Raw genomic sequence first — 57,498 nt, 5'->3', positions numbered from 1 at the left:
GTCCTGCCTTCGTTTTTTAATTATAGTAACTGCTTTTCCACAAATGCCAGCGTTTTCTCAATAATCATTCCCTGATCATTATCAAGGGTTGCCACATGATAGCTGTCGGCCATATACTGCAAGGTCTTTTCTTCTGAAGAAATTTGCTCCAGGATCAGCTGGGAGTTCAGCGGAGGAACCACATGGTCGATTTCGGAAACAAAAATGAAGGCCGGACAGGTTATACGGTGCAATCCGCTTTTCACCTGATCCATGAGCTTTAGTATTTCCTTCACCGACTTTAGAGGCGTCCGTTCATATGAAAGTTCGTTTACACCCGGGTTTTTAATATCCGATCCGATGGCATCAAGAAAACGAGGTTCCTCTGCGTTACTCATCTCTTCCATGTTGGGGATATCCACTGCTGCATTAATAGGAATAATCCCTTTAATGTCAGGGTATTTCTCAGCAAGATAAAGAGTCAGCGTACCTCCCATCGACAGACCGGTTACAAAAATGGTGTCACAGCGTTCCTTAAGCCAGGCGTAGCCTTCTTCAACCGAAGCAATCCAGTCCTGGTATGTCGTCTGCTCCATGTCCTCGTAGTGGGTCCCATGTCCCTTAAGTCTTGGCCCGCAAACCGTATACCCTTTTTCTGCGTATGCCTCCCCCAGGGGACGCATGCTCTGGGTGGAACCTGTGAACCCATGTATCACCAGGATTCCCACCTGACTTCCTTCAAAACAAAACGGCTCTCCTTCTTTCAGCACTGGATACTGCAATGCACGTTCTTCCATAGAATCACCTTCCATTTAAAGAATGCGTTCCACTATCATTTCTTTTATTCCGCTACTATTTCCTGCATAAACCTATTTTCGCACCTGTCTTAAAGGTGGGCGATGATTCATAAAGTTATCAAAGGCAAACCCCCGCACCTGCTCCTCATTGTAGTGCTTCAACAGTTCGTTAATCAGGTTTTGACTTTTGGCGGCATTCTCCAAATCGGTAATAAACGTAGATATCCCGTCGAAATCCGAACCAAGGCCAATCTGTTTAGCACCGCCAAGCGAGCAAAAGCGGTCGATGTGCCTGATCAAGTCAGGAATGGTAGCTGTATATTGATCTGTGTTAATGAACGGTGGATTGTACACCATGTGGATGGTGCCGCCCTTTTCAAACATGGCTGTTGCCTGGTCATCCGTCAAATTACGAGGATGATTACAAAGTTCTTTGGAATTGGAGTGGCTCGCAAATGGATACTCAGCAGTCTCCATAACATCCCAAAATGCCATCTCACTTAAGTGCGAAACATCGGTTAACATCTGATACTGATTAAGGAACCCGACAACGTCCTTTCCAAACAGAGTTAAGCCTCCTCCACGCGGCTCACCTGCCCCATCAGCTGCCAGGTTCGCTGTATTCCAGGTTAACCCGACAGACATGACGCCCAGCTGGTGGAGAATATGCAGCTTGGACAGGTCGTTGCCAATGGCATCGACTCCTTCAAGTGTAAGCATTGCGCCGATTTCTCCATCCTTTAAACGATCAAAATCTTCCCAGCTTCGAATGTGTTTCATCTCCGGATTTTTTCTTAATACCTCACTGTAAAACAAATCAACCTGACCCAGTGCAGCCTGGTATTTTTGATCGGAAGGAATCTCCGGCTCAATGAAAATGGCAAAGCATTGTATTTTCACCTTTCCCTGCTTTAGCCTCTCCTTGTTTGTTTCCAGTTCAGGCGCCGAGGCAAAGCTCAGCGTTCCTTTGGATTCGTACAGCTTCAACAATGCGTCACAATGAAAGTCGATAATGTTCATAATAAATCCCCTTTTACTCAATTGAAATCATATGTATTACTGTATTTTTCTTTAAACTCTCTTTACTCCCTTCCTTCATTTTGAATATATCTAAAAAATATTGTAAGACAGCTGTGCAAAAACAAAGGAACTTTGGCACTATATGGCGAAATTATTTGATAATTGTCTAGTTCTTTTGTTCTATTAAACAATAATAGAAAGGAGCGTGCATATGAAATCTTCTAAAGCACAGGCTGCCCGCTGGCTGTCCCGTCTGATCCAGCGTGAGCAGATTGACACACTGGATCAGCCTGCGGAAGGGAACGTTTTTTTATTTACAATTGAAGGTTTTTGTGAACGGAATCCTACTTTTTTTATTTGCCGTAAAACAGAAGGCCTGGGAATCGGCTATCATTCAAGTGCTAAGGACCCCGTTGCTGTTCCTGTGGAACGCCATCTGATTGAGTGGCATGTCCTGGAATCGGCAACTGCGCAGGAACGCCAGGAAAGAATTTTAAACACGCTGGTGGCAACCATCCGTGCACGAAAAAAGCAGTATCGGACATGCCAATACTGCAGCGGTAAATATGCCCCTGAACAGGGTTCTGGCCAGAAGACTTGTTACAGTTGTGGAGCACCGCGTTCTTCTGCTGCATTCTGACCGCTTTTTTCGGGCTCGGCGCCAAGCTGCTTTGCCAAATAAACGATGGATTCATTGATTCTCCAGACATAGTGAATGTTGTGAAGTAGACGGAGGTGATTGATCATATCCTTTTCACTGGCTTTCGACTCTTCCGGAATCCGTTCGAGCTGTTCACGTTCTTTTTCCAAATCGACAATATGAACCTGGCTTTCTCCTCTGACAGCTGAACAAAGCCCTTCGATATTGCGGGAGAGTGAGTGCTGTACATGATTCAGCAGCTCCTCAAACTTGTAGTTCGTATTCAGCTGGCTCTTTCTTGTCGAAGAAGCCACAAGCTGCTTGGCGTAAAAATTTGCTGCTGTCAGTACCGTCAACTGCTGTTGAAGACCCCTACGGCCAAACCAGCCCCTCGATAACGGACTTGCATCTGTAATCAGTGTCTGAAGCATTTGATCAAGCTCCAGCGCGTGATCTGCAAGGTTATAATCAGAATGCTCATTGTTAAAACGATCGATATATCGTTTCACATATTCTTTCAGGGCTTCCAGGTATTCGATGGTTGAGGTAGTAACCTTGTCCCTCGTTTTCTGGGGAAAGACAAGTGCCGATACAATAAAACCAAGACCCACTCCGGCAACTGTATCAATGACACGGGCAACCATCACTTGCTGTGTAATGCCTCCCAGAAGGATATCGTACATTAATGCCATGAGCATGGTAATCCAGAACATCATCAGGGTGTACGAAATCGGAAGCAAGTAAAAGGCCATGAAAACACAAAAGAAAAGCAGGATGACATCTTGGATGCCTGTCAAGAATAGGGCAATCAAAAAACCCGCTATTGCTCCCAAAAAGGTACCCACGCTCCGCTGCAGTGCCTTAACCAGCGTACGCCCAACCGTTTCCGTACCAAGAAGGACAACAAAACATGACAGCAAAATCCAATATTGATGTGCAGGCGAATAAAGGTGTCCTGCCAAAATCGATAATCCTCCGGCGATGGCGGCCTGAATCGCTTTTTTTGTTGTCGGCCGCAGACCATCCTCCTCTTCTTCTTTCTTTTCTTCTTCGTTTATATCCTCTTTCCCCGCATCCGGTTTGTTATGTTTGCTCTCCTGCTGCAGGGACTGCTGGAGCTCGAATGCACCATCAATGATATGGTTGGCGATCGACTCCATCCTCCGGATCAAATAAAGCCATTCCCGATTCGTTTTATCCGGCTTCAGTGTTCTGAGCAGGCTGCGCAGTGACTGCACACTCGCTGCTGCATTTTCCAGGTGATGCATCTGATTCGTATTAAGAACCTCTGCCTCACGGATGGATTGGATGGCCTGCAGGAGCGCGGCGCGGATCGCTGTATTTTGGAGAGCGTGGTGTTCTTTCAACCGCCGGATGGTCGGAGACAATGTTTCCATCAGCATGGCGGTATCAAATATGTACAACCGCAATTGATTGGTACTCAGCCCCGGCCAGATGGAGCCGGGATCGGTTGTCCCCAGCTCGTTCGACACTACCCGTGCATAATCTCCAAGCTTTTGTACGTTACGGTCCAGATTGGCAAGCCGCTTCTGTTCGAGATTAATATCTCTGACAATATCACTGACAAGGTACAGTGTTAAATTTGCCTGGATATGAAAAGAGTCCAGGGACCGCTTCAGCACTTCATCTGGCTTGTCCTTAATCAGAATGAAATTATACAGGTAGGCAAAGGTGATTCCAGTTAAAATCGAGAGCAGCAGCCACGGAACCTGAGGGAAACCCACCTTCAGCAGGGTGACAAAATAAAAGGACATAAAGGCGATCATGCAAATGGAAAAGTAGCGGCTGCCGAACCGCTGAAGATACAGCGCCAGGAATACGACGAGCAGCAGGAAGATGTCAGCTGCAAAGCCCCACTTTGCCAGCAAAGAGCCAAAAGCAATAGAGAACGCACTGGAGATCGTTATCAGAAAAGTGGTTACCTTTTTCTCTTTATCCGAATCATCGTTAACCACCAGAATTCCCATCATTCCGATTACTCCTGCAAAAATCGCAGAGGTGACCTGGCCGCCAGCGTTTATAACAATCAACAGCATGACTCCGACTGAGCTGATGACGCTCAATGTCACTTTACTCGCCGTGCGGAGCCGCTTTCTGCCCGGGTCGGATGCCAGCAGCCGGTATAACCAATATTTCATTTTGTCCTCCTTTCTGCCAAACAAGCTTTTTTGTGAATTATACCGTTACATCCGCATCCCGTACAAGAAAAGGGGATGAACCCTGTTTGCCTGCACTCCCGGTGCAACGGTTAAGACCGGCCCCATAAGGAGCCGGTCTGTTTATTTTTGTCTAATGTCCGCCGAGGTATGCCATTTTCACCTGTTCGCTTGATGTCAGTTCTGCCGCATCACCAGAAAGTACGATCCTTCCTGTTTCCACTACATATGCCCGGTTGGCGATGGAAAGTGCCAAATTCGCATTTTGCTCGACGAGAAGAATCGTGGTTCCCGCCTTGTTAATCTCTTCAATGATGCGGAAAATTGTTTTGACCAGGAGCGGCGCAAGCCCCATTGAAGGCTCATCAAGCAGCAGCAATCGCGGCCTCGCCATTAAAGCACGGCCCATGGCCAGCATCTGCTGTTCTCCGCCTGACAGCGTTCCTGCCTGCTGCTTCAGCCGTTCCAGAAGGCGAGGAAACAGCTCGTATACACGTTCCAAATCCTGCTTGATTCCTTCTTTATCCTTGCGGAGGAAAGCCCCAAGCTGAAGGTTCTCTTCCACTGTCATATTGGCAAATACCCGTCTTCCCTCAGGCACATGGGAAATGCCCTGCTTAACGATCGTTTGTGCGGCTTTACCATTGATAGGCTTGCCTTCATACAGGATTTTCCCCTGCTTTGGCTTTAACAGGCCGGAAACAGTTTTCAGCAGCGTACTCTTTCCCGCTCCGTTGGCACCGATTAACGTCACAATTTCACCCTCATGAATCTCAAGGGAGATGTCATCAAGTGCCTGGATGTTGCCGTAATATACATTTATGTCTTCCACCTTCAGCATTACGAAACCTCCTCACCTAAATACGCCTCAATGACCTTCGGATTGTTCTTGATTTCAGCGGGTGATCCCTCTGCAATCAATTGTCCGTGGTCCAGAACAAAGATGCGTTCACACACGCCCATAACAAGCGGCATGTCATGCTCAATTAATAGAACCGTAAGATCAAACCGTTCCCGGATAAAGGCAATCAGGTTCATGAGCTCTCTCGTTTCATGAGGGTTCATACCAGCGGCAGGCTCATCGAGCAGCAGGAGCTTCGGATTTGCCGCAAGCGCCCGGGCGATTTCAAGCCGCCTCTGCTGTCCATATGGCAGATTTTTGGCTTTCTCGTGTTTAAACCTGTCGAGGCTGAATATCTTTAAAAACTCCGTCGCCTTTTCTTCCATTTCGCGCTCTCCCGCAAAATGGGGCGGCAACCGGAAGATAGAGCTGAACAGCGTATGCTTCGCCTGAGAATGATAAGCAACTTTAACATTATCGATAACAGAAAGCTCCCCGAATAAACGGATATTTTGAAAGGTACGGCTGATCCCGTTTCTCGTAATTTTATAAGGAGGCAGGTTATTCAGCTTTTTCCCATTGAGCACAATCTGCCCTTCTGTCGGTACGTACACCCCTGTCAGCATATTAAAGAAGGTGGTTTTCCCCGCCCCGTTCGGTCCGATCAAGCCCGCCATCTCGCCTGGATACAGCTCAATATTCACATCGGAGACCGCACGCAGACCACCGAAGCGGATTCCGACGTTCTCTACTTTAAGCAACGGTTTGTCCTTTTCCATCCTTCTTCCCTCCTTTAACTTTCTGGCTTCTGCTGAATACAGATGTAATCTCTTTCGTCCCCATCAAACCTTGAGGGCGGTACAGCATGACAACAATAAGAACAAGACTGTAGATAATCATTCTCGTTTCAGGATAATCCTGAAGGAATGTAGAGATGACCGTTAACAAAATGGCGGCAATGACCGATCCCGACAGAGAACCCAGGCCGCCGAGTACGACAAAAATCAAAATATCAAAGGATTTCAAAAAGCCGAAGTTCGACGGCTGAATGATATAGAAATTGTGCGCATACAATCCCCCGGCAACACCGGCAAAAAAAGCACCGATCACAAAAGCCATGACTTTATAGTAGGTGGTATTGATCCCCATCGCATCCGCTGCGGTTTCGTCCTCCCTGATGGAGATGCACGCCCGCCCGTGGGTGGAATTTGTAAAGTTGACGATGACGAGAATGGCAACAAGCATGCAGACGAATACCCACGGCCAGGTGGTCAGATGATTAACCTGCATTCCGCTTGCCCCGCCGACATAATCCATGTTCAAAAACAAGATGCGGACGATTTCCCCGAATCCTAAGGTGGCAATGGCCAGATAGTCGCCCTTCAGCCTCAGTGATGGAAATCCGATAATGAAGCCCGCGAGTGCAGCCACAAGACCGCCAACTACCAGTGCTGAAATGAACGGGAGCTCCAGCTTCATCGTAATGATTCCCGAGGCATATGCCCCTACGGCAAGAAAACCTGCATGCCCGATTGAAAACTGTCCGGTAATGCCAATAATCAAATGCAGTGATACTGCAAGAATGATATTAATTGCAATAAAGACCAGTGTATTAACATAAAAAAGGTTCAGCATCCCGCCGGTAATCATAAATTGTACAACGGCAAAGAGTACAAGAGAGACAACGATCGATGACCAAAAGAATTTCGCCTGTTTAAAAACCGCCATTCCAGTTCCCCCTATACCTTTTCTCTTTTATACTTTCCGAACAGTCCCGAAGGAAGGAAAATAAGAATTAAAATAAGAACAATAAAGGCTGCACCGTCACGCCATAGGGAATATCCAAAAGCGCTGACCAGTGACTCAATTACACCGAGCAGCAATCCACCGACCATCGCACCGGGAATGATCCCGATACCGCCAAGCACCGCCGCAACGAAGGCTTTAAGTCCGGGAATAACACCCATTAACGGCTCAATCTTAATATAGTAAACTCCGAAAACAACACCTGCTGCACCGGCAAGCGCCGATCCGATGGCGAATGTGGCGGAAATGGTGCGGTCCACATTGATGCCCATCAGCCGCGCAGCCTCTGCATCAAAGGACACTGCACGCATCGCCTTCCCGATTTTTGTTTTATGTACGATAAATTGAAGGATAATCATCAGGGCAACGGATACACCAAGAATCAGAAGCGACTGGCTGTTAATCTTTGCTCCGAAAATATGAACCGCATGCTCCGGCAGTACATCCCCCGGATACGCTTCCGGCTGCGCGCCGCGCACATAAATAAATCCATATTCAATGAGGAGCGAAACCCCGATGGCTGTAATAAGCGCCGCAATCCTTGTTGCGTTGCGCAGGGGTTTGTAGGCAATTCTCTCAATCAGAACACCGAAAACGGCACAAACGGCCATGGAAAGAATCAATGAAACAATGAAAGGCAGATGAAGCACTGTGATCGAATAAAAGCCAACAAATGAACCGACCATAAATACGTCACCATGTGCAAAATTAATAAGTTTTACAATTCCATAAACCATGGTATAACCGAGGGCAATCAGGGCGTAAATACTGCCAAGCGAGATTCCGTTCACCAGCTGTTGAATCAATTCCATCTCATTCTCTCCTTGAGAATACATATTTTTTGCGCTGCACACATGCAGCACTTTATTGAAAAAAAGCGCAAAACGGAGAATAGGGGGACGGAGCCCCCTATCCAGTCTTGCTCTTATGGATTGATTTTTGTATTAAACTCCTGCTTGCCGTCTTTGTATTCAAGGATGGATGCCGATTTGATCGGATCGTGGTTTTTATCCAGCGTCAGTTTGCCGGAAACAAGAGATAAATCTTTTGTTTTTGCCAGCGCTTTTGCGATTTTTTCAGGACTGGCATCCCCTGAACGTTTAATGGCATCCGCCAGGTAATATGCGGTATCATAGCCAAGCGCACTGAAGGCATCCGGTGATTTTCCTTTGTACTTTTTCTTGAAGGCACTGACGAAATCCTGGATCTTCTTATCAGGATCTCCTGAAGAATAGTGGTTGGTGATATACGTATGGTTCAACGCTTTTGGACCGGCAATTTCTACGAGTTTTGGAGAATCCCAGCCGTCGCCGCCCATGAACGGTGCCTCAATGCCAATTTCACGCGCCTGCTTGATGATCAGGCCGACTTCTTCATAATAGCCAGGCAGGAAAATGAAATCCGGCTTGGCCGCTTTCAAACGGGTAAGCGTCGCACGGAAGTCTGTATCTTTTGCCACATATGCTTCCTCTGCCACAGTGGATCCGCCATTTTTCTTATAAGCAGATTTGAATGCGGAAGCCAGCCCTTTGGAATAATCGCTCGCACTGTCGATAAAAACGGCTGCTTTTTTCGTTTTTAGCTTGTCTGTCGCAAAGTTTGCGGCAACTGTTCCCTGAAACGGATCAATAAAGCAGGTCCGGAAAACATAATCATTCACCTTGCCGCCTTTGTTCGTGATATCCGGATTTGTTCCTGTTGGCGTGATCAAAGGTACTTTATTTCCCTGGGCAATCTGTACCTGTGCAAGCGTATTGGTGCTGGTCGCAGCCCCGACCACAGCCGCCACCTTATCTTGGCTCACGAGTTTAAGCGAACCGCTTGTCGCTTCTGCCGCTTCTGATTTATTATCTACTTTGACAAGTTTAATTTTCTTTCCGTCAATGCCCTTTTTGTTCAGCTCGTCCAAACCAAGCTGAAGCCCTTCAGCAATCGACTGTCCGTAGGATGCTACGCCGCCTGACAGTTCCAGGTTGGCTCCCACTTTAATGGTTTCCTTGCCTCCTGAACCTCCTGTCGATGCCGCACCGCAGCCCGCCATCACTCCTGCCGATAATGATAGGGAAAGTAAGACCCCTGCTATTTTCCTCTTATTCATTTCCAATCCCCCTCTTTTTTTGTAAAAAAAGAAAAACCCTCTACAATATTTAAATATTGTAAATAAAATCAATATTCTGAAAATATTTTACAATATTCTATATCCATCGTCTAGCGTACTTCTTCCATTTTATTTTTCCTGCCTTCGTGAAAAATTTTTATAAAAAAACAAAAAAACATAGAATGGATGAGGAGTTAAGCAGCTTTTTTGTTTATAATAGCTAAGGTAAACTACGGAATTTTGTTTCCTTGCTCTGAGTGATATAATGTACGGATAGAAATGTTAATAGAAAGGCTGATACGGGATGGAAGAAAACTCGAATTTTATAAGAAGCATTATTAAAGAGGACCTGGAGTCCGGAAAACGAGATACCGTTGTTACCCGATTCCCTCCGGAACCAAACGGCTACCTGCATATCGGGCATGCCAAATCCATTGTGATTAATTTTGGAATCGCAGATGAATTCAAAGGACAGACCACCCTCCGTTTTGACGATACAAACCCACTAAAAGAGGATCAGGAATATGTGGATTCCATTAAAAACGATGTTGCATGGCTCGGCTATGAATGGGAGAACCTCCGCTTTGCCTCCGATTATTTCGATGAAATGTACAATCGCGCTGTCCTTTTGATTAAAAAAGGCAAAGCGTATGTGGATGACCTTTCCATTGAGGAGATCCGTGAATACCGCGGCACTCTCACTGAACCTGGAAAAGACAGCCCGTACCGCGGCCGTGCAGTGGAAGAAAATCTTTATTTGTTTGAACGCATGCGAAAGGGAGAGTTCCAAAACGGCGAAAAGGTGTTGCGCGCCAAGATCGATATGTCTTCCGGAAACATCAACTTGAGGGACCCTGTCATCTACCGTGTTTCCCATGCGTCTCATCACAATACGGGGGACAAGTGGTGCATTTACCCGATGTATGCATTTGCTCATCCGCTTGAAGATGCGATTGAAGGGGTGACGCATTCTCTTTGTACTACGGAGTTTGAAGAACAGCGTCCGCTGTACAACTGGGTTGTGGAAGAGTGCGAAATGCCAAGCAAGCCGCAGCAAATCGAGTTCGGCCGACTGAACATCGAAAACACGGTGATGAGCAAACGAAAGCTGAGACAGCTGGTGGAGGAAGGCTATGTGGACGGCTGGGATGACCCCCGCATGCCGACCATTTCCGGACTGCGCCGCAAAGGTTATACCCCTGAAGCGATCCGCGAGTTCGTGCAGGCAACTGGTGTTTCCAAAGGCTCCGGTGCAGTGGATGAAGCGATGCTCGAACACTTTGTCCGTGAGGATTTAAAATTGAAAGCACCTCGTACAATGGGCGTGCTGGATCCATTAAAAGTCGTCATCACCAACTATCCCGAAGGACAAGTTGAAATGCTTGATGCCGAAATCAATCCTGAAAATCCTGAGATGGGAACTCGCCAAATTCCGTTCTCCCGTGAGATTTATGTGGAGCGCGAGGACTTTATGGAGAACCCGCCCAAGAAATATTTCCGCCTTTTCCCAGGCAATGAAGTTCGTTTGAAGCATGCTTATTTCATTAAATGCGAAGAAGTGATCAAGGACGAAAACGGTGAAGTGGTGGAGCTGCGCTGTACGTATGATCCCGAAACTAAGAGCGGCACAGGCTTTACCGGCCGTAAAGTCAAAGGAACGCTGCACTGGGTGGAAGCCACACAAGCTCTTCCTGCTGAGTTCCGTCTGTATGAGCCGTTGATCCGGGATGAGGACCTTAAGGCAGCTGACGAAAGCGAAGACAAAACGTTCATTGATTTTGTTAACGCTGATTCGTTAACCATCCAACAAGGCTTTATCGAACCGAACATGAAAGACGCCAAACCGCAGGATAAATTCCAGTTCTTCCGCCACGGCTATTTCAATGTGGATCCGAAGCACACAACCGGCGACAAGGCTGTATTCAACCGTATTGTTTCCCTGAAAAGTTCATTTAAGCTGTAAATTTGAAACCCGGCTCTCTTGTGGAGATCCGGGTTTTTTGATGAGGTTTTGTTTACATAATCTGGTTTTGGCGGGTATTTGATCTGAAATGGCGTGTATTTTGTTCAGAATGGCGGGTATTCCGCAAAGAACGGCGCGTAAATCCGCCTTTTCCGCGGGTAATGCAGCACCCGCACCTCTTCCATGCAGTCCTCCCTTCCCTCCAAGCGCTATTTGATGACAGCGAGCCTGTTAGCGTATAGTAATAGTAAAGATAAAGAGGGGGAATGCCGCCTGAAAACCATAAAAGTATCGCTGCAGATCAAAATTCTCGGGCTGGTTCTCTTATTTGGATTTTTTCTGATCATTCTGCTGACCGGCTATTTCAGTTATAAAGAAAGTAATCAGATTGAAGAGAATAGGGGGAGACTGGCCCTTGAATTGGCAAAATCCATCTCCTTCATGCCCACGGTCATAGATTCGTTTGAAACCGAGGATCCGGCCAAAACCATACAGCCGCTCATGGAAAAAATCCGCGAATCGACTGGCGCTGAATTTATAGTTGTGGGAAATCGGCAAGGCATCCGGTACTCGCATCCCGTACCCTCCGAAATCGGGAAGAAAATGAGAGGCGGCGACAACAGCAGGGCCTTGCAGGGAAAGTATTATGTTTCTACAGCTAAAGGATCTCTCGGACCTTCCTTGCGTGGAAAAGCCCCCATCTATAACAAACAGGGCGAGATTATCGGCCTTGTATCTGTAGGATTTTTAATGGAGGATATTAACGAGCAGATTACGGACAATCTGCAAAAAGTCCTTCTTGTTTCTTTTCTCGCGCTTATCATTTCCATCTTCGGAAGCTACCTGTTATCCCGGGACATCCGAAAAGACACGATGGGGCTGGAACCTTATGAGATTGCAGTTCTCTATAAGGAAAAAAATGCGGTCTACCATTCTGTCAAAGAAGGAATTCTCGCCATAAAAAAAGATGGGAGAATCACCAACATGAACCAGCCGGCAAAAAGGCTTCTTAACATTGAAGGTTCTGTCCGCAACATGAAAGTGGATGGGTTGTTTCCGTCGGATTATCTTTACGAAGTCATGCAGCACGGCAATCCGGAGCCTGACAAAGAAATGTACTGGAAAGGCCAGACCGTGATCGTAAACTGTACGCCACTCCGAAATAAAAGCGGTGAAATTAACGGAGTTGTCGCTTCTTTCCGGGATAAAACCGAAATTGAACAGATGGTCAATACACTATCTGAAGTGAAGCAGTATTCAGATGATCTGCGTTCACAAACCCATGAATATACAAACAAGCTTTATGTTCTTTACGGTCTTCTTCAGCTCGGCGAATATGAAGAGGCTATTGATATGATCAAAAATGAAACCAGGTTTCTTCAGCTTCAGCATTCTGTTGTATTCAAGCAAATACAAGATACAAAGGTACAAGCCATTCTTTTGGGCAAACTCGGAAAAGCGTCCGAAAAGAAAATCCAGTTCGAAATCGCTTCAGACAGTACACTCGAAGAGCTGCCCGAGCATATCAAGCTGTCCAATTTGATTGTCATCCTCGGAAACATCATCGACAATGCTTTTGACGCTGTGGCAGGTATGGACTCACCAGCCGTAAAGCTGTTTGCCACCGATATTGGCGGCGATATCATTTTTGAAGTTGAAGATAATGGAACAGGTATTGAAGAAAAGGATATTCCCCAGCTTTTCAACCGGGGCTATACATCGAAAACCGGAACCAGCCCGCGGGGATATGGACTATCGAACGCTGACGAAGCGGTAAAAGAATTGAACGGGATTATCGAGGTGCACAGCCAGCCGGAAAGCGGCACGGTATTTACGGTGTACCTTCCAAAGAACAACCAGGGGAGCTGATGAAGTTGATAAAGGCCGCCATCGCGGAAGATGATTTTCGGATAGCCGGTATTCATGAAAAGTTTTTGCAGAAATTCAGTGAAATTCGCGTTGTGGGAAAAGCGCTTACAGGAGAAAACACCCTTCAATTACTACAGGACACAAATCCTGATTTACTGTTGCTTGATGTTTACCTGCCGGATATGCTCGGGTCGGAACTGCTTCCTCTTATCCGCGAACGTTTTCCTGGAATCTCCATCATTATGATTACTGCTGCCACTGACAAAGACATTCTCGAGAAGGCACTTGCCTATGGAGTGAACAGTTACCTGATCAAGCCTGTCACCCAGGAACGCTTTGAAGAAGTGATTCAGAGTTTTATCAAAAAGCATGCGCTTCTGTCAGTTAGCGGGCCGGTAAACCAGGATTTGGTGGACCAGATTTTCGAAAAATCAAGACAGGAGCAGAATAAAAAGGGAACAGCTTATCCAAAAGGAATCGATGAAATCACGCTAAAAAAAGTAAAAGCGGTTCTGGAACCCAAACCAAGCGGCATGTCTGCCGAGGAAGTTGCAAATGCTATTGGCGCCTCAAGAATTACCGCGAGGCGTTATCTGGAATACATGTCATCGGTTAATGAGCTTAGGACAGAAGTTGTCTATGGCATCGTCGGCCGTCCCGAAAAGAAATATTATCCGGTGTAAAGGGTGGCTGAGCAGGCCACCCTTTCTTATTCCCTTTCGTGAACTTAATGTACGAAATGATACTAAAGTACGTTAGTAACTTTATTTTGTAAACGTTTTCATGTCAGAAAATTTCGTTTACACTGTGGTTAGTTTACGAAAGAGGTGAAGACCATGCTCGCATTATTAGGTTTTTTATTAATCCTTACTTTCATGTTCTTAATTATGACAAAACGTTTATCTGCCATGATCGCCCTGATGGTGATCCCGGTAATTTTTGCTTTGATTGGCGGTTTCGGTAAAGATATCGGACCGATGGCTCTTCAAGGAATAAAAGATGTGGCACCTACGGGTATCATGATTTTGTTTGCCATTCTCTTCTTCGGCATTATGATCGATGCCGGTGTATTTGATCCCATCATCTCACGCATTTTAAAAATTGCCAAAGGTGATCCGGTTAAGATTGCAATCGGTACCGCCGTTCTTGCTCTCCTGATTTCACTTGACGGAGACGGAACCACCACTTATATGATTACGATTTCTGCCATGCTGCCATTGTACAAACGAATCGGCATGCGGCCTCTTGTGCTCGCAGGTATTGCCGTCTCTGCTTCCGGGGTTATGAACCTCCTGCCATGGGGCGGACCGACCGCCAGAGCCATGACCGCCCTAAAGCTTGAAATGTCCGATATTTTCACTCCGGTTATTCCTGCCATGATCGGCGGCGTCATCTTCGTTCTGTTCATGTCCTATGTTCTTGGTAAAAAAGAACGCAAACGGATTGGTGTAGCTGAAATTGACTACAGCACGATGGCCATGCAGGCTGCGACTATTGACCCTGAGGTACTTGCGCTTAAACGTCCTAAGCTTATCGTTATCAACTATGCGCTGACCATTCTTTTGCTGTTTGCCCTGATTAAAGAGCTTTTGCCGACCACTGTCCTGTTTATGGTTGGTTTTGCAATCGCTATCACCTTGAACTATCCGAAGCTAAAAGACCAAAAAGAACGTGTCGCTCACTATGCGGATAATGCATTGTCCGTTGTCACCATGGTGTTCGCAGCCGGTATTTTCACCGGAATTTTGACAGGCACAAAGATGGTTGATGCAATGGCCAGCTCCATGATCACCCATATCCCTGATGGCCTTGGTTCGCACTTTGCCATCATTACCGCCATCATCAGTGCACCATTTACCTTCTTCATGTCCAATGACGCATTTTACTACGGTGTGCTTCCGCTCCTTGCCAAGGCTGCTGCCGGATATGGTATCGATCCTGCCATGATCGGGCGTGCCTCCCTGATGGGATTGCCGGTCCACCTATTGAGCCCGCTCGTTCCATCCACGTACTTGCTCGTCGGAATGGTTGGCGAAGACTTCGGAGACCTGCAGCGCGGCTTTCTGAAATGGGCCTGTGGCTCAACCCTTGTGATGATTCTGGTGGCCGTTGGGCTGTCGATTATACCATTTTAATTCAAAAAGATAGGAGATAGCGTATTGCCTCCTCCTATCTTTTTTTATTCTTTTTAAAACTTGAACATTGTTTATTTTTTAAATTGAATCGTAATAATTTCCCAAGGTTCAAAACTCAATTCGATATTCGAGCTGTCTTTTAATTTTTCTACAGAAACATGCCTCTGATCCACTTCTGTTCCTGTAAAATCAGTTAAAAACACCTCTGAAAGTAGAGCTGCAAATTTAATATACCCAGAAGTGATATTCTCGGAATAATTAATAATGCGGACAGTAAATCTATCTTTTTCTTGATAAAAGGCAGTCATTAAAAGGTTTTTATCAGTCATTGAGATTAATGTATTCTTGGGGAGCAGATTTGTTTTCCAAGCCTCAATTGTTGCTCTCGATTGCTTTGATAAACGAGCACTGTCAGAAGAAGAGTGTTTTCCAAAATACAGGGAGAATGTCCACTTGTATTCTCCATTGATTTGGTCACGGGCGAGCAAATGTTTCACTTTACCACCATTTTGAGACCGTGATAGCTCTATTTTCTGAACTCCTGGATGTATAAGCGTAAAACCCTTGTCACCTTTTCCATTAGTTACTCTTAAGTAAGAGTTAGCATAAATATCATCAATTGAAGTTTCTTCTTCTCCGAAAGGAAAATCTCTTGTATATTTAGCAGATGCAAGACCATGTTTAAAAACAGCATGACACTGTAAGGCTAACGGTACCCCCGTATATAAATAGGATTCGCATTCTATTTTTCCAGTCTGATGATCGAGTATTACTCTTGATTGCGCAAAAGCAACCGGGGTGTTTGACGTATGTAGTGTAAGCAGATCACAATGCAACAGAAGGGTGCTTTTGATTGAATTAGAAGCTTCAACCTTCGCCTTAATTCTGGACTGCGAGATCTGATCCGGGCAATGCGTTTTACCATCAAAGGCAAATGTGAATATTTCATGAGCAGGACTTAGTGATGGAAATGGCCCGCCATGCTCGTTTTGTTTACCAATAGGCCCGGTAAATGCTTTAAATTCTACAGTTTCTCTGGTCTGTTTGTTGGTAATCTCTATCCCCCATGACCCTGAAATCCATCGTAACAGATAATCTCCATCCTCAATACTGCTTTCTCCAATAATTGGTTGGATGTCATAAGGGGTGGAAGAAGCTTCCTCCTTTATGATATTAACTGTTGCAATACCGAGTTCCGGTAACTCTATCATTGCCAATCCGGTCACCTTGCCTTCTTCCTGGGAAGTTATACAATGTGGAATTCTTTGACCAGATTGGTACAGGCACAAATTGTCTCCGTTTTGATTTTCTATTTCGAAGCTTACGGTTCTTTTATGAGAGATGCCTGTATAGTTAAAGAAACACAATTCATTGTTTAGCAATGCATTATCTTTAGAAGAAGTCAGTATCTCTGTAAAAAGCTTTTGAGCTTGTGAAATCAATGCTTCATATTTAACGACTCCATAAGAACCCGCATTCGTCACCAACCCATCTTCAGTAATGGCTCTATAACTCCTTGCCACAGAAAAATCATGATTTTGTAATATTAGAAGTGTCTTCCATAAGACCATTAATTCGGCATGTACTTGACTGTTTTCCTTTTCCTCTAATAATCCAAGCATTGCTGCTAAGGTTTCGACTTTCAGAAGTGAATGCTCGGCCATCTGATCGCTTATTATGACCCGGTCACCATCATACCCCCATCCCCCTCCCTGATACCAATTATTTTTATAATTAGATTGATCCAGAGGAAGGTAGTACTTTTTCAAATCCCGGTTTGGCAATTCTTTTTCAAAATATCCAGCTAAGGAGGTGCACTGTCCTCCCCATTTCCTTACTTGATGAATAGCCTTTTCAAATGGAACCGCACTTGCACCCCAATCCATACCCGGCGGCCAAATTTCCACCCATTGAAACAGGAGAGGACGTTCGTACTCTTCTAATCTCTTTTGATATTCATCGTATCCAGTATATTGTCTAACACACGATACCATCAGGTCATTCGCAGGAATAGCAGGAATAACTGTACCGTCTATCCCCTCCCAGTCAATTAACGCTTCATTAAGCGGCATAACCTGACCTGAATTTTGGTTTTGCAGGGAAGCATACTTAAACCCGCTTTTCCTCAGGAGTTGCGGCATCTGGGGATGATACCATTGTTCTTCAACGAGAAAGGCATCCACATTATAATCAAGTACTTTTTGTATCACTTCTCTACCATATCTAAGCTGTCTTATATTTGGCTCCCATCCATAATCCTGTCCAAAAGGCTGACCATAAGTCCCACCCTCGATAGATGCCCTTCCTTCACTCAAATACTTTTTTAGCCTGACAATACATTGTGGATCTTCTTTTTCAACTTCCTCATAGGCATAAGCATCTAATTCCAGAGAAGCGATAAGTCCTGGATACATATCTGCTGAATCTAGCATTTTGTGAATGGTATATGAAGTAGAAAATGTTTTTTCGTACTTTTTACCGTTATACCACCCCATCGGAAAGGCAAACCCAATGCCTCCTTGTGTCCAGTGGTTGCAGAAGAAATAATAAAAATTACCACTCATGGTATACCCCTTTCTGGAAAATGTCACGGAACAGCTAAAGCTTGCACCATCTCACTTTATCCCCTAAATTTCTTCAAGCAACGTTCTTTTTTTATACTGACGCGGCAGCCTTTTTTCTACAGGCAGCATTTTCGGGAAACGCTGATGCGGTTCAGCCTGGTACCAGTAAGCAGTACTTGAATAATCATTTTGCAGCTTATTGGCATGGCCGTGCTCTATTGTGACTTTAATGGATTCCTGGAAATGTATAGGATCCTCAATATGGAACCTGTACATAGAATTTTTCCCTCTCCAGGGATTTTCCCTGTCACCGGAGTTTAGGCTGATCCCAAAGTAAGGGGTACTGAATTCATCTTTCGGACAGAATGCCGTATTGAAATAGTCTTCTGTCCCAGTCCCATGAATGGATGGAAATTTCTCTCCATCTATAAAAATCATATCGTCTCCTTCACCATACCAATTGTTTTTTTCCTGAGAAAAACAGTCAATATTAAGGTTGCAGCCAACATAGTGGCCAGTCCCTCGGGCTTCGAGAATGATATAGTTCCCCTCTCCAGTCAGATTGGGTTTCTTCCATAATTCTTTAAACAGTTTTTTCTGCCCTTCAGTTGTATCTCCCAGTGGAGCCTTTAATGGCAAATCCGCTCCCCACGATTCTGTTGCTGCTTCCCTTCTCCATTGAGCATGAAATCGACCCAGCTCAGGATTAATTTCATTATATTCCTCATAATCAATGTAAAAATACAGGTTCACAGGTTCACTGCCTTCATTAATAATTTTTATAGTGGCGCCTTCAGAGAATGGCATAGAAAAAAAGCAATTAAATCCCCTGCCATTATCTGGAGCCATTACGAGAGGAAGCGACCAAAAATCCTTACTTATCCCATGGCCCATTCCGAAAAAGTCACCAAGAGGTACGTGAACACTGGCTTCTTCTTCGTTATCCCAGTACATTTGTATAAGAAGCTTCCTAAGTATAAATGGTTCATTTGACGGGGAGTTTACCGTACACCAAATATGGGTAATGCTGCCCGCCCCGCTAATGTCTGCAATTACTTTTTCTTCTCCTTTACCTATTTCCATCCAATCATAATTTCCTCCCGTTCGATCATAACTGGATATGCGCCGGCGCTTGCACGCTCTAATTTTCGGAAGATTGGCTAAGGTACTGTATCCGATCATGACCATTTGCACCTCTTTTCAGCAAATATTGAATAATTATGTCTAACCAGTAGGAGGCCGCAGGGTTATACTTTAAACCAGAAGGTTCGGATCCCAATCCGCCATCAAAGCGGAGGGTGGTAGCAATGAGCTTTCCTTTGCCTATTTCTTTCTCAAACATATAGGAATGCAAATTAAAGTTCCGGGCATCAAGCCGTCCTATTAAACTTGCTGAATCAATCTCTTGTATATTAAATGCAGTATCTGACGCTAATCCATACATGGCAAGGCTGGTATGGCTTTCATGCGGAAAGGCATCTGTTACTGGATGACGATAAAAAAGTTGTACAGATTCTCTCCAAAATGGTAAAGATGAAACTGGAAAGCACCCTTCCCCCCGCTGAAGATAAAATACCGCCCCTCCCTTTTCCATGAACGCCTTATGGCTATCCGTCAGATTGGACGTTACTATTATTTGTGTCTTATCAGTGATACTCGTGGAAAAATAGCGTGTAGGATATATCTCCTTAATTCCGTCAAAGACGTGAAACGGATCATCTATTAGAATATCTAATCGATCTCCCTTCATTTTGGAAGTTTCAGGAAAAATCCATAATTCCCATTGATTATCAAGCTTACGTTCTTCTGTGACTAAGGTTGCCCTCAACACTAATTTCTTTGGTTCATCCACTGTAGGACACACAAATTCTCCCACTCCAGCTTCTGTAGCCTCTCCTTTATAAAAAGAAAGATTTTCTATCATCCCACTGCAATAGGATTCACTTTGTCCTTCTCCTCTTACTTCCCAAACCAGGCTTGCATTGCTTATCGAATTTGTCCCATAATGTGAGACAAAAAAATGAGGTCTGACTATCTCATTTGAACGGTAGTTGTAAGGATCCCAATTAATTAGTCTGTCGCCGCCGTTTGTCCAGCCTCTTTTGTTATCCCAAGTCAATGAAATAACAGTATCAGAATTAAAACGTTTAACATCTTCAGAGTCATGGTAAGCCTGACCGTAATCATCAAAGATCGCGCTGGTGGCTACCGGGTTGCTCTTTATAGAGGTAAGCGAGTATCCCGTGATATTTTTGTAAGTACGAACAAGTTCCAATACATTTTTTCTATAGACTAATGCACTTTTTACTGAGTTTTTTCTCAGTTCATCTTCTGAGTAAGGAAGTTTTAAAGCTTTAACACGTTCTTCCTGTTCAGACCATTTCCATGCTTGAACCGCAGAACCCGGGTTCTCAATGTCATTGTTTTTTAACCACCATGGCAGCTTGCCGCCATACTTTCCTCTAAGTTCACTAATATTTCGAAAGACATCATAATCACAAAACTCACCAAAGAACCATGGTTTCGTTTCCCTCCATGATCCAGCAAACTGTTGAATGAGGTCTCTATAAAAATGAATATCGTTGTAAAAATGATAATCATAAAAATCTGCAAACTCTTTTAAAAGTCCTCCGTAACACTCACCCGACCCGCTATTATCCCTTACAAGAGCATTATCGGTAAGCTCCTTGGTTGTTTCATATAAACGTTTAAGCAAATTGGAACTGACTGACTGATTTAATTCACAGCCTAATGTCCAGAGTATGAGTGAAGGGTGATTTCTGATCTCTTTGATAATTCTTTCATATTGGTAAAAAACCCTGTTCTCAAATCCTTCATTGACAGAAGGCAGCCACATTGGAAGCTCCTGCCACAGGAAAATCCCTAATTCATCTGCAATATCAAAATAATCTTGTATAGGAACATAAAGACAGTGCTTCACCATATTGAAACCCTGCTCTTTAATCCTCTTAAGCTCCTCCCGTATCTCTTTACGTGAAGGAATGGGAGCAATATGTTCACCGTACCATCCCCAATGAAGAACTCCACGTAAATAAAAAGGTGTACCATTTAACAGGATTTGATCACCTTTAACCGTTACCTCTCTCATACCGAACTTGATTTCTTTCCTGTCAATGACTTCACCTCTTCTATTAACTAAAACCTCTAAGGTATAAAGAATGGGATTCTCCGGTTCCCAGAGAACAACAGAATGAGTAAAGGAAACAGTTAGTTGTCTTGGTTTTTTCCAGTCAGTTTGCAAGGGATCCAAAAATTCTGTTTTTCCGCCTACTTTGTTCTGGTCCTGGTCAAATATGCTAAAAGTTATGTTTTCATCTCCAACTGGGTCAAAGAGATCTGCTTTGTAGTCAAGTTCTATTTCTTGTGTGGTTACTCTTGGCTTAACAAATACATCTTGTATTAAAATACTGGGCTGGACTCTGATATGTACAGGCTTCCAGATCCCTCCAAAAACCACTCCCACATCTGGTAAAAAACCAGCCAAATGTTCTCTAATGGGAAATGTATTACCTTGTTTAATAACTTTTACCGTGAGAACATTTTCCTCATTGTTTAATACTGACTCTTCTGGAAAAGTAAAATTGAATGTATTCCACCCTCCTTCATGAGAGCCTATAAAAATGTCGTTTAACCAAACTTCACAAAAATAATTTACTCCTTCAAATTGAATATATAAGGTTTCATCTCTCCAAGCATCGGGAAGAAAAAAACTTTTCTGATACCAGACCGGCCCATCACTTTTTTTGTTGATTTCGTATTGCTCCCAGCAGCTTGGAACCTGTACACTTTGCCACTTTCCGGTTTCAACTATATCGTGTACTTGTTTTATTTGTTCTTCAAAATCAATAAACATTTTCCATTCACCACTTAAATTTACAGATCGCTGCATTAACCTTCCCCCTTAGTAAAAAGGCATTAAAAGCTTGAAATCAGACCAAGCATCTTAATGCCTTATTTGTTACTGAATTGTTAATCCGTCAATCCAAAAGCTGAAATAACCCTCTTTTGAATGCACAGCAAGTTCAATAAAATTTATCTCATTTTTGGATGGAGACCCTGCTTCATGAACATTCCACTGTTTTGATTCATTTAAGTCTATCTCCAAATACACCCATCCATAACGGGCTTCTGAGCTAACGCTGGGCCATGTAAAATCTAGTGTTTTAGGTGTGTACGAAAAATAGTTTTGATCATTTGTTGCCAAAGTTACTGTGGGGGTTTGGTAATTGACGAGCGCGTCTCTAATCTCATGCTCTATTTTTACCCAGAAGCTGAGACGCTCTTTCATTGATAGGTCCAATCCCGCATTTTTTTCTATGGGATAATGGAACTTAGCCAGGTTGCTGTTGGTTCTCAACTTGATAGAATTAGCACCTTGGATTGTTGTTTCATGATCAATAACCATCTCGGTAAAGCTATCGTCAGGTAGCGCATTAACTCCCCATTCCAGCTGATTATTTGTCTCTGTGCCAATTTCGCTTTCATTTTGCAGCACATAAAGGTCAAACCAAATAAGATCCGAGAGCTTTCCATCATTTACTGTTAAGCTCACCCGGTAAAATCCTGGTTTTTCATAATTATGTTTTACTTTTTCATCCGTTGATTGTGTTCCATCCCCTAGATCCCACCTATAAAAGAGTGGTTTCTCGCTTTGAATACTGCTGAGAGAAGCATCAAATGTGACAAAGTGCCCAGCATATACTTCTTGATGAGAAATGTCTGCTTTGGCCACTGGAGCAATGTCGTTGATGTCGGCCTCACGGTGAAAAATATCTGTCACATTGTCATCTACCTTAATATCTCCAAGTTTGTTTCCTCCAAAATCATTACCTGCAATATCCAGCCAGTTTGCATGTTTCAAGTAAATACCGTATGTTTCATTATCTGTGATTGTATTTTGCTGAATGATCCAGTGAAAGGCTTCATACCCTTCTTTAAACCGGACAGCAACACCTGCATTTTTATTATGATGTATGTAGTTTTTCTTCATGATAAAATGAGTACTGCTTCCATTTACAACTGCCACTCCTGCATTGCCAAATGACTCAGGGGCATTACTGATTCTTATCCCATTATAAGCTGCCTCATTCCCTACAAATACGGTATGATCAGAGCCTCCCAGCCAAAAACCATAACTTGAATGGTTCCCTTTATTATTAATCAGAACATTGCCTGGATCCCATATCTCCCATGCATTGTTATGAGCATATGAAGCATCGTTCCCTTCAAAATAATTGCCCGTGCTCACATAATTATTTAACGAGCGAATAAAAACACCATCGCCTCCGTGTGTAAAATCATTATTAAAGAAACGATTATTGTTTGACCCGGACTCAATAAGCACTGATGTAGAATCTCTGGCATGGACTTCTCCCGGAGCAATCCTAAGACCATAATTCATCACATTATCGCGAAACATGTTTCGGCATGATTTCCATAATTTCAGGCAAACATTATGGCAATGTGCAAACTCGTTGCTCTCAATCGTATTATCAGCGCAATCCTCCAAGAACAGGCAATTCCAAACGTTGTTTCCCTTATTTGAACGAACAATACTCTGGTTAACATTCTTCATCCATAAAGCCCCGTCTGGATTACCATCACCCCATCCAAAGTCGGGGTCTGTATAATTATCAGAAAAATCATTATTATCGATGAGCATTTCTTGACCATTCATTAATTTACACCCAAGTAAAAAGCCTTCGATTTTAATATTCTTAATCGTAATGTTAGTGTGGCCGTTAGAGTAAATTCCTGTTCCTCGATAGCTGTATTTTTTCTCTCGCCTTCCTGGTCCCTTAATTACTGCACCATTACCATCAATCGTAATATTGCTCGCACCAATAATCAGTCCTTGGCCGCTTGAAAAGTCATATTCTCCCGGTTCAAGTTTAATATCCTCTTTTATGACCATCCCTGATACAGGTTTTTCCAAAATCGTTTGCATAGACATTAACCTCCTTTAAAGTCAGGAAATGAGGGGTTTAGTTAGATATATCCTAAAGGGAATATGCCCCCAGACCAATCCAGGAGCATATTTATCATGCAGTATTACTTACTGGTTGTTGTATCTAGCATGTGCAGATTGCTTTGCTTTTTGAATATCTTTAATCCCCATCGAATTTAATGTTTCAACATAAGACTTCCACTCTTTATCAATATCTTTTTTGCCAGTAATAAAAGCATCTCTCATTTCTGACTTATACGTTTCAATATCTGTAGATGCCGCCTGGACAACATCATTTTCCTTTTTTGTCATGTATAGAATTGGTTCAATGGCATTTGAAATATCCACATCAGCCCATGCTTCCCTCGTTTTCACCCCATCATCATCGAGAAGAGCTTTTGTAGCATCTACATCCGTAACGGTCAGCCACCATGGGTTTACATACTTGGTCGCTTCCACTCCAGGAACATTGTCTTTAGATTTCATAATCTTGTCTGTATAAACATTTTTTCCACCTTTCTTTTCAAATGTTTCACCTTCAATCCCCCAGTTAAAGAGAGTCTTGCCTTTTTCTGAATAGCCGTAATCCAAGTATTTTACAATCTTCTCAGGATTTTTAGCGGTGGCTGAAATTGCTAACCCGTACGGTTGTGCCACCCTCTTTGCGGTGGAGTTGAAAGATACGGAAGTACCTTCATATTGCAGATAAGGGACAGGCGTAAATTTAAATGGATTTCCACCATCAGATGCAAGTTTCATGATTCGCCCAGCAGTATCGGTATTGTCAATAAACCCGGCACTTTGGCCTTCAACTAAATGTTTATCGTAAATATCAACCTCTTGCGTTAGAAAATCCTTATCGATTAAGCCCTCTTCATACATTTTGTTAAACCACTTTAAAGCCTTTTTGTATTTTTCTGTAGACGGTCCATAGGTAACTTTGTTATTTTCAAGATACCAATCGTCCGCCACCCCAAATCCGTAAAATAACTTACTTAATTGCTGAGGATACCCGGTTAATCCTACAAATTTTTTTGTCCCGCTAACCTTTTGATCCTTCATTGCTTTTAGAGTCTGGTACAATTCCTCATTTGTTTTCGGCACGTCTTTATTTACCTTCTTCAACCAGTCTTCTCTTAAAATTAACCCCTCACCTAGATTCAAGAATTTATCAAGTGTAATCCAAGGCATATAATACATTTTTCCTTGAGGATCAATAACCTGTTTCTTTAACTCAGGATTTTCTTCAATTAGCTTCATCAAATTAGGTGCATGCTTCTTCACTATTGGATAAATGTCCAATATCCTGTTGGCATTATGATATTGACTAGTAAGCTCAGGACTCCAGTGGTACCAAATTGCATCTGCCATTTTTCCCGAAGTCATCATTAAATTAAACGCTTCTGCCGCATCACCCGTTGGATGAATATATTTCACCTTTTTGCCCGTTCTTTTTTCCATTTCTTTGTACGCAAGAACTTGATTGTAGCTTTTGCCTCCCCACGTTTCTACCGAACCAAGCCAAGTCCATATACTAAACGCTGCATTATCATTTTCCGACGCGTCTGAGCTTGCTTTTTTTGGTTGATCTTTACATCCTGTTAAAGAAATACAGATTATCATGATTAATAAAAGAGAAAGTGATTTTTTCCATTTCATGATTTGAACCCCCCATAGATTTTTTAAGCAAGCATGTTCAACTTTTCACGTGCTACTCTTTTAAAGACCCGAGCATAACCCCCTTCACAAAATATTTTTGAATGAATGGGTAAACGAGCAAAATCGGGATTGTACTGACAATAATGGTTGCGTATTTCAGGTTTTTCGCCACCTGGTGGGTAACTGTTGCACCACTTCCGCCAAAATCTGCAACCCTTCCTTGAATCAGAATTTCTCTCAAAATCATTTGAAGCGGCCAAAGTTCCCTATTCTGCAGATAAATAGAAGCACTGAACCAGGAATTCCAATGGCCCACTCCATAAAAGAGAACCATCACAGCAAGGATTGGCTTTGCTAATGGGAGCATGACTTTAAAGAGAATTTGAAAGTCATTAGCTCCATCAATACGTGCCGATTCTTCAAGGCTGTCAGGCAATCCGAGAAAGTATGTGCGCATCATGATGACATTCCATGCTGATATCGCTCCCGGGAGAAGCAATGCCCAAACCGTATTGAACATCCCAAGTTTTTGAACAATTAGGAAATTGGGAATTAATCCTCCTCCAAAAAACATCGTTAGTACAATCATCATCATGATGATTTTCCTTCCCTTTAACCATTTTCTTGAAAGAGCATAAGCAGCAAATATCGAAAAAATCATATTAATGGAAGTCCCGACTACTACATAAAATATTGAATTCCTGAACCCTTTCAAAATAAACGAATTTTGGAACACAGCCTGATAAGTCTCAAAGGTTAGCCCTTTCGGCCAAAACATAAAAGAACCATGCTTTGCTATCTCAGAAACTGAACTGATTGAGGCTACGAAAATATAGTAGAGCGGGTAAAAAGTGACAACCATCAATAAAGACAAGGTAATGTAAACAAAAATATCAAAAACTCGGTCAATAACTGTGGGTTTATATTTCATGTCCGTCACCACCTACCATAAGCTATTCTCTGAAATCTTCCTGCTAATTCTATTTGCTGCAATTAATAAGGCAAAATTCATAACCGTATTAAACAATCCAACGGCTGTTGCAAAACTAAAGGAGGATCCTTCAATCCCTTTCCTGTAAACGTATGTAGAAATAACGTCTGCTGTTTCATACGTAAGCGGCTGATAAAGTAAGAGGATTTTCTCAAAACCGGTACTCAGCAAATTGCCGATGGTTAAAATTAAAATGATGACAATTGTCGGCCGGAGAGCCGGGAGAGTAATGTGCCACATTTGACGGAACCTTCCCGCACCATCAATAGAAGCAGCCTCATATAAATTAGGATCAACAGCGGATAATGCTGCAAAATAGATAATAGAACTCCAGCCGATGGTCTGCCAGATATCACTGGTAACATAAATCGTTCGAAAATATTCAGGAAACTGTAAAAATTGAAGGGAGTCTTTGCCAAGAATCTCACGCAATTGATTGATCATTCCGTCTGTGGCTGTAAAATCTTTTATGATCCCTACTATGACTATGATGGAGATAAAATGAGGAATATACGTGACAGTTTGTACTCCCCGCTTAAACCACTTCGCTCTAACTTCATTTAATAACAGGGCTAATATAATTGGAGCAGGGAAACCAAAAATCAGAAGCCAAAAATTTATTAAAAACGTATTCTTCATCAGCCTCCAAAAATAAAAGCTTTGGAAAAACTCAGTAAAGTGCTTAAGCCCTACCCAGGGACTCTCAAAGAAACCCGTTCCGGGGATGTAATCCTGAAAAGAGATAACAATTCCGATCATTGGCCAATAGTGAAAAATCAGATAGTACAGCACAACCGGTGCGAGCATCAAATACACATACTTCCCCCGGTTAAAATCTCTTTTCAATCGCTGTAGCCTTGTTTTTTTCTTTTTCTTTACCGAAATATCAGCCAGATTCAGCTTAGATACATTTAAATCATCCATGATATCCCCCTTTCATTTCCTCATTCATTAAAGATTGTTTTTATAAACTATCTAATCTATGAATACGCTTTCATATACCTTTAGTATAAAACATAAAATTGTTTGAAAAATACACTCTAAATGAACTTGTTTTTTCACAATCTGAACCAAATATTCGCTTTCTCTTTAAAAAGGTGTCAGACCATTTTATTTACATTTAAGACCTGTTTTCTATTACCGGAAATTCGGCTATCCTTAGTCGGGCTGCACCATACGGTATTAGCATAATATCTTCTTCAGGTTCATGAGATACTACGGGACTGATCGGAAGAGTTCCGGCAGAATTTTTTTCTAACTGCCATTGGGGAATTCTTCTTGCTTTAGCAATTGCTCTTATTGGACTTGACTGAGAGAAAGGCTGTTTTCCGACTGCTTCTGTTAAAAGCTGAAAGGAGTTTTCCAACTGTTCATCCAGGATTAAACCATAATTCCATGGTGATTTGGGAACGACTTCTTGGTTTGGAAACATATCATTTCCGCTTCTTTTTCTCCAATGCTCTTCTACCTTTAGTGCATACAGGAGTGGCCCGCGTTGTATACCGACTGCATTGTCTCCTCGATGAACCAACGAAAATTGCATAGGAAACTCTATTAAAATCTGGTCTCCATTTTTCCATTCTCTTGTAATGGTCACATAACCATCTGGATCAGCAGTACTACATTTCGAAGTAGAATTAATTGTTATATTTGAAGAGGTGCACCATTCAGGAATTCTGAGTTTAATGGGAAAAAGAACGGACCGGGATGTGTTCAAGGTAATTTTTACCGCTTGTTCAAAAGGATACTGAGTTTCAACTTTAATAGATACCTGCTCCCCGCTCCCAACCTCTGTTTGAATCTGGCATGGTGCATAGGAAATCACTGCTAAACCATTATCTTTTGTTTTCATCCATAGCCTTGCAGTGAATTTCGGCCATCCTTGATGCATATTTGCCGTGCAGCATCCAAAATTCGGCTCAAGCCCGAACATATTGGATTCATCTCCGTTCAACGTCCAATTTCTGCGAGCTTGAGTACACAAAACTTGATTAGCCTGCTGGTCATACTGATGCCCATGCCAATCAGGAGAAATTGTAGCGGGAAGGGCATTGAATGCTACTTTTTCAAGTATATCTGCAAAATAGCCGGATCCAAATATCCTCGCTAATGTTTCCAAGCTATACATATACTCCACCACTGCACACAATTCCACCCCCTGGCTTGGATGGGTACCTGCAAGCCATTCGTCTCCAGAAAACATTCCGTTTACTTGGCCATGGTATAGCATGAGACTTTCAATTCCTTTTCTTGAAGCTGTTCTATCCTTTTCTGATCCAGTCAGAAAATAGTGAACTGCAGGATATTTTAAACTCATGGCAACGTTTACGACATGTACCCTGTGGTCAAATCTGGTTTGATATCTCCAAAAAGGAAAATTTGAATAGATACTGCTCCAATCGATGGTTTGTTTGGCAATAATGTCGGCTAAGGTTAACAGCCAATCCTCTTTTATTTTTTGATACAACCACTGAATACAAAGGATATTTTCACCGCCACGTGCCTCTCCCCATTCTTTAAGAGGCTGAGAGTTGATTTTGCTTTTTTGGTATTCAAAATATTTCTTCATAAAGGGAACAATACGCGAATCTCCGGTAGCCTCTTCATATTGAATGAGAACCTTCAACATCACCATACGGCTCCACCAATCATCATTGCTTTTAGGTCCAAACTGTCCGCTCGGCAGCTGACTGGATAAAGTCCACTCTATCCATGGCTTTACTTTATTAATAAGTTCTTCGTATTCTAGTAAATATGCTAACGGCACCAAACCGTCGAGATAATAAGGCCCTCTTTCCCAGCTTTCACCAGAACCTCCTTTCCATCCACTATTAGGACCCACATCATCCCAGTATTCCTCTAATTTCCCCGTCATTCCTTCTGCTTGAATGATCAATTGATCTTTAAGCCAGCCCTTGGGTTTGATTGATCCAAGTGGAAGTTCAGAAAAAACCCCATTATGTACTTTTCGTTTTTCATCCATAACGTTTTCAATATCCAGCAAAATTAGGCACTCCCTTTCCCCAAATATCGTTCCAATATTTTAAATCTTCAATCTAGTATTTTGAGTATATCTCCTCTAATATTGGAATTATAGACAATTTGTGAACCTGTTTTTGTACAATATGAACTAATTAAATGTGAGGTGGGATTTAATGTCATCCTTTTTTGAATTTACAGTGCCTCCACTTCCCCATTATTTATATTGCGGGGAAGATATCTATTCTGGAAATACATCTCATCCTAATCGGAAAAATATAGAGGTTTTTGACTTACTGGTGGTCACTCGGGGAAATTTAAAAATGGCTGAAGAGGATCAGCAATGGTCTGTTGACGCTGGACAGGCACTTATCCTGAGACCAGACCGTCATCATTATCAATATGAAAAGTGTAAAGATGAGACGCATTTTTATTGGCTTCATTTCCAGACCAGGGGAGCCTGGTCTGAGAATAAGGAGAATAAAGAAAGATCAGGAAATGTACAGATTACACCGTTTCATCAAAAAGAACTATTTTATATCAACATCCCTAGATTTTGTTCCTTGTCAAACCCGATTTCTGTTTATGAAAAGATAAATAATTTACTCCTTCTCATTAAACAGCCATCTTGCAACACCAAGCTGCATGAGCAAGCAGTATTTCATGAATTGCTTCAAGATTTGCAAACTGAACAAAAACCGAATATAAATTCTACTATCCTTCAATTGGCTGAACGTACAGCAGTGTATTTGCAAAAGAATTATGAGAGCGCCATCACCTATTCAACAATTAGCGAAGAACTAAATTTTCATGCTGCTTATCTTACACGGTGTATGAAAAAGGTTTACGGATGTACTCCTTTAGATTATTTAACAACTCATCGCATTAATCAGGCTAAATTAATTTTATTAAATACAGATATGTCCATTGGTGACATTGCCGAAAAAGTTGGTTTTTCATCTACCTCATACTTCACCCGCTGTTTCTTGAAAATGGTGAAAATCTCTCCACTAAAATTCAGGAAGCGATTCCGCACATGAATTTCTGCACAAAAAAAAAGCGACCAAAAGGGGTCGCTTTTCAACGCTCTAGATTCGATAATAATCTCCCCGCCAATTCGTGATTCTCTCCTTAATTTCTTTCGTGCTCCAATTGTTTTCGGCGGCTTCCACGCTCAGTGCAGGCAATTCTTCATCACTCGCAAAACGCAAGGCGACGATTTGCCTGGCGGACAGCCGCTGGTCGAGCAGTTTACCTGTCAGCACGTAATGCCTCAGGTTTTCTTCCGCACGGATGGCCCGGTCCTGTGCTTTTAGCGGGTACAGCCGTACAAGCATAAAAATGACTACAAGCGATCCGGCCATCAGAAGCAGCACGACCGCCAGATTGATGTTTTTCCCATCCATCAATGCACCAATAAAGTAAGTGACCGCCGTGCCAAGCGAACCCAGAATAAGGATGGTCAGGACATAATGATACAGCGGGTGTACCCTCGCATGATTTTTTAAACTTTGATTTTCCATCTCAGCCTCCTAATTTGCTTATTCCCATTTAAATGTCAAACTTGCTACGATAAAGGCACCGATGATCCAGCCGCCAAGGACCAGTGCCTCCGTTCCGAGACTCATAAATGACGCGCCAACGTTCATCGTCTCTCGCATCGCTGTCGTCAGATGCGCTATAGGAAGAATATGAACGATCGGCTGGAGAAATTCCGGCATGTTTTTAATCGGGAAAAATACCCCGCCAAGAAACAGCATCGGAAAGGACAGGAAGCCTGCGATCGGACCAGCGCTTTCCGGTGTTTTGGCAATTCCGGCAATAATAAAACCTATCGCCATGAAAGCAAGCGTTCCAAGAATAACAAAGCTCACAAGAGTCAGCCACGAACCCCTGACCTCGACGTCAAACACCAGACGGGCGACCAGCAGGACAATCAGCGCCTGCAGGCCGTTCAGCATAAGGCGTGCGGTAATCTGAGCGGCAATAAACGTGTGGGCTTTTAGTGTAGTTCCCTGCATCCGCCGCAATATACCCCGTTCCCGCCAGGAGGCGATCTGGCCAGCGACTCCGTTCATGTTGTTGCTCAGAATCATCATCGCCACAATTCCCGGAACAAGAAAATCAATATACCGGAGATTCAGTGTCTCCACGCCTTTAGGATTAATCACGACAGCCGGCTTATAATCTGCCTTTTGTTTGCTTACCGCATCCACTGCATTGTAAACGAGCTGCTGGCCGACCTGTGAAACGGCCATATCGGTCTCATTATAAAAAACAGGCAGAGTAAACGGTTTTCCATTCTGTTCAGAGTTCTTCATTCTCTCTTCATAGCCCTTGGGAACCTCTACTACGAGCTGTACATCCCCTTGCTTCAACTGGGAGAGTGCATCTTTTTTACTGGATGATTTATCGAGTGAAATCGCTTCGTTTTTCTTTAAAACTTCTGCAAGCTGCTTCGACTGGGAAGAATGATCCTTGTCGACATAACCAATCGTCACCGACATGCCGTTTCCATTTCCTAAAAAGGAGCCAAGCATGACCATCAGGAAAATCGGAAATGCCAGCGTCCAGAACAGCACCTGCCGGTTGCGCAGGAAAATCCGCAGCTGAGCCAACGTTAACTGCCAATAAGCCTTCATCCTTCTCTCAGACTCCTTCCTGTCATGTGAATAAATACATCCTCCAATGTGGCGGTGCGAGTCTGGAGATCTATCAGCTTTAGGCCTTTTTGAGAAGCCGTTTCGATAAGGCTCGTTAACGTTTCCTGAAGGTTGTCGGTATACAGCACCTGCACATCCTTGTGGCCGCCGATTTGCTTCACCCCTTTAATGTCCTCTAAATGAAAAGGAGCGTTCTCGTCCATCCGGAACTCAACCGCACTGTCCGACTGCAGGTTCTTCACCAGATTTTCCGGAGTATCCAGTGCGATCATTTTTCCCTGGTCCATGATGGCAATCCGGTCACACAGCACATGTGCTTCGTCCATATAATGGGTTGTCATCATGATCGTCTTCCCTTTTTCCTTGAGATTCAGGACGATGTCCCATAATGTGCGCCTTGCCTGGGGATCAAGGCCTGTTGTCGGTTCATCCAGAAAAATGATCCACGGATCATGTACAAGGGCAAGCGCAATCGCTAGCCTCTGCTTTTGCCCTCCGGATAAACTCTTGATCCGGCTCCGTCGTTTGTCTGTCAGTATCATGTCCTCAATCAAATCGGGAATGGATATATGCTTTGGATAAAAGCTCGCATACATTTTTAAAATTTCTTCAACGGTGAGGAGTTCAAACAAGGTGGTGGATTGCAGCTGCACACCGATCACCTCTTTAATGCGTTCGAGGTCTTTTCGAATATCGAAATCCCCGATCCATGCGGTTCCTTCGTCCGGTTTCCGAAGTCCGACCAGCATCTCAAGCGTTGTCGTCTTCCCCGCCCCGTTCGGTCCAAGCATGCCGAATACTTCTCCTCTATGTACCTCAAAGTCAACGCCATTTACCGCGTAAAAATCCCCATAGCGTTTCACCAGATGCTCGGCTTTAATAATCGTTTCATGAGAACTCAAGGTTATCCCCCATTTCTTAACTTCCATCATAAAAAAAGAGCTAGGTAACCCTTCCATAAGAGCCTAACTCATTCCTTTTTATGTCGTATAAAAAAATTCCGTCTCAATGGCCGCTGTGATTTCATTCTCACCGGTTTGGATGGGCACCGGTCCTGCCTGCGCGAACATGGCTCCCTGAAAAGGAACAGGACCTGGCCTGGCACTTTTGGTCAGCTCCGTCACTTTTGCCGGATAGCGGTTGATGGTGACACCCAGGTCCCTTGCGATATTCATCGCTTTTTGCTGGGCGTTCTGAACGGCCAGTGTCAGAGCCTGATTATAAAAAGCATCCTGAGACGACACGATAAATTGGATGGACGAAACAGAATTGGCTCCCTGGCTTACGGCCATATTGATTACGGCACCCGTCTGGCTTATATCACGAACGGTGACCTGAAGCTGGTGGTTCACCTGATAGCCTTTTAAATGCTGCTGTCCATTTTCATAAACATACTGCGGATCAATCCGATAGAGCGACGTCTGGATGTCCCTGGCTGGTATGCCCATCGTCATCAGTCCATGAATCACCTGGTTCATCACGTCATTGTTCTGCTTTTGCGCGGCACTGACATCCTTATTCTCGGTGATCACACCGAGAGCCAGCTGCACCTGGTCCGGCACAGCATAAGCAGTGCCTTCTCCATACACTCTGATGAAATTTCGCGTGGCTGTATCCGGCCGCTCATAATACACCGAAATCCCTCCCATCCGCAGACTACTTCACAGTTTATGCAAGGGAAACCCGACTCAGCACAAAAACAAAGTACCTTGACCATTGAGCAGGAAGTTTGAAGAAAGCAGGCTTGTTTGAAATACTTTGAGGTGAGTTGTCAATCCTATAGAAAAAGGAGAGTGTACACATGAAAGTCTTTTTAGTAGGAGCAAACGGACAAATTGGACAGAAACTGGTGAAGCTTCTCGCTGACAGTTCAGAGCATGAAGTTACTGCCATGATTCGTAATCCAGAACAAGCGGGTGACCATGAGAAAGTAGGTGCCCAAACAACAATCGCCAACCTTGAGGGCAGCGTCGAAGATCTCGCATCTGCCGTTAAAGGCCATGACGCCATTATTTTCTCTGCCGGATCCGGCGGAAGCACGGGCTCAGACAAAACTTTGCTCGTCGATTTGGATGGCGCGGTGAAGGTGATGGAAGCCGCCGAACAATCCGGCGTGGACCGTTTCATCATCGTGAGTGCCCTTCAGGCCCACAACCGCGAAAACTGGAACGATAAACTCCGGCCTTATTACGTGGCCAAGCACTATGCGGATAAGGCATTGGAAGCAAGCAAGCTGAACTATACGATTGTTCGCCCGGGCGGACTGCTGAACGAACCAGGTACAGGAAAAGTACAAGCAAGTGAGAATCTGGAAAGAGGATCTATCCCGCGAGAGGATGTGGCGCAAACGGTTTTTGCGGCATTAACCGAGGAAAACACCTTTAAACGAGGATTTGACCTGATCTCCGGAGAGCAGTCCATCAGCGAGGCACTGAAAAATCTATAAACAAGAAGGCTGGCCCCCTTGATGGGAGTCAGCCTTTTTTGATCTTCTTTAAATAGTCTTCCAGCCCTGTATTTGCCGATTCATACGAAGGAAGCATTGAGTCAATTCTTTTCTGTGACAAAACTGAAGTAAATAATCCTGTAAATACCTCACCCTGGACCACTTGGGTCTGTTCACCCAAATCAGTAAGCTCCCAATAGTGATAGCCCGTCAATAGGCGAGGCACACCCCCTGTCCATGCCAGCTTTTTCCTTTGATCAAAATCTTTTACACTGGCTTTAAAACGAAAAGGCAAGCCTCCTCCAATTGGTGACCGCACACATACCGACAAGGAGCTGCCCTTGCTGCACTTCCCTTTGATGGATACGATTTGCGGATTCCACAGTGCATGTTTTTCTGTATCGGATATTACCTCCCATACCATATTGATCGGATATGGAAGCACACATTCTGTTCGCAACGATTTCATTCAGGTTCCCTTTCTCTACTCTTGTTCTGGAGGGCGATCTCCATTTTTTAAATCCTCGATGGAAAGGCCAAAGTCTTTTTGGAGGTGCGGATAATCTTTAAACTCCCAGTCCCCTCCCCAGCTGAATCCCAGATCTTTGGCAATGGCAACCACCTCCATCCAGTCGGCTTTTCCATTACGGTTGCTGTCGCGCTGCATATCCCAGACCACATCTCCATTTGTCGTCTTTAACGCAAAGTCAATCGCCAGTCCGTAATTATGATAGGATTCGCCGCCTCTGACGGTTGTCACAATGTCACCTTCTTCACTACGGCCTTTGGCATACAATTTATCCTGCTCTTTAAACGTTCGGAATCCGTCGGTTACAACAATGGATATTCCTTTATCTTTCGCTCTTTTAATCAACTTTTCTTTATCCTTTTCCACTACCGGATGAAGCTTGGTTGGAAGCGGAACATTCTTTTTCTCCTTCACATTTTCCGATTGAAAATAGATAAAAAGACAGGCTCCCATCACGAGCAGAAAAAGAATCCAGCTGTTTGCAGTCGGCTTTCTCTTGGATGCGCTCATTCGCTACAAAAACCTCTTCCACGAGTAAAATTTTCTTCTCTTTCCCTATCCTACCATACCCGGGTCTATCTCTCTAAAACCGCATTAAGCTTTATTTTGTCTGTTCCAATCCTCCAGCGACATCATTTTAAAATCTTCCTCAACGTCTAATCTTAAAGGAGCAATTAATTCAAGTGAGTTGCCATCAGGATCTTTAAAATAAATCGCAGCGTGAGCATGAGGATTATTCGGTAAAACCAGCGGCTGTTTTTCCGGAGGGAATCCAAAGCTGGAACGTACTTGTATCCCTTTCTGTTCGAGCCATTCTTTCGCATTTTGGATATCTTCCATGTCAACATGCAGCGCGATATGCCTTAACGAGGGGTGATATGGTGTATTTACGTTGTCTGTTTCCCATAAACCTAACCAGCTGTGCCCTTTCTCAATCCAAAAGAAAGCCAATGTATCATTTTGATAGGCGAGTTCTAAATCCAGCTTTTCATAAAATTTTATTGAGTTTGCAAGATTACTTACAGGCAAATGTGCTTCATAAAGGCCTTTAATCATTGTTCCTCTTCCTTTGGTTTTAATATTTTAACCTTCTCTATTCTTACTATATCAAATTGATTTAAGCCTGAAGAGTAATCCAATTATTTATTGACAAAACAAAAACAACGTAATAATATTATTTTACGTAAAACTTAATTTTTATGTTAAGATCTGTTTTCTTCAAATATCCTAAACAGAGAGGAGAAATGATCATGCATGTTTTTGTTATTGGCGGCACAAGGTTCATGGGTCCGGAGGTTATTAAACGGTTAATTGGCCTCGGGCATAAGGTTACGGTATTTCACAGAGGTAAGACGAAAGCTGAACTTCCTTCTCAGGTCAACACAATACAGGGTGACAGAAACCATCTTCCCTCTTTCCGTAACAAAATTCAGGAAATCAAGCCTGATGCGGTGCTTGATATGATGTGTATGACCGAGATTCAGGCAAATGAACTGCTTCAGACGATTGATGGCATCGTCAACCGTGTAATTGTGGTGAGCTCCCAGGATGTGTACCGGGCGTTCGGCCGAGTGAACGGTACGGAAGACGGTGAAGCTGAGCCGGTTCCGATCGATGAAAATGGAGAATTGAGACACAACCTTTATCCCCGCAGAGCTTTTGCAGAAAACGAAGAAACCCGTATGTACGACAAAATTCTCGTGGAGCGGACCATTATGGATCACCATGAAATAAAAGGAACGGTCCTGCGACTCCCTGCTGTTTACGGACCGAATGACCCTCAGCATCGCTGGTATTCGTTCATCAAGCCGATGAGTGACCAAAGACCTTATATCCTCCTGGCCGAGAGCTTCGCCGGCTGGCGCTGGACCCGCGGCTATGTGGAAAATATGGCCGAAGCCATTGTTCAGTCCATCCTGAACCCAGAGGCGGCAGACAAGATTTACAATGTCGGTGAAAAAGATGCATGGACAACCAAAGAGTGGATTGAAACATTCGCACCTCTTCTGAATTGGAGCGGGAAAATAGTGGTGCTGCCGGACGACCAGCTTCCAGAAGGCTATAGCTGGGGAATAAATGCGGAACAGCATGTGATTTTCACTTCAGATAAAATACGTCATGAATTGGGATATAACGAAACGGTATCATTTGAGGAAGGATTAAAACGAACCATTGATTGGGAGCTTCAGCATCCACCGGAAAAACAGACGCTGGACTATGATGCTGAAAATAAGATCATGAAGCAGCAGAATATAAATACTAACTCATAAATGCAAAAAAAAGAGGTCAATTTGACCTCTTTTTTAATAAAACATTTATTTCCCTTCGTTAAGAACCTGTACAAATCTTTTTGCCAGACTGATGGTAGACTGTGGATTTTGTCCCGTCAGCAGCTTACCGTCCACTTCGATGTGATCTGCCCAATTGTCTTTTGCAACAAATTCAGCACCCAGCTCACGCAGTTTGCTTTCAAGAAGGAACGGCATATAAGGATCCAGCTTTGTATCTCTTTCCTCAGCATCTGTAAAAGCTGTAATACGTTTTCCTTTTACAATCGGTTCACCGTTTGCCCGTTTTCCTCCTACCAGAGCAGCTGGACCATGGCAGACAGCTGCAATTAATTTATCAGCTTCCGAAAACTCGGTAAGTAAACGCTGTAAGTTCGTATCTTCCGGAAAATCAAACATGGTTCCGTGGCCTCCAGGTACAAAAATACCCGCAAAGTCTTCAGAATGTACTTCAGCCAAAGATGTTGTATCTTCGAGAAGTTTCCCCGCTTCCTTATCTTCGTCCGTCACATCATCTGTTAAGCTATTGGGGTCAACCGGGGATTTCCCGCCCTTTGGACTTGCTACAACAACTTCATAGCCTTTGTTCTTAAACTCTAAATACGCTTCGGAGAATTCTGTAAGCCAAATACCAGCAAGCTCACCATTTTCCATCGTATGTCCATTGGTTACAACTATTAATATTTTTTGATTTGTATTCATGATTCGCTCATTCCTTTTTTTCAAAATTTCCGAGTATATCCATTGCCTGAACGCGTTTATGGCTCGAATTCTTTGATAAGTTCCCCTATATTCTCTCCAAGAAACAAGGAAACTTTCCCCAAAAAGTGAAAAAGGGGTTGTCCTGAAAGTCAAAAATTGACCCTCAGGAAACCTCTTTTGCGTAAAAAGCTTCCATGAAAAGTTGATTGTAGTGGAAGGCGCGAGACTCCTCGAAAATGAAGATCACATTTTCTTCGTGCGATGTATCGCTGCCGAAGCGTTCCTTGTCCTACGGGACTAGCGGGACAGGTGAGACTACTGGCTCACCGCCCGCCCCGAGGAAAGCGAGCAGCCTGGAATGAAAATCAACGGCTTCCAGACTACTTGGACAGCCTCCAGTTTCCAAATTCCGCTTCCATATCATATTGGCCGAGCAGAGCCTCTGCCTTTAACGCTTTGCCGATGTCGCCCTTGACCTTCAGTTTCCCCATCATAAATGCTGCTGTACCGTTCAGCTTTCCGAAAAGCATCTTTTTGAAATTCGGATACGAAATGATAATGGTGCAGTCTCCGCGCTCGGCGAAATCTTCCCTTACTTCCGCTTTTCCATCGTTCAGGTGCAGCTGGAATGAGTAGTCCTCATCGGGGATGTCATACTGATATACTGCCTGAACTCCCTGTATCGGATCAGGATTATCGTTAATAATATGTTCAATCTTCTTTACTGTTTCCTGAACAGTCGAATCCTCGATTGCTTTTGCCATGAGCTTGCCTCCTTATGACTTTTGCAGCGAAACGATGTTTTCGGAGTTTGCCCTGGCCTTTCTCCGAATGTAAATGGTTTTCTCCACGACAGCATGGACAAGTCCTGCTTCATCCACGAGCTCAACTTCATATATCCGGTCGAGACTGTGCCTGCTTTTAAGCTGCCTCTTCACATCTTCCACTTCCTCTGCCGTTATCTTGAACGTGGCGTAAAGCATACTCTTCCCTGGCTTTTTAAAGGCTATCGAGGCGGCTTTGTCCCAAACGATATAGTCGTCCCCTAGCAGCTTCAGAAACATGTACATATACATGGGATCCACTGCGCCATAGATGCTTCCCCCAAAAATGGTACCCACATAATTCCGGGTCCTCCAGTTTAGAGGAAGCTGTATCGTAATTTCCGAATAATCTTCAGCAATATAGATCACCCTTGCCCCTGTTCCCCGGTACGCAGGAAACAAATTAAAGCCATAGCGGACACATCGGGTTTTCCAGGATTCTTTCATTGTGACCTCCTTACTTTATGTAAACCAATTTTTCCGGGTCTTTTCTGTTTTCTTTATAATAGGCCACCATGCTGGACACGTAATCTTTAAAATCCGGACATTGCACGCCAGCTTTGGCCAGTACCTTGCTGGCATTTGCCGCATCGTATTGACAGGCACACCTGAAATACTCCAATGCTTCTTTTTCTACTTTAAAAAAGCGCCGGAACAGTGAAAAGGACAGCATAAACTCCACAACAGCAGGCGGTATGGTCCATGACGGGGCTTTTCCGATCAGCTCCTCACAGATCATGCGATAAAGCTTCCGGCTCTCATAAGGGGACGGATCTGTCAGATGGAATGCCTGATTTACCGCGTCATCTGACTCTGCAAGGCAAAGTGTCGCATCAATAATATAATCAAAGGGCACGACGTTAAAGAGCGCCTCAGACCTTCCCAGGTAAGGAACAGGAAAATACCGGAGTTTGTCCAGAAAATGCATGATAAAATACGGGCCGTCGAACTTAATGGTTTCCCCCGTTTTGGAGTGCCCCACCACTACTCCCGGCCGGATGATAGTATATGGCACATTTTCAAGTTCCGCCACCAGCTTTTCGGCGGCAAACTTAGTAGATTCGTAATGATTTTTAAACATCTGCCCCGCATCCAATTCATCTTCTTTAATGAGTCCGGTTCTTTTTCCTGAAACGTAAGCTGTACTAAAGTAGACATACCGCTCGAGGTGCGGAAGTTCCTTTACAAAAGCATTGATATTACGGGTGCCCGTAATATTGATGTTCGCCGCATCGAGCTCCGGCACTGCCAGATCATAAACAGCGGCCAGATGAAAGACATGCGTAATGTGGTTTTTCAGCCAGTTGGTTTGTTGAGGGCTTAGTCTCAATCCGTCCTTCGTAATGTCACCCGTATACAACCTGACGTTGGGCTCGCTGGCTGCCAGTGCTTTTGCTTTTTCAATCTGACTGGGGTGGACGAGAAGAACAAACTCACATTCTTTGTAGCGCTGCTGCATTTCATTCAGCAGCATGGAAGCAAGAAAGCCGGGAAACCCAGTAATGAAGCAGCTCTTCATCGGTCCTCCCTCCCTGTCATTCGGCTGCATCATTCACAGCCTGGGGTGGAAGCTGTTTAAAAAACGGCACCTTCTGAACACCCGTCATGCGTGCGTACGTAAACAGCTGGCCTTTATGATGGACTTCATGGTCAATCATGCTTTCAAGCCAATAGCTTCCCGGGGCGGTGAATTTAAAGATATCGATCTCTTTTTCCAGATTGGAGGTTTGCAGCTCTTGAAAATCACGCTTTGATTTTTGGGTAAATTCATCAAGGATCTCACGCACCTCATCCATGGTTTGAAACTCACGGGGAGTGCGCAGTGAAACAAACTGGCCGTTTCTTATGGTTTCAAGAAACATATCCGTGGAGCTCGCTATATGCACCGCAAGATCGCCAAGGGCAAATCCATCGCTCCATGGTTTAAAAAACACATGCTGTGGTCCAACCTCTTCCAAAAGTCCGTGCAGAACCGTCCGGTGCTTCAGCCAATGTGTATAATATTGTTCCATCATAATCGCCCCCATCAAAGTGATCTACTAGATAAGTTCGATACTGCCTGCTGTTCCCCTTTTTTGCACAAAGCAAAAAATCCAGCGTATCCCACTGGATTTATCTGGGTGACCGGTTGATTCCCTGTGGAAAGGAAAACACATTATATGGGTCGTATTTTTTATTTATCTTCTTTAAACGTGGCGCATTCCATCCGAAATAGGCTTTTTCATAATGCCGCAGCGGGCTGTATGGAAAGTTGACAAATGATCCCTTTGTAATCGATTTAACATAAGGAAACCGCTTTTTCATCCATTGAAGGTTTTCAGGCTCAAAGCCCGGATCCTCCCAGATCGTTTGGATGCCAAGAATATAATCAGCCTGGCGATAAAAAAACGCGGTTTCAAAAGGATTAACATCACTAACCTTGCCGCCGAGGGCATACACGGTTAATCCGGTGAAAATGGAGCCTTCCGCCCGCTTTTGAACCAGCCCCACCAGATTCCGGATTTCCCTCCCGCTGAATTTCCGATAGACAAATCTTCCTGTAGATTTAAACCGCTCATACTCGGGATACGTGGCTTCCACAGCCCTGACAGCCTCAAGGAAAGGCAGGTATCTGACGAAGAGCTGAATCTTGCCGTTGATCAGCAGCGGCTCCAGCACTTTTGCCGCTTCCTCAGGCGGTCCGTAAAAAAAGCCCCGGCCATAGATGGCTGTTCCTTCTTCCAGTGAGTTATAGACACTGGCGTTGGCTGTCATTCTCTCGTCCAAATCCTCAAGCCAATACTGCCAGGCGTTGAGGAAGATCTCCTGGAGCTTCACATCCGCTTTTGGCGCATAGATTTCGACGAAAGAAATGTTATCAACCGGCTCCGGAAGAGCAAACGTCATGGAGACAACCACACCAAAATTGCCTCCGCCCGCTCCTTGGCAAGCCCAGAACAAGTCCTGGTTTAGCTGCCTGTTGGCCTTCAATACCCTGCCGGTATAATCCACCAGCTCCAATTCAATCAAGCTGTCACATCCAAGCCCGAGATACCGGCTTGAAAACCCCCAGCCGCCCCCGAGGACATACCCGCTGACACCAACAGTCGGACACGTTCCGCCCGGAAATGGGTAGCCCATAGAACCCACAAAATCGTAAAGCTGTTCATTTTTCACACCACCCTGAATCGTCAGCTGTCCATTGTTGTTAAGGACGATGCCATCCATCCTGCTGATATCAATGACGATTATACCGTTGCCCACCGAATAGCCCTCGTAGTGATGGCCTCCTGAGCGTATTCTGATCCTGACTTCATTTCTCCGTGCCCAAAGAATGGCATTCCTGACATCATCGACCGTGCTGCAATATACTATAACAAGAGGGAACTTTTGCACAGCGCGGTTCCATTCCTGTCTCGCCTCTTCATATTGAGGAGAGAAGCGGGTAATCACTTCCCCCGTCAGCCCTTTCAAATTGAGTTTTTTCATAACCCTGTCCTCTATCCCTGCTTAGTGGAGATAAAAACTCCCTATAATAACGTATGCCGGGAATGGACAGACAGTCGTATTTTTTCTTATTTTTTCAATTTGTAGTAGGTTAACCCAAGGGCAAACGCGAGTACTGCTCCCTTCACAATGTCCATGGAATAATACGGAACAGACATCATGACAAGCCCGTTCTGCAAAATCCCAATCAATATGGCGCCAACGAGCGTGCCAAACGCATTGGGCTTCCCTGCACCAAACACGGAGAAACCGATGAAAGCCGCCGCCACCGCATCCATGAGATAAGGCGTACCGGCATTGATTTCTGCTGTCATGACCCTTGAAGCAAGAACAATTCCGCCGATAGAAGCAAATAGCGCTGACAGGAGGTAGGCCGCCACCTTATATTTGTTGACCGGAATACCAGAAAGCCTCGCCGCTTCCTCATTTCCTCCGATCACATACATATAACGGCCGTGCTTTGTATAGTTAAGCAGTACGTGAACGAGCACCACCGCAAGCGCCATGATCAGAATGATCCACGGAACCTGGCCGATTTTTTGGAACGCTTCAGAAATTTTTCCGGTCGCAAAGCTTCCGTCAGGCATCACCATGTTTTGCGAAATCGTTGCGCCCTTTGTATAGGTAAGCGCAATCCCCTGAACGATAAACATTGTGGCAAGCGTCAGGAGCATATCCGGAATCTTCACTTTTACAATAAGGACCGAATTGATAATCCCTACAATCAGGGCAGCGGCCAATGCTGAGAAAATTGCAACTACTGTGTTTTGTGAAAACCAGACGAACATGGAAATGACGATCGCGTTGGATAAAGATGCAACCGAACCGACTGACAAATCAAAGCCGTTTACCGACAGTGAGATGGTGATTCCTATCGCAATGATCGTCACGATTGAGATGGACCGCAGAATGTTCATCAGGTTTTGCCCCTGCAAAAATGAAGGATGTGCGGCCGTAAACACACCGATCAATACTAGAATGGTCAGGATCGTTCCGTATTTATAAAAAAATTCAAACAGCTCAAACTTCTTTTTGGGACCTGCCTTGGCGGGTATGGGTTTTGATAACTCCATTTACCTTCCTCCTGTACTGTAAAATAATAGCTCTTCCTCGCTGGTTTTTGCGGTTTCCAGCTCTTTTACACTGCGACCGTCGTACATGACGTACACCCGATTCGTAATCCCCAGAATTTCCGGAAACTCTGACGATGCGTAAAGGACCGCTTTTCCCCTTTTGGCAAGTGCCGAAATCAGTTCAAAAATATCCCTTTTCGCCCCGACATCAACGCCTTTAGTCGGCTCATCAAAAATATAAACCTCCGCATCGGCCAGCAGCCATTTGCCGATGGCTATCTTTTGCTGGTTCCCGCCCGACAAATGCTGTACCTTGCTTTTTTCGGACGGTGTTTTGATGCCAAGTGTTTGTATAATCTTAAGAGATTTTCTTTTTTCCTCGCGCCGGTCAAGAAAACTGAATGCTTTGGCAAACTGGCCGAGGCTGGCCGCTGACAAATTGGCAGCCACCGATTCCTCTACGAGAATCCCTTCTTTCCTCCGTTCCTCAGGTACAAGAGCCAGACCCTGCCGAACCGCATGATACGGGCTCTTCAGCTTCAGTTTCTTCCCATTCAGCAGCACATCCCCCGCTGTGATGGCGGTGCTGCCAAACAAGGTTTTGCACAGCTCGGTTTTTCCTGCTCCCACAAGTCCTGCAATTCCTACGATTTCACCCGCACGGACCGTCAGGCTCAAATTCTTTATTTTCTCCTTATCGGATAGACCTTTCACTTCAAGCAAAGTTTCGCCTGTCTCACTATTAACAGCCGGAAATTGCTCGTCCAGCGCTTTCCCCAGCATCTGCTCAATGACCCGGTTGATAGAGCTTTGTGCAATCTCTTCCTCGGCGACCTTTTCTCCGTTTCTCATGACAGTAATGTCGTCACAAATCTCAAAAATCTCCGGGAGGCGGTGGGAGATAAAAACAATGCCGACATCCTTTGCTTTCAGCTCCCGGACAATCCGAAACAGCTCATTTGTTTCTGAATGGCTTAAAGGAGCTGTCGGCTCATCAAGAATGAGAAACCGGCATTGAGCCGAAACAGCCCGCGCAATCAATACCATCTGCTTTTGGGCAAGTGTCAGCTCACTGACAAGCTTTTTGGAAGATACATGGATGTTCATTTCCTCCAAAAGCTGTGCGGCCTTTTGATGCAGAGTTTTCCAGCGCACGAGCTGCTTTTTCCCCATTTCATTAACCAGATCGTGCAGGAGGATATTCTCCCCAACCGTTAAATAGGGAACCAGGACGGTATCCACCTCCTGATGGACGATTTGAATGCCTTCATTCAGGGCGTCCTTTGGCGAAGATATGTCTGCATTCTTTCCGTCTATCTCGATTGAGCCGGTGAAATGCGTATAGGCTCCGGTAAGCACCTTCATCAGCGTTGATTTTCCGGCTCCGTTCGCCCCGATCAGCGCATGAACACGGCCGGTTTCACTTCTAAAATCCACCTCGTTCAGCGCCTTTACCCCGGGAAACTCAATACTTATGTTCTTCATCTCGAGCAATGCCATCGGCCGGTCTCCTTTCTTCAAAGCAAACACTCTCTTCTAAAAGCTTAAGAGAGTGTTTGTATGCTTATTTTTTGTAGTGGTCTTTCAGGGTGTCCATCCAATCTTCTTCAAAAGCGTCCGATTGGCCCCATCCTTTAATTTCCTTGGACAGGTTCACCATGTTTACTCCCTCGGAGGATTTTTGAAGATCCTTCTGGGAAACGAGTGAAGCGTCCAGGTCGTATTTTTGCGGTGTTTTTTCACCGGCCAGTTTTTTCGCAAGAATTCTCATATCCACCGCACCGATCAGCTTCGGGTCAACAGCAGCCGTATACTTCCATGGGCTGTCCTTCTTTTGGATCTCCTGAAGATCCGCATTGGACACATCAATGCCGTAAATTTTGATTTCATCCCGGCCTGCTTCCTTAATGGCACGAGCCGCTCCGATCGCAAACGCATCCCATGTCGCAAAGATCGCATCGATCTCGCCCTTTTTATGCTTGTTCAGCATGGCCGTAACGGCATTTTGCGTTTGAACGGAAGTATCAGCCGATGCTACGCCAAAGCGCTCCACTTCTTTGATACCGGGATTCTTTTTCAGCGTTTCTTTATAAACGGCATTGCGGCGCACCATTGGCGGGAAACCGTCCACCCACAGGTACACAATATTGGCTTTTCCTTTTTGTTCTTTCACAAGCTGATCCAGCGCCAGCTTGGCCAATGCCTCATCATCCTGTGAAGTAAGCGTCACACCGCCCACCTTGGCGAGATCAGGATTGGAATCAAAGGTGACCACACTCTTTCCTTTATCTCTGAGCTTTTGAATATCATTAATGGTTGCCGCGTCATCACCGTGGGAAATGATGAACCCGTCATAATCTTCATTGGCCGCCTGGGCGATCGCATCGTGGAACTTCGCTGTATCACCGTTTGCCGTGTAAATATCAACGGTAAAGCCGAGCGCTTCTCCTTCTGCCTTCGCTCCAGCCAAAAATTGTGCTGTATGGTCGTCTCCGCCGATTTTTCGGATGACTTTAATTTTAGCGCCCTGCCCCTTGGCGAATCGTTTTGGCACGTTATCAAATGACACCTTTTCGTGTTTTGATTCTGATGATGCCGTATTGCTGCCGGACGAGCAGCCCGTTAATAATAATGAGATGGCAACGGCAGACACTGCTGCAGTTTTAAAAAATTTCTTCATTCCCCTACCCCTTTTCTGTATGTCTCTCTCTTCTCAAAAGCAGCTGGGCACGGTCCGGGAACATAAAAAAACCTCTCCGGAAAAGAGAGGTATCATCGCATATGAAGGCAAGGATTCGTCCTCTCTCATCTTTCAAAACAGCACAGCTGTTTTGCAGGATTTAGCACCAATTCCATATTGGAACGGTTGCCGGGCGTCACAGGGCCAGTCCCTCCGCCACTCTTGATAAGAGATTGAATATTAAGTTTGTTGAAAATATAGTTTTAACTTTAATCGGCGGAGAGAGGAAAGTCAATATGTTTTTTAAAACTATTTCGTTACCCTTTGTTGCCTCTTGCAGGTGTTCTTTCCGTTTCAGGTACTCGTTTTCCGCAGGGCGGGCGCTGAGTCCCGCAAGCGCCTTCTTTACCGGTGCAAGCACCTACTTGGTCTCACCTGTCCCGCTTCCCCTGCTGGAGTCTCGTACCCTACACTCCAATCAACAAATCAGTGAAGTATCTTAAACATAAAAGAATGTTCCAAACCCATACTCTCAACCCATTAACCCGTTATATTCAGGAAATATCCCCGCCAAAAATCGCAACGTTCTGTACCTCTGGTGCAAACTCCCGCCCATTCCATTTCATTGTGGTCTGCACATAACCGAGCCTGTCGGCGTTATACTGTCCGGCGATATTTTGGTAACCCAGCAATTCGTATGTGCCATTGCGGTCAAAGTCGACCGGGTAAAGACCTGACAATCCAGAAACAAATCCCTGGATGGGTTTTTTCAGCTTGCCATTTGGATAGTAGATTTCGGACAGGTACTCCTTGCCCCTTGTGGTCAAATCAATAATAAACTTTTGATTGGTGGTATAGCTGTTCACCTGGACTTTGTAATAGTCGAGGTAAAAGACCCGGTATTTGAAACGGTCATTAAAGACATCCGAGTCAAACAACTGCCGGAACTGCCTGCCTCGATAGGCGAACACATAGGCATTGATCATACCGCCGCTGCCGCCTGTATCCATTACCACCATAATGTCTTCCACCCTGTCTCCGGTAAAGTCACCGAGAAAAAGAGTGGGATTGTACCCCTGATTTTGCTTGAGCGGAATCTGTGTATATTGATTGGTTTTTCCATCCTGTACAACCACCCTAATGTTCACCCAAAACGGACTGTCCTGTGTTTTTTCAGCGGTAAGATATACGGTATCAATGGAATTGTCTCCGATGACATTCCCCTTTTTCATAGCAACAACCTGCCGTGCTCTGTACATCGCCATCCCCTGCCTTCCCCCTGTTTTGCATAACACAGTGTATGAAAAAAGCCCGTTTTTGGTTTTTATTTGTGAATCGTGATACACTACAAAAAAATCAAGCAGGTGCATTTGTGGATATTAAACAATTACAGTACTTTATAGAAGTGGCAAAATATAATAGCTTTACACGGGCAGCTGACGCTCTTTTCATCACCCAGCCGACCATCAGTAAAATGATTAAAAACCTGGAAGATGAGCTGGGTGTCGTTCTTTTTGACCGTTCGCGAAAGGGACTGACCCTGACCGACGCGGGCCGGACGATTTTTGAACAGGCCATACTGGTCGATAAGGCGTTTAATAACCTCGAGATGGAGCTCGACAATCTCCTCGGACTGAAAAAGGGGCACATTCGCATCGGTCTGCCTCCGATTTTGGATCCAAGGCTTTTCCCAAAATTGATCGGCAGCTTTCATGACCAATATCCGAATATTACGTTTGAGCTGGTTGAGGATGGATCAAAACGGATCGAAGAGGATGTGGCCAGCCATCAGCTCGATATTGGCGTTATTGTCCTTCCTACCAACAATGAACTCTTTCAGTATTTCGGGTTTAAAGAAGAAGACCTGAGACTGATTATCCATCCTGACCACAAGCTTGCAGACCGGGAAGAAATTGATTTGAGCGAGCTTAGCGAAGAACCCTTTATTTTGTTCAACAAAGACTTTGCGCTTCATGACCGGATCATTTCCTCCTGCAACCAGGCAGGATTTAATCCGCACATCACTTCCGAAAGCTCGCAATGGTCGTTTATCGAAGAGATGGTGATTTGTAAGCTTGGCGTTTCACTTTTGCCTGAAAGCATTTGCCGCCATCTGAACGATGAAGTGCGTGTCATTAAAGTCGTCAATCCGACGATCAGCTGGCATTTGGCCCTGATTTGGAACAAGGATCAATACCTTTCGTTTGCCGCCAAAGAGTGGCTCAGTTATGCAAAGGAACAGCTGGCAGAGCTTGAATAATGGATCAAAGGCGGTTTTTCCTGATGTGGGAAGGCCGTTTTTTTACCAAGATTTTTCTATGCCTCTTATTTATATCTGAAAGCATTTACATAGAGTCTATCTATGCAAACGATGAAAAATAACAATTTTACTTCCTTTTCTTGGAGGCGTACACTTGTAAAAGTAAGAGGGAAACGCAAGAAACAAAACAAGCGTCCCTTTAATCGAGATACGTTAATCATGAAAGGAAATGATTGTTTTGAACGCAAAAAAAACAAGCGAAAGCCGCATTATTAATACAGACCAGGTATTAGCTGGTGACTTGAATAACTACAATACATTGTTTGGCGGAGTATTGATGAAAAAGCTAGATGCTGCTGCATCACTTTCTGCACGCCGACATGCCCGTGTAAGAACTTGTGTTACGGCATCAACCGATTCCATCGACTTCTTGCATCCGATTCATCAAACCGATTCTGTTTGTATCGAATCGTTCGTATCCTACACAGGAAAAAGCTCCATGGAGATTTTCTGTAAGGTTATTGCTGAAGATATTCTTACTGGAGAACGAAGAATTGCTGCTACAGCATTCTTGACCTTCGTTGCTTTGGGAGAAGACAAACGCCCGGTTGAAGTACCAGCCGTTATTCCTGAAACAGAAGAAGAAAAATTCTTGTTTGAAACCGCCGCAGACCGCGCAGAAATGCGTAAAGTCCGCAGAGCACGCAGTAAAGAACTAGCTGAGGTAATTTCATTGCGCAAGCCTTGGCAACAAGAAGGTGCATTAGTATGATTACACTTTGCAGCCATGAAGAATTAAAAAAAGCAAAAGAAGCACTAGAGAACATTGAACGTTCATGCCCTGATCTGTATGAAAAATGGGTGCATATTATCAATTTGACCCGTGCACTTCAATTTAAATATCAGTACATGGGTGCATTAATTATGAATGAAAATTGCCGCCGTTATGCTCCTGAATTTTGCCAGGGATCTGTGATTCGTCTTTATAAAAGCGAGCTCGCCAAGCTTACTTCAGATGAGAACATTGATACACTCCGCAACATGATCAGCACGTTCAACAATGCCGATTTCGCAAAAATCAGTTTGCTGGCGATCGGCCGGTCCCCTGAATCCCTAATGGGAACCTCCGCTATCATAAATTAAAAAGAAAGAAGCAGACGATCGCGGGATCATCTGCTTCTTTTTTGCTTTAGTCTTCGTCCTTCGCATCCCAGTCCTCAGGGATTGGCTCATTCATATATTCCTCAACAAGTTTTTTGTACTTTTCCATCTGTTCAAGATGGGAATTGAACTGTTCCTTATTGATGAGATACTCATTGCCATCATGGAAGGCACGGATTTTTTTCTGCTGAATTAAACTTTCAATATGCGTTTCAGGCAGATCCAGAAATTCTGCCGTTTCCTTTAGCGTCAGATACATGATTTCACCTTTTCTTCTGGCGCTTATTATCGTTCACAGCCCCATATCCATCATATTATCCACCCATTCGGGATTTTCTTCAAGAGTGAAAAAGATTTAAGAAAAAATTCTGCTGATTTCCTGAACTTCCTGATCACTGAGCTGAACATCCAATGTTTTCAGGTTGTTGCTGACTTGATCGGCGCGTTTTGCTCCTGGAATGATAGCGTCGATTGCCGGCTGTTTAAGATACCATGCAAGAACGACATGAGCCACTTCCGCTCCCCTAGCTTCTGCAATACCGCGAAGCTGGTCCACTTTCTCCAGGTTTTTAATGAAGTTCTCGCCCTGAAAATGAGGCATGTCCTTGCGCAAATCATCAAACTTCGTGTCTTTGCTGTATTTGCCTGCAAGCAGTCCGGATGCCAGCGGGAAGTAAGGAACAAATGAGATCTCTTTATCCGCTAAATACGGAAGCAGCTCCTTCTCTGCATCACGCTGCAACAGGTTGTATTCCCCTTGGAACACATCCACATAACCGTCCACGTTTGCCTGCTTCAGCTGTTCGATGGAAAAGTTTGAAACACCGATGGCGCGGATCTTCCCCTGGTCTTTCAGTTCTTTCAATGCTCCGACGGCTTCATCCTTTGGTGTTTTCTCATCAGGAAAATGAATGTAGAACAAATCAATGTAATCCGTTTGAAGCCGCTTCAGGCTTCCTTCAACCGCATCTTTTAAGAAGGCAGGCGAGTTGTCGAACACCACGTCTTTGCCAACAAACTTGTGCGCCCCTTTGGTTGCAATTACTGCCTTGTCCCGGCTGCCTGTTTCTTTTATTACTTCCCCGACCAATTCCTCTGAACGCTCAGGTCCGTAAATGAAAGCCGTATCCAAAAAGTTGATGCCGATCTCCAATGCCCGTTTAACGAGATCCTTTCCTGCCTGCTCGTTCAAGTCAGGATACAGATTATGTCCTCCAACCGCATTTGTACCAAGTCCGATCGGGTTTACCAATAAGTCTGTTTTTCCAAGTTTCGTTTGCTGTGCCATGTGTTGCGTCAACTCCTTCTAAGATAAGTTTGTACTCCTTGTCATCGTAGCAAAAGGCTTGTTTAAATGAAAAAAATCGGCTCAAGCATGAGGTTTGTATTCCGGGGGTTTACGGGAAAAATCCTTTTTTTAACGAACCAACCACCCAAAAAAACATAGAATAAAGGAGTTAATAAAGAGAGGAAGGGGGATATTCAGATGTATAACTGGAATCGCGATGCGCAAAAAATTGCCAATCTGGAAAAGGCCCTGAACGGAGAATATAGTGCAATCATCTGCTATGAGAAAACGGCGTTGCTTGCCCCTAATTCAGAAGAGAAAAAGACGATCCAGGAAATCCGGCAGGATGAAGTCAACCACTATCAGGCCATAAGTGCCATTTATACACAGCTGACGGGAAGGACGTTTACACCGAAACAGACAGAGGCTTGCCCAACCAATTATCGGGAAGGGTTAAAGACGGGCTTTAAAGACGAACAGGAAACGGTTGATTTTTATCTTAAGATTTCGGACCAGGCTAGTAATAATTATATAAAAGAAGTGTTTAAACGGATTGCCATGGATGAACAGAACCACTCAGTCTGGTTTTTATACCTGTTAACAGGAGGGCAATAAAAAGGGGAGCCCCTGTTTTATTCTAAGGGGTTCCCTCATAGTTTTCGTATTAGCAAATTAACATCCACATATTTTTTATGTCTGCAACAGTTATTCTTGTTATACATAATACAGCACAGACTGTTTTTATAAGAGAGCTTGTTTTCCTTTCTACATAAAATGGGCATTTTTGAATATAAATGATGCTGTTTTAAAAATAAATTCACCACATTTGAATATGAAATGGACTTTTTGAAAATAAACAGGTTCATTTTGAACATAAATTCCTCCAGTCCCCCAAGCAACTGGATTAGGCGTTTACCTCACCGTCATAAAAGGAACTAAATAACTATATATTTCCACCAAGGAGCGCTGTGATGTCCAAAACAGAATCTTATTCCCTTACAAAACAGCAAAAATGGAAATTCTACCTGCTGCATCCACTGTTAATGAGTATTATGGCTTTTGCTATGCTTTTTCTGCTCGAACGCGGCTGGCCGGATTGGGGTCGATGGATTGGCTTAACGTTTGGCTTCTTTCTTGTCTCCTTTTTATTTGGCAGGAAAACAGCTGAACGGGAGGCAACCCGTGGAACACCGTCATCAAAGCAAAAAGTTGCCAGCGTGGTGTTATACATCCTTCTTATCGCTGTTCTAGTCTTTTTTGTACTTCGCTTTTTTAAACCAATATAATCATCAAAACCAGGAGGAAAAAAGCATGAATAATCTTTTTGTACGTTCAGCCAAAAAAATGATCTCAGAGGCGTTTGAAGGTCCGCCCTTCCCGTCAAACGTAAGTTGGTTCACAAACACGGAACCGGATTCCGGAATCCTCGCTGCACTTGCCGGGCTGTCGGCAGAACAGGCTTCCCTCTCCATTCACGGCACAAACCTGGCGGCGCATGCGGATCATGTCCGGTATCACTTGTGGGGAACGACTGAGTTTCTGAAAGCAGGCAGAATGCCAAAAATGGATTGGAAGCAGAGCTGGATGATCGCTGCAGTTGAGGAGGACCGGTGGAAGGAAATTCAAAGGGAACTAAAAGAAGAATACACCCGGTTATTGCAGACCCTTGATTCCACCCTGCCCTGGGATGAAACCTATGCGGATGAAGCTCTGGGGTCTCTGGCGCATTCGGCCTACCATTTGGGGGCCATTAAACAAATGATTAAATATATCACCGCATAAAAAGAGAGCGAATTCCCTCTGAGGAATTCGCTCTCTTTTTACTGTATTCGTTCCGGATGGGTGTACACATTGAGCCGGGTGCCGCGGATAAATCCGACAGCGGTGATCCCAAGGTCATTTGCCAGCTCCAGTGCCAGCGTGGTGGGTGCTGATTTGGAGAGAATAATGCCTGCACCGATTTTTGAAACCTTAAGCAGGACTTCGGAAGAAATCCGGCCACTGAAGGCAATCACCTTATCGGAAAGTGGAATCTTGTTTTCAAGACAATAGCCGTAAATTTTATCAAGCGCATTATGGCGGCCGATGTCTGACCTGGAAATCAACAGCTCCTCATTGGTGCAGAGCGCAGCGTTATGCAGCCCGCCTGTCGAATGAAAGTCATCGGAGGAGTCCTGCATCGCTTCCATCAGCTGGATGCATTGCTCCACTCCGATTGTTGATTTGCTGACGATCGTTTTGGCATTTTTCACATCGCTCTGAAAATAGAACTGCCGGCTTTTTCCGCAGCAGGATCCGATAAACCGTTTGGACTGCAGCTGATTGGTCACTGGCGCTTTGTTTACAAGCTGCACATAGGCAAATCCCCGGTCTTCATCAATGGAAAGTGACTCGATTTCTCTCGGAAAACGAATGACCCCTTCGGATGCAAGAAAACCGGTGACAAGGTCCTCAAGAAAAGTCGGTGTACATACCATGGTTGCAAATTCTTCTCCATTCACATGGATGGTCAGTGCATATTCGGTTGCCACTGTATCTTCTGTCTCGTGGAATGAGCCATTATTGTATTTGATGATATTTATATTCTTCATTACGTTGTCTTTCATCTGCTTCTCCTTTTTAGCCGATCTCCAATTCAAGACCCGGAATCGGCTTTTCCAGGTACTTTAAATCCTTGATGACTTCATGCTGATTATACACCACAATGGTTTCTCCCTTCATGAATAAACCATTATCATACATTTCTTTACCCTTTACCGATACCGGAATATCCAATCTGAACAAAACAAAAACCGCCGGAGCCCGATTATGGTTAAAAAACCGGACACCTCAGCGGTAGACTGCAGCCAGTTGACATCACTGGTGGCTTTTATTTTTTCATTAGCTTTTCTTCCAGGTTTTCATCAAAAACGAAAATGGACATTCCAAAGTCTTTTTCAATATCGATGTCTACGAAAAGCTCCAGAAACTTTGCTCCCAGCAATTCTTCCATTTCAACGGGATGGTTCTTTTTGTACATGTCCTTCACCATTTCGGTTCTTGCAGAGCGCAGCTGCTTACCCTCACTGTGTCCTGAAATGAACTTTTCGACGGGTGACAGATTGCCTTCCATCTCGCAAATCGCCCAGTTCTTGCAAAAAGTTGTTTTGATTCGCCGGGGGCCCCTGCCCATGTGGCGCTTTCGAAAAGCTCTCACCCGATTACTAAACTCTGCTTCATAATTATTCATAAATGCCAATCCTTATCTATGCATTTTTGCTATCAAAAAGTATAAATCAGAAATTCTGGGCCTGCAACTGTTCACCGGAAGTATTTTCCTTCTCAAGCCGGCGGATATCCAGCCGGGCAAGGAATGTGACAATCAAAGCGACGATGAAGAGAGCTGCAAAGAAGGTCAGGCTTTCTGCGTAGCTTCCGGTTGTATCCTTCACCCATGCGGCAAACAGAGGTCCCGCAAGACCTGCTGCTGCCCAGGCGGTTAAGATGTACCCATGAATAGCGCCCAATTGTTTGGTTCCAAAAAGGTCACCGATGTAGGCAGGAATGGAAGCAAATCCACCGCCATAGCATGTATAGATAATGGCGAGCATGATTTGAAAGACGATGGCTGTCGTGATGTTTGGCAGCAGGAAGAACAACACCGTTTGAAGCGCGAAAAAGGTCGTGTATGTGTTTGTTCTGCCAATGTAATCCGAAACCGAAGCCCAGCCGATCCGGCCAAATCCATTAAACAGACCGAGTACACCAACAAGCGCAGCCGCTTCTGCCGTCGACAGGCCAATGCTTTCTTCGGCAAGCGGTTTGGCCGCAGACAGAATCGCGATTCCGCATGTCACATTGATGAACAGCATGAGCCAAAGATAGTAGAATCGTTTGGTCTTCACAGCCTGATTGGCCGTCAGCTGAGACAAATCCTTGCGCACCGTCACGTCCCCGCTATCCACCTTTTCCTGAAATCCTTTTGGCTGCCAGCCTTCTGCCGGTTTCTCCAGATAGAGAGAGGACACCAGCATAACGATAAAGTAAGAGATACCCAAAATGTAAAATGTATTGGCGATGCCGACCGATTTGATCAGGCTGTCCATGATGGGAGAGCTGATTGCCGCTGCAAAGCCAAATCCCATGATGGCAAGCCCTGTCGCCAGTCCGCGCCGGTCAGGAAACCATTTGACAAGGGTGGAAACCGGTGCGATATAGCCTACTCCAAGCCCGATCCCTCCAAGCATGCCGTAAAAAACATACAGTAATGGCAGTGACTCCATTTGTACGGCAAAACCCGATCCTGCCACACCCACTCCAAAGAACGCTGCGGCAAGCAAACCCGATTTTCTAGGTCCGTATTTTTCCACAAAATGCCCCAGAAAGGCAGCGGACAGCCCGAGAAACAGAATGGCCAGACTGAAGGTCAACTGAACTTCACTCGCACTCCAGCTGAATTTCTCCATTAATGGATTGGTAAAATTGCTCCAGGCATATACTGATCCGATTGAGATATGTATACCTACTCCCGAAAGTGCGATCAGCCAGCGGTTTTTAACCTTGCTCATTTCTAACCCTCTCCCTTTTATGTAAATTTAAAAAGCCGCCACAAATTCTTCTTATAGTTTTTATTCACTATAAGAGCGAAGAATGCGGCGGCGGCAGAATCACAGGTTCGTATGTTGTCTCTGACCGTTTTATCCAGTTGACTAAATATTCAAACTCTTATTCTTTAGAGTAATAGAAACAAGAAAGCCAGTCAAGCAACTGACTTTTATATAGCAGAAAAAAAAGCACCTGCCAGTCCCGGCAGATGCTTCTTTTTATGATAATTTTTTCAGGATGACGACCTTGAGGTAATCTCCTTCTCTGAACTCTTTAATGGTCTTGAAGTCTTCCGGCAGGGTATGCTCTTCGAGTATCTTGTAGTTTCCTCCCGTTTGGCGGAACGCTTTTTCAATGAAACCTTTAAACTTCTTCATGTCAAACGTACTGCAGTTGGAAGAAGCGACGATCACACCATTTTTTTCAGTAATCTCAATCGCCTGTTCAAGCAGCGCCGGATAGTCCTTCCCGGCACTGAAAGTATGCTTTTTGGAACGCGCAAAGCTTGGCGGGTCAAGGATAACCAGTCCAAACGAAAGCTTTTTCCTTACTGCATATTTAAAATAGTGGAAGACGTCCTCCACAATAATGTCGTGAGCTTCATAATCCAGTCCATTGACGCTGAACTGTTCCTGCGTTTTGCTCCGGCTGCGGTTGGCGAGATCCACACTCGTTGTTTTCTCTGCCCCGCCCAGGGCTGCCGCTACGGAAAAGGCACCGGTGTAAGAGAAGGTGTTCAACACTTTTTTGCCGCTGGCGTACTTGTCCCGAATCGCTTTTCTTACTTCCCTCTGATCAAGGAACACACCAACCATTGCGCTTTCATTCAAATAGGTCGCAAAATGAATGCCATTTTCCTGCACGATCAACGGAAACTGCGCGCGCTCGCCTGCAACAAAATCATCATCATCAATATAGGAACCTTTTTCAGCAAACCGCTTCTTTTCATAAACTCCTTTATAGTCGGTGAGCTTTTCTAACGATTGAAGAACTTCTTCTTTAAATTGATAGATGCCCTCGCTGTACCAGTTGATCACATAGAAACCATCGAAATAATCCATGGTGAGGCCGCCGATTCCGTCTCCTTCTCCGTTAAACACACGGAAAGCCGTGGTGCTTGGATCTTCAAAGAACGATTGCCGGTTCTCGAGCGCCGCTTTTATTTTTCTTTCAAAAAAAGACGCATTGATCTTTTCGTCAGCATTTCGGGTTAAAATCCATCCGAGCCCTTTGTTCTGCTTTCCATAGTAGCCTTTTCCGATAAACTTGCCTTTTTCATCCACAACATCAATAATCGTGCCTTCAGCAAGACCTGCATCCACATAAGACACGGCTTCGCTGTGAATCAGCGGTGATCCGCCTTTAATCCCCTTATCGGAAGATTTTATTTTCAAACGAGCATTTATACTCAATCCATTCACCCAATCCATAAATTTTATGGTGATCCTATATTTCTTTATCACATTCTGTCATTATAATACTTATCCTAAAAGAAATCATTAATACATAAAGGAGAGTTCTTTTTCATGGACCATTTAATTGAAGAAATCCGTAAATTTCGGGACGAGCGGAACTGGGGACCGTACCACCATGCCAAAGACCTGGCTCTCTCCATCACGCTGGAGGCGTCTGAACTTCTGGAGAATTTCCAATGGAAAGAAAGCCAGGAAGCCGTTGATGAAAACCTGGAAAACATTAAAGAAGAGCTGGCTGACATTATGATTTATTCCCTTCAGCTCGCAGACAAGCTGGATCTTGATGTTGAACAGATCATTCGGGATAAAATGAAGAAGAATGCGGTGAAATATCCGGCAAAACAGGATTAAATGGTTTAGTTCGGGGATGGTTGATTGATTTAGTTGCGGTATATACCTTTTTACTTGCGGTTCGACATCATCTACTTGCGCTTCGACATGATTTAGTTGCGCTTCTGCCTAATTTACTTGCGGTTCGACACGATTTAGTTGCATATCACGTCATTTTCATAAAATTCGTCTTTAAAACAAGCCCATCCCTGAAGGATGGGCT

At 44.3% G+C, this 57,498-nt stretch carries 57 protein-coding genes and 1 riboswitch; of the genes, 16 read left to right on the top strand and 41 right to left on the bottom strand.

Going from position 1 to position 57,498, the window contains the following annotated elements; all coding sequences use genetic code 11:
• Positions 1 to 20: 20 nt before the first annotated feature.
• Both QYB97_RS23350 and QYB97_RS23345 read right to left on the bottom strand, forming a co-directional pair.
• Positions 21 to 776: an alpha/beta hydrolase gene (locus QYB97_RS23350; protein ID WP_301168409.1), complete on the bottom strand. Its 756-nt coding sequence runs from the start codon at positions 774 to 776 to the stop codon at positions 21 to 23.
• Positions 777 to 848: 72 nt separating this feature from the next.
• A complete protein-coding gene (locus tag QYB97_RS23345) occupies positions 849 to 1,796 on the bottom strand; it encodes a dipeptidase (protein WP_301168408.1) in 948 nt (315 codons plus the stop codon).
• A 211-nt stretch (positions 1,797 to 2,007) separates the two neighbouring features.
• On the opposite strand from QYB97_RS23345, the gene QYB97_RS23340 reads away from it, so the two are divergent.
• Positions 2,008 to 2,436, top strand: coding sequence for a hypothetical protein (locus QYB97_RS23340; protein ID WP_301168407.1), 429 nt, complete (start codon positions 2,008 to 2,010; stop codon positions 2,434 to 2,436).
• Here QYB97_RS23340 and QYB97_RS23335 read toward each other — a convergent pair.
• From QYB97_RS23335 to QYB97_RS23310, 6 genes are all read right to left on the bottom strand, one after another.
• Entirely contained in the window at positions 2,397 to 4,595 is a 2,199-nt protein-coding gene (locus tag QYB97_RS23335) for an FUSC family protein (protein WP_301168406.1), read from the bottom strand. The genes QYB97_RS23340 and QYB97_RS23335 overlap by 40 nt on opposite strands.
• 151 nt (positions 4,596 to 4,746) lie before the next feature.
• Positions 4,747 to 5,454 (bottom strand): ABC transporter ATP-binding protein, encoded by a 708-nt coding sequence (locus tag QYB97_RS23330; protein WP_301168405.1) that lies wholly within the window; start codon positions 5,452 to 5,454, stop codon positions 4,747 to 4,749.
• Positions 5,454 to 6,233: an ABC transporter ATP-binding protein gene (locus QYB97_RS23325; RefSeq protein WP_301168404.1), complete on the bottom strand. Its 780-nt coding sequence runs from the start codon at positions 6,231 to 6,233 to the stop codon at positions 5,454 to 5,456. The genes QYB97_RS23330 and QYB97_RS23325 overlap by 1 nt, the downstream gene beginning before the upstream one ends.
• Positions 6,208 to 7,182: a branched-chain amino acid ABC transporter permease gene (locus tag QYB97_RS23320; protein ID WP_301168403.1), complete on the bottom strand. Its 975-nt coding sequence runs from the start codon at positions 7,180 to 7,182 to the stop codon at positions 6,208 to 6,210. The genes QYB97_RS23325 and QYB97_RS23320 overlap by 26 nt, the downstream gene beginning before the upstream one ends.
• 11 nt (positions 7,183 to 7,193) lie before the next feature.
• On the bottom strand, positions 7,194 to 8,072 hold the full coding sequence (locus QYB97_RS23315; protein ID WP_301168402.1) for a branched-chain amino acid ABC transporter permease: 879 nt from the start codon (positions 8,070 to 8,072) through the stop codon (positions 7,194 to 7,196).
• Between the two features lie 113 nt (positions 8,073 to 8,185).
• Complete coding sequence (locus QYB97_RS23310) at positions 8,186 to 9,358, bottom strand: ABC transporter substrate-binding protein (RefSeq protein WP_301168401.1); 1,173 nt, start codon at positions 9,356 to 9,358, stop codon at positions 8,186 to 8,188.
• Positions 9,359 to 9,662: 304 nt separating this feature from the next.
• Here QYB97_RS23310 and QYB97_RS23305 point away from each other — a divergent pair, with 304 nt between their 5' ends.
• The 4 genes from QYB97_RS23305 to QYB97_RS23290 all read left to right on the top strand — a co-directional run bounded on the left by QYB97_RS23305 (position 9,663) and on the right by QYB97_RS23290 (position 15,325).
• Positions 9,663 to 11,321 carry a glutamine--tRNA ligase/YqeY domain fusion protein gene (locus QYB97_RS23305; RefSeq protein ID WP_301168400.1) on the top strand — a complete coding sequence of 553 codons (1,659 nt, stop codon included), beginning with the start codon at positions 9,663 to 9,665 and terminating at the stop codon, positions 11,319 to 11,321.
• A gap of 216 nt (positions 11,322 to 11,537) precedes the next feature.
• The gene (locus tag QYB97_RS23300; protein WP_301168399.1) at positions 11,538 to 13,190 is read left to right on the top strand and encodes an ATP-binding protein; all 1,653 of its coding nucleotides are present in this window, start codon (positions 11,538 to 11,540) and stop codon (positions 13,188 to 13,190) included.
• The gene (locus QYB97_RS23295; protein ID WP_301168398.1) at positions 13,190 to 13,873 is read left to right on the top strand and encodes a response regulator; all 684 of its coding nucleotides are present in this window, start codon (positions 13,190 to 13,192) and stop codon (positions 13,871 to 13,873) included. Before QYB97_RS23300 ends, QYB97_RS23295 begins: the two co-directional genes overlap by 1 nt.
• A 153-nt stretch (positions 13,874 to 14,026) precedes the next feature.
• On the top strand, positions 14,027 to 15,325 hold the full coding sequence (locus QYB97_RS23290; RefSeq protein WP_301168397.1) for a CitMHS family transporter: 1,299 nt from the start codon (positions 14,027 to 14,029) through the stop codon (positions 15,323 to 15,325).
• Between the two features lie 71 nt (positions 15,326 to 15,396).
• Here the strand turns inward: QYB97_RS23290 and QYB97_RS23285 are convergent, their stop codons facing one another.
• The 8 genes from QYB97_RS23285 to QYB97_RS23250 form a co-directional block, all read right to left on the bottom strand.
• Entirely contained in the window at positions 15,397 to 17,889 is a 2,493-nt protein-coding gene (locus QYB97_RS23285) for a glycoside hydrolase family 38 N-terminal domain-containing protein (RefSeq protein ID WP_301168396.1), read from the bottom strand.
• A gap of 63 nt (positions 17,890 to 17,952) precedes the next feature.
• Complete coding sequence (locus tag QYB97_RS23280) at positions 17,953 to 18,972, bottom strand: glycoside hydrolase family 172 protein (protein WP_301168395.1); 1,020 nt, start codon at positions 18,970 to 18,972, stop codon at positions 17,953 to 17,955.
• Between the two features lie 58 nt (positions 18,973 to 19,030).
• Positions 19,031 to 21,799 carry a glycoside hydrolase family 2 protein gene (locus QYB97_RS23275; RefSeq protein ID WP_301168394.1) on the bottom strand — a complete coding sequence of 923 codons (2,769 nt, stop codon included), beginning with the start codon at positions 21,797 to 21,799 and terminating at the stop codon, positions 19,031 to 19,033.
• 69 nt (positions 21,800 to 21,868) lie between these two features.
• Positions 21,869 to 23,857: a right-handed parallel beta-helix repeat-containing protein gene (locus tag QYB97_RS23270; protein ID WP_301168393.1), complete on the bottom strand. Its 1,989-nt coding sequence runs from the start codon at positions 23,855 to 23,857 to the stop codon at positions 21,869 to 21,871.
• Between the two features lie 108 nt (positions 23,858 to 23,965).
• Positions 23,966 to 25,516, bottom strand: a complete 1,551-nt coding sequence (locus QYB97_RS23265) for a type 2 periplasmic-binding domain-containing protein (protein ID WP_301168392.1) — start codon at positions 25,514 to 25,516, stop codon at positions 23,966 to 23,968.
• Between the two features lie 52 nt (positions 25,517 to 25,568).
• Entirely contained in the window at positions 25,569 to 26,447 is an 879-nt protein-coding gene (locus QYB97_RS23260; RefSeq protein ID WP_301168391.1) for a carbohydrate ABC transporter permease, read from the bottom strand.
• 12 nt (positions 26,448 to 26,459) lie between these two features.
• Entirely contained in the window at positions 26,460 to 27,431 is a 972-nt protein-coding gene (locus tag QYB97_RS23255; RefSeq protein WP_301168390.1) for an ABC transporter permease, read from the bottom strand.
• A gap of 196 nt (positions 27,432 to 27,627) precedes the next feature.
• A complete protein-coding gene (locus tag QYB97_RS23250; protein WP_301168389.1) occupies positions 27,628 to 29,511 on the bottom strand; it encodes a beta-L-arabinofuranosidase domain-containing protein in 1,884 nt (627 codons plus the stop codon).
• Between the two features lie 151 nt (positions 29,512 to 29,662).
• On the opposite strand from QYB97_RS23250, the gene QYB97_RS23245 reads away from it, so the two are divergent.
• Positions 29,663 to 30,526 carry a helix-turn-helix domain-containing protein gene (locus QYB97_RS23245; RefSeq protein ID WP_301168388.1) on the top strand — a complete coding sequence of 288 codons (864 nt, stop codon included), beginning with the start codon at positions 29,663 to 29,665 and terminating at the stop codon, positions 30,524 to 30,526.
• A gap of 48 nt (positions 30,527 to 30,574) precedes the next feature.
• Here the strand turns inward: QYB97_RS23245 and QYB97_RS23240 are convergent, their stop codons facing one another.
• The 4 genes from QYB97_RS23240 to QYB97_RS23225 are packed head-to-tail and all read right to left on the bottom strand — an operon-like array spanning position 30,575 to position 33,783.
• A complete protein-coding gene (locus QYB97_RS23240; RefSeq protein ID WP_301168387.1) occupies positions 30,575 to 31,009 on the bottom strand; it encodes a DUF6526 family protein in 435 nt (144 codons plus the stop codon).
• 18 nt (positions 31,010 to 31,027) lie between these two features.
• Positions 31,028 to 32,128 (bottom strand): ABC transporter permease, encoded by a 1,101-nt coding sequence (locus QYB97_RS23235; protein WP_301168386.1) that lies wholly within the window; start codon positions 32,126 to 32,128, stop codon positions 31,028 to 31,030.
• Positions 32,125 to 33,078: an ABC transporter ATP-binding protein gene (locus QYB97_RS23230; RefSeq protein WP_425589839.1), complete on the bottom strand. Its 954-nt coding sequence runs from the start codon at positions 33,076 to 33,078 to the stop codon at positions 32,125 to 32,127. Before QYB97_RS23230 ends, QYB97_RS23235 begins: the two co-directional genes overlap by 4 nt.
• 51 nt (positions 33,079 to 33,129) lie before the next feature.
• The gene (locus QYB97_RS23225) at positions 33,130 to 33,783 is read right to left on the bottom strand and encodes an SIMPL domain-containing protein (protein ID WP_301168384.1); all 654 of its coding nucleotides are present in this window, start codon (positions 33,781 to 33,783) and stop codon (positions 33,130 to 33,132) included.
• Positions 33,784 to 33,950: 167 nt separating this feature from the next.
• Between QYB97_RS23225 and QYB97_RS23220 the strand changes: the two genes are divergently transcribed.
• Entirely contained in the window at positions 33,951 to 34,595 is a 645-nt protein-coding gene (locus tag QYB97_RS23220) for an SDR family oxidoreductase (RefSeq protein WP_301168383.1), read from the top strand.
• Positions 34,596 to 34,623: 28 nt separating this feature from the next.
• On the opposite strand, the gene QYB97_RS23215 is transcribed toward QYB97_RS23220, so the two are convergent.
• From QYB97_RS23215 to QYB97_RS23205, 3 genes are all read right to left on the bottom strand, one after another.
• Entirely contained in the window at positions 34,624 to 35,064 is a 441-nt protein-coding gene (locus QYB97_RS23215) for an SRPBCC domain-containing protein (RefSeq protein ID WP_301168382.1), read from the bottom strand.
• A 15-nt stretch (positions 35,065 to 35,079) separates the two neighbouring features.
• Positions 35,080 to 35,634 (bottom strand): M15 family metallopeptidase, encoded by a 555-nt coding sequence (locus tag QYB97_RS23210; RefSeq protein ID WP_301168381.1) that lies wholly within the window; start codon positions 35,632 to 35,634, stop codon positions 35,080 to 35,082.
• Between the two features lie 84 nt (positions 35,635 to 35,718).
• The gene (locus QYB97_RS23205; protein WP_301168380.1) at positions 35,719 to 36,180 is read right to left on the bottom strand and encodes a VOC family protein; all 462 of its coding nucleotides are present in this window, start codon (positions 36,178 to 36,180) and stop codon (positions 35,719 to 35,721) included.
• A 194-nt stretch (positions 36,181 to 36,374) separates the two neighbouring features.
• Between QYB97_RS23205 and QYB97_RS23200 the strand changes: the two genes are divergently transcribed.
• Positions 36,375 to 37,394 carry an NAD-dependent epimerase/dehydratase family protein gene (locus QYB97_RS23200; RefSeq protein ID WP_301168379.1) on the top strand — a complete coding sequence of 340 codons (1,020 nt, stop codon included), beginning with the start codon at positions 36,375 to 36,377 and terminating at the stop codon, positions 37,392 to 37,394.
• Between the two features lie 45 nt (positions 37,395 to 37,439).
• Here QYB97_RS23200 and QYB97_RS23195 read toward each other — a convergent pair whose 3' ends face one another.
• The 11 genes from QYB97_RS23195 to QYB97_RS23145 form a co-directional block, all read right to left on the bottom strand.
• A complete protein-coding gene (locus QYB97_RS23195) occupies positions 37,440 to 38,114 on the bottom strand; it encodes a type 1 glutamine amidotransferase domain-containing protein (RefSeq protein WP_301168378.1) in 675 nt (224 codons plus the stop codon).
• 380 nt (positions 38,115 to 38,494) lie between these two features.
• Positions 38,495 to 38,878, bottom strand: coding sequence for an SCP2 sterol-binding domain-containing protein (locus QYB97_RS23190; RefSeq protein WP_301168377.1), 384 nt, complete (start codon positions 38,876 to 38,878; stop codon positions 38,495 to 38,497).
• Between the two features lie 12 nt (positions 38,879 to 38,890).
• The gene (locus tag QYB97_RS23185; RefSeq protein ID WP_301168376.1) at positions 38,891 to 39,385 is read right to left on the bottom strand and encodes a DUF4442 domain-containing protein; all 495 of its coding nucleotides are present in this window, start codon (positions 39,383 to 39,385) and stop codon (positions 38,891 to 38,893) included.
• Positions 39,386 to 39,395: 10 nt separating this feature from the next.
• On the bottom strand, positions 39,396 to 40,457 hold the full coding sequence (locus QYB97_RS23180) for an SDR family oxidoreductase (RefSeq protein ID WP_301168375.1): 1,062 nt from the start codon (positions 40,455 to 40,457) through the stop codon (positions 39,396 to 39,398).
• Positions 40,458 to 40,473: 16 nt separating this feature from the next.
• Positions 40,474 to 40,953: a DinB family protein gene (locus QYB97_RS23175; RefSeq protein ID WP_301168374.1), complete on the bottom strand. Its 480-nt coding sequence runs from the start codon at positions 40,951 to 40,953 to the stop codon at positions 40,474 to 40,476.
• Between the two features lie 97 nt (positions 40,954 to 41,050).
• Entirely contained in the window at positions 41,051 to 42,406 is a 1,356-nt protein-coding gene (locus QYB97_RS23170) for an FAD-binding oxidoreductase (RefSeq protein ID WP_301168373.1), read from the bottom strand.
• 86 nt (positions 42,407 to 42,492) lie between these two features.
• Entirely contained in the window at positions 42,493 to 43,497 is a 1,005-nt protein-coding gene (locus tag QYB97_RS23165) for an ABC transporter permease (protein WP_301168372.1), read from the bottom strand.
• Positions 43,498 to 44,997: a sugar ABC transporter ATP-binding protein gene (locus tag QYB97_RS23160; RefSeq protein ID WP_301168371.1), complete on the bottom strand. Its 1,500-nt coding sequence runs from the start codon at positions 44,995 to 44,997 to the stop codon at positions 43,498 to 43,500.
• Between the two features lie 64 nt (positions 44,998 to 45,061).
• Positions 45,062 to 46,177 carry a sugar ABC transporter substrate-binding protein gene (locus QYB97_RS23155; RefSeq protein ID WP_301168370.1) on the bottom strand — a complete coding sequence of 372 codons (1,116 nt, stop codon included), beginning with the start codon at positions 46,175 to 46,177 and terminating at the stop codon, positions 45,062 to 45,064.
• A gap of 122 nt (positions 46,178 to 46,299) precedes the next feature.
• Positions 46,300 to 46,409: riboswitch (SAM riboswitch) on the bottom strand.
• A complete protein-coding gene (locus tag QYB97_RS23150; protein WP_301168369.1) occupies positions 46,374 to 46,598 on the bottom strand; it encodes a hypothetical protein in 225 nt (74 codons plus the stop codon). (Overlaps the previous riboswitch by 36 nt.)
• 133 nt (positions 46,599 to 46,731) lie before the next feature.
• A complete protein-coding gene (locus QYB97_RS23145; protein WP_301168368.1) occupies positions 46,732 to 47,442 on the bottom strand; it encodes a hypothetical protein in 711 nt (236 codons plus the stop codon).
• A gap of 107 nt (positions 47,443 to 47,549) precedes the next feature.
• On the opposite strand from QYB97_RS23145, the gene cidR reads away from it, so the two are divergent.
• The 3 genes from cidR to QYB97_RS23130 all read left to right on the top strand — a co-directional run bounded on the left by cidR (position 47,550) and on the right by QYB97_RS23130 (position 49,580).
• Positions 47,550 to 48,437, top strand: a complete 888-nt coding sequence (gene cidR / locus QYB97_RS23140; RefSeq protein WP_301168367.1) for a cidABC operon transcriptional activator CidR — start codon at positions 47,550 to 47,552, stop codon at positions 48,435 to 48,437.
• 238 nt (positions 48,438 to 48,675) lie between these two features.
• Complete coding sequence (locus QYB97_RS23135; RefSeq protein WP_301168366.1) at positions 48,676 to 49,209, top strand: acyl-CoA thioesterase; 534 nt, start codon at positions 48,676 to 48,678, stop codon at positions 49,207 to 49,209.
• Positions 49,206 to 49,580: a hypothetical protein gene (locus tag QYB97_RS23130; protein ID WP_301168365.1), complete on the top strand. Its 375-nt coding sequence runs from the start codon at positions 49,206 to 49,208 to the stop codon at positions 49,578 to 49,580. The genes QYB97_RS23135 and QYB97_RS23130 overlap by 4 nt, the downstream gene beginning before the upstream one ends.
• A gap of 46 nt (positions 49,581 to 49,626) precedes the next feature.
• Here the strand turns inward: QYB97_RS23130 and QYB97_RS23125 are convergent, their stop codons facing one another.
• Both QYB97_RS23125 and QYB97_RS23120 read right to left on the bottom strand, forming a co-directional pair.
• On the bottom strand, positions 49,627 to 49,857 hold the full coding sequence (locus QYB97_RS23125) for an excisionase family DNA-binding protein (protein ID WP_301168364.1): 231 nt from the start codon (positions 49,855 to 49,857) through the stop codon (positions 49,627 to 49,629).
• A 96-nt stretch (positions 49,858 to 49,953) separates the two neighbouring features.
• Positions 49,954 to 50,886 carry an aldo/keto reductase gene (locus QYB97_RS23120; RefSeq protein ID WP_301168363.1) on the bottom strand — a complete coding sequence of 311 codons (933 nt, stop codon included), beginning with the start codon at positions 50,884 to 50,886 and terminating at the stop codon, positions 49,954 to 49,956.
• Positions 50,887 to 51,084: 198 nt separating this feature from the next.
• On the opposite strand from QYB97_RS23120, the gene QYB97_RS23115 reads away from it, so the two are divergent.
• From QYB97_RS23115 to QYB97_RS23105, 3 genes are all read left to right on the top strand, one after another.
• Positions 51,085 to 51,501, top strand: a complete 417-nt coding sequence (locus QYB97_RS23115) for a ferritin-like domain-containing protein (protein ID WP_301168362.1) — start codon at positions 51,085 to 51,087, stop codon at positions 51,499 to 51,501.
• Positions 51,502 to 51,857: 356 nt separating this feature from the next.
• Entirely contained in the window at positions 51,858 to 52,172 is a 315-nt protein-coding gene (locus QYB97_RS23110; protein ID WP_301168361.1) for a hypothetical protein, read from the top strand.
• Between the two features lie 25 nt (positions 52,173 to 52,197).
• A complete protein-coding gene (locus tag QYB97_RS23105) occupies positions 52,198 to 52,668 on the top strand; it encodes a hypothetical protein (protein ID WP_301168360.1) in 471 nt (156 codons plus the stop codon).
• Between the two features lie 38 nt (positions 52,669 to 52,706).
• Here QYB97_RS23105 and fdhD read toward each other — a convergent pair whose 3' ends face one another.
• The 5 genes from fdhD to QYB97_RS23080 all read right to left on the bottom strand — a co-directional run bounded on the left by fdhD (position 52,707) and on the right by QYB97_RS23080 (position 56,882).
• Positions 52,707 to 53,492: a formate dehydrogenase accessory sulfurtransferase FdhD gene (gene fdhD, locus QYB97_RS23100; RefSeq protein WP_301168359.1), complete on the bottom strand. Its 786-nt coding sequence runs from the start codon at positions 53,490 to 53,492 to the stop codon at positions 52,707 to 52,709.
• A gap of 13 nt (positions 53,493 to 53,505) precedes the next feature.
• Complete coding sequence (locus QYB97_RS23095; RefSeq protein ID WP_301168358.1) at positions 53,506 to 53,670, bottom strand: hypothetical protein; 165 nt, start codon at positions 53,668 to 53,670, stop codon at positions 53,506 to 53,508.
• An 85-nt stretch (positions 53,671 to 53,755) separates the two neighbouring features.
• The gene (locus QYB97_RS23090) at positions 53,756 to 54,115 is read right to left on the bottom strand and encodes a Na-translocating system protein MpsC family protein (protein WP_301168357.1); all 360 of its coding nucleotides are present in this window, start codon (positions 54,113 to 54,115) and stop codon (positions 53,756 to 53,758) included.
• A 46-nt stretch (positions 54,116 to 54,161) separates the two neighbouring features.
• Positions 54,162 to 55,433, bottom strand: a complete 1,272-nt coding sequence (locus QYB97_RS23085; RefSeq protein WP_301168356.1) for an L-lactate MFS transporter — start codon at positions 55,431 to 55,433, stop codon at positions 54,162 to 54,164.
• A gap of 255 nt (positions 55,434 to 55,688) precedes the next feature.
• Positions 55,689 to 56,882, bottom strand: coding sequence for a class I SAM-dependent rRNA methyltransferase (locus tag QYB97_RS23080; protein WP_425589838.1), 1,194 nt, complete (start codon positions 56,880 to 56,882; stop codon positions 55,689 to 55,691).
• A gap of 114 nt (positions 56,883 to 56,996) precedes the next feature.
• On the opposite strand from QYB97_RS23080, the gene QYB97_RS23075 reads away from it, so the two are divergent.
• Both QYB97_RS23075 and QYB97_RS23070 read left to right on the top strand, forming a co-directional pair.
• On the top strand, positions 56,997 to 57,296 hold the full coding sequence (locus QYB97_RS23075) for a nucleotide pyrophosphohydrolase (RefSeq protein ID WP_301168354.1): 300 nt from the start codon (positions 56,997 to 56,999) through the stop codon (positions 57,294 to 57,296).
• A gap of 20 nt (positions 57,297 to 57,316) precedes the next feature.
• A partial coding sequence (locus tag QYB97_RS23070) for a hypothetical protein (RefSeq protein WP_301168353.1) occupies positions 57,317 to 57,498 on the top strand: 182 nt, incomplete at its 3' end.

It is taken from the genome of Fictibacillus fluitans, assembly GCF_030418125.1.
Taxonomy (GTDB): domain Bacteria; phylum Bacillota; class Bacilli; order Bacillales; family Fictibacillaceae; genus Fictibacillus_C; species Fictibacillus_C fluitans.
Note: the sequence above shows the minus strand (reverse complement) of the source record. Positions and strands in the feature narration are given on the sequence as shown.

Bases quoted from the DNA above. Each gene is read 5' to 3' on its own strand.
- QYB97_RS23315 (WP_301168402.1), bottom strand. From the start codon at position 8,072: ATGGAATTGATTCAACAGCTGGTGAACGGAATCTCGCTTGGCAGTATT.
- QYB97_RS23265 (WP_301168392.1), bottom strand. From the start codon at position 25,516: ATGAAATGGAAAAAATCACTTTCTCTTTTATTAATCATGATAATCTGT.
- QYB97_RS23305 (WP_301168400.1), top strand. From the start codon at position 9,663: ATGGAAGAAAACTCGAATTTTATAAGAAGCATTATTAAAGAGGACCTG.
- QYB97_RS23090 (WP_301168357.1), bottom strand. From the start codon at position 54,115: ATGAATAATTATGAAGCAGAGTTTAGTAATCGGGTGAGAGCTTTTCGA.
- QYB97_RS23200 (WP_301168379.1), top strand. From the start codon at position 36,375: ATGCATGTTTTTGTTATTGGCGGCACAAGGTTCATGGGTCCGGAGGTT.
- QYB97_RS23145 (WP_301168368.1), bottom strand. From the start codon at position 47,442: ATGGCGATGTACAGAGCACGGCAGGTTGTTGCTATGAAAAAGGGGAAT.
- QYB97_RS23115 (WP_301168362.1), top strand. From the start codon at position 51,085: ATGTATAACTGGAATCGCGATGCGCAAAAAATTGCCAATCTGGAAAAG.
- QYB97_RS23220 (WP_301168383.1), top strand. From the start codon at position 33,951: ATGAAAGTCTTTTTAGTAGGAGCAAACGGACAAATTGGACAGAAACTG.
- QYB97_RS23205 (WP_301168380.1), bottom strand. From the start codon at position 36,180: ATGATTAAAGGCCTTTATGAAGCACATTTGCCTGTAAGTAATCTTGCA.
- QYB97_RS23105 (WP_301168360.1), top strand. From the start codon at position 52,198: ATGAATAATCTTTTTGTACGTTCAGCCAAAAAAATGATCTCAGAGGCG.
- QYB97_RS23345 (WP_301168408.1), bottom strand. From the start codon at position 1,796: ATGAACATTATCGACTTTCATTGTGACGCATTGTTGAAGCTGTACGAA.
- QYB97_RS23290 (WP_301168397.1), top strand. From the start codon at position 14,027: ATGCTCGCATTATTAGGTTTTTTATTAATCCTTACTTTCATGTTCTTA.
- QYB97_RS23075 (WP_301168354.1), top strand. From the start codon at position 56,997: ATGGACCATTTAATTGAAGAAATCCGTAAATTTCGGGACGAGCGGAAC.
- QYB97_RS23155 (WP_301168370.1), bottom strand. From the start codon at position 46,177: ATGAAGAAATTTTTTAAAACTGCAGCAGTGTCTGCCGTTGCCATCTCA.
- QYB97_RS23340 (WP_301168407.1), top strand. From the start codon at position 2,008: ATGAAATCTTCTAAAGCACAGGCTGCCCGCTGGCTGTCCCGTCTGATC.
- QYB97_RS23295 (WP_301168398.1), top strand. From the start codon at position 13,190: ATGAAGTTGATAAAGGCCGCCATCGCGGAAGATGATTTTCGGATAGCC.
- QYB97_RS23330 (WP_301168405.1), bottom strand. From the start codon at position 5,454: ATGCTGAAGGTGGAAGACATAAATGTATATTACGGCAACATCCAGGCA.
- QYB97_RS23215 (WP_301168382.1), bottom strand. From the start codon at position 35,064: ATGAAATCGTTGCGAACAGAATGTGTGCTTCCATATCCGATCAATATG.
- QYB97_RS23285 (WP_301168396.1), bottom strand. From the start codon at position 17,889: ATGAGTGGTAATTTTTATTATTTCTTCTGCAACCACTGGACACAAGGA.
- QYB97_RS23240 (WP_301168387.1), bottom strand. From the start codon at position 31,009: ATGGAAAATCAAAGTTTAAAAAATCATGCGAGGGTACACCCGCTGTAT.
- QYB97_RS23210 (WP_301168381.1), bottom strand. From the start codon at position 35,634: ATGAGCGCATCCAAGAGAAAGCCGACTGCAAACAGCTGGATTCTTTTT.
- QYB97_RS23310 (WP_301168401.1), bottom strand. From the start codon at position 9,358: ATGAATAAGAGGAAAATAGCAGGGGTCTTACTTTCCCTATCATTATCG.
- QYB97_RS23185 (WP_301168376.1), bottom strand. From the start codon at position 39,385: ATGAAAGAATCCTGGAAAACCCGATGTGTCCGCTATGGCTTTAATTTG.
- QYB97_RS23230 (WP_425589839.1), bottom strand. From the start codon at position 33,078: ATGGAAGTTAAGAAATGGGGGATAACCTTGAGTTCTCATGAAACGATT.
- QYB97_RS23175 (WP_301168374.1), bottom strand. From the start codon at position 40,953: ATGATGGAACAATATTATACACATTGGCTGAAGCACCGGACGGTTCTG.
- QYB97_RS23270 (WP_301168393.1), bottom strand. From the start codon at position 23,857: ATGCAAACGATTTTGGAAAAACCTGTATCAGGGATGGTCATAAAAGAG.
- QYB97_RS23350 (WP_301168409.1), bottom strand. From the start codon at position 776: ATGGAAGAACGTGCATTGCAGTATCCAGTGCTGAAAGAAGGAGAGCCG.
- QYB97_RS23320 (WP_301168403.1), bottom strand. From the start codon at position 7,182: ATGGCGGTTTTTAAACAGGCGAAATTCTTTTGGTCATCGATCGTTGTC.
- QYB97_RS23325 (WP_301168404.1), bottom strand. From the start codon at position 6,233: ATGGAAAAGGACAAACCGTTGCTTAAAGTAGAGAACGTCGGAATCCGC.
- QYB97_RS23300 (WP_301168399.1), top strand. From the start codon at position 11,538: ATGACAGCGAGCCTGTTAGCGTATAGTAATAGTAAAGATAAAGAGGGG.
- QYB97_RS23335 (WP_301168406.1), bottom strand. From the start codon at position 4,595: ATGAAATATTGGTTATACCGGCTGCTGGCATCCGACCCGGGCAGAAAG.
- QYB97_RS23085 (WP_301168356.1), bottom strand. From the start codon at position 55,433: ATGAGCAAGGTTAAAAACCGCTGGCTGATCGCACTTTCGGGAGTAGGT.
- QYB97_RS23110 (WP_301168361.1), top strand. From the start codon at position 51,858: ATGTCCAAAACAGAATCTTATTCCCTTACAAAACAGCAAAAATGGAAA.
- QYB97_RS23180 (WP_301168375.1), bottom strand. From the start codon at position 40,457: ATGAAGAGCTGCTTCATTACTGGGTTTCCCGGCTTTCTTGCTTCCATG.
- fdhD (WP_301168359.1), bottom strand. From the start codon at position 53,492: ATGAAAGACAACGTAATGAAGAATATAAATATCATCAAATACAATAAT.
- QYB97_RS23130 (WP_301168365.1), top strand. From the start codon at position 49,206: ATGATTACACTTTGCAGCCATGAAGAATTAAAAAAAGCAAAAGAAGCA.
- QYB97_RS23125 (WP_301168364.1), bottom strand. From the start codon at position 49,857: ATGTATCTGACGCTAAAGGAAACGGCAGAATTTCTGGATCTGCCTGAA.
- QYB97_RS23160 (WP_301168371.1), bottom strand. From the start codon at position 44,997: ATGGCATTGCTCGAGATGAAGAACATAAGTATTGAGTTTCCCGGGGTA.
- QYB97_RS23120 (WP_301168363.1), bottom strand. From the start codon at position 50,886: ATGGCACAGCAAACGAAACTTGGAAAAACAGACTTATTGGTAAACCCG.
- QYB97_RS23245 (WP_301168388.1), top strand. From the start codon at position 29,663: ATGTCATCCTTTTTTGAATTTACAGTGCCTCCACTTCCCCATTATTTA.
- QYB97_RS23170 (WP_301168373.1), bottom strand. From the start codon at position 42,406: ATGAAAAAACTCAATTTGAAAGGGCTGACGGGGGAAGTGATTACCCGC.
- QYB97_RS23165 (WP_301168372.1), bottom strand. From the start codon at position 43,497: ATGGAGTTATCAAAACCCATACCCGCCAAGGCAGGTCCCAAAAAGAAG.
- QYB97_RS23255 (WP_301168390.1), bottom strand. From the start codon at position 27,431: ATGGATGATTTAAATGTATCTAAGCTGAATCTGGCTGATATTTCGGTA.
- QYB97_RS23280 (WP_301168395.1), bottom strand. From the start codon at position 18,972: ATGGAAATAGGTAAAGGAGAAGAAAAAGTAATTGCAGACATTAGCGGG.
- QYB97_RS23190 (WP_301168377.1), bottom strand. From the start codon at position 38,878: ATGGCAAAAGCAATCGAGGATTCGACTGTTCAGGAAACAGTAAAGAAG.
- QYB97_RS23275 (WP_301168394.1), bottom strand. From the start codon at position 21,799: ATGCAGCGATCTGTAAATTTAAGTGGTGAATGGAAAATGTTTATTGAT.
- QYB97_RS23260 (WP_301168391.1), bottom strand. From the start codon at position 26,447: ATGAAATATAAACCCACAGTTATTGACCGAGTTTTTGATATTTTTGTT.
- QYB97_RS23235 (WP_301168386.1), bottom strand. From the start codon at position 32,128: ATGAAGGCTTATTGGCAGTTAACGTTGGCTCAGCTGCGGATTTTCCTG.
- QYB97_RS23195 (WP_301168378.1), bottom strand. From the start codon at position 38,114: ATGAATACAAATCAAAAAATATTAATAGTTGTAACCAATGGACATACG.